Here is a 55,948-nt window from a genome sequence, read left to right as displayed (position 1 = left end):
CGGCGAACGAACGCGCCTTCCGGGTGATGGTGCGCAACGCGATGTTCCGGCGGGTCGAACTGGCGGCGCTGCGGCGCTGGGACGAGCTGGCCGGACTCGGCCCCGGCCCGGACTGGCCGGAAGCGCTCGCGGACTACTACGCGGAATACGAGCGCATCGGCACGGGCCCCGACGCGAGGGGCCCGCAACTGTTCCAAGTGGAACGAAGACCCGGATTCTGGCACGTGCGGCAGGTGCTGGACGACCCGGCGGGCGACCACGGCTGGTCGATCGACGCGGTGGTCGATCTCGCCGAGTCCGACGCCGCGGGCGAGGTCGTCTTCGACGACGTCACCGTGTCCGCCGGCTGAGCCCGCACCGCGTACCGGCCCCCTGTCCCCGCAGGTCAGCGGCTTCTTCGTACCGGAAGGACGGGGTTGCGCGATCAGGTGGCGAATCCAGGTTTCGACGGATTCGTTTCTGGGTAGAGGCCGCTGATACTCTCTCCCCCGCTGCCGAAGCGAAAGATCAACTATGCCCGAATCGCCGTACCTTGTCATCCATCCCGAGCGGGTCCGCCGGAATTACCGCGCGCTCGAGGCCGCCCTGTCCCCTGGCACGGGCGCGCGGACGAGGATCCGTTTCGCCGTGAAGGCGAGCCCCGTGCCGGAGATCGTGCGCCTGCTCGACGAGGAAGGCGCGGAATTCGACGTCGCGAGCATCGGTGAGATCGACCTGTGCCTCGGGCTGGGCGTGGCGCCGGAGCGGCTGTGCTACGGCAACCCGATCAAGAAGGCCGCGCACATCGCCCGCGCCTACGCCATCGGGGTGCGCCGTTTCGCCTTCGACACCGAGGACGACCTGCTGCGCATCGCCGAGCACGCGCCGGGCTCGGAGGTGGAGTGCCGGTTCCTCGCCTCGGCCCCGGAGTCGCGTACCCCGTTCGGCGCGAAGTTCGGCTGCAGTCCCGGCGAGGCGTTCCGGCTGCTGGTCCGGGCCAGGGATCTGGGCCTCGTGGTCGCAGGGCCGTACTTCCACGTCGGCTCGCAGCAACTGGACCCCACCGCGTGGCGGATCGGCATCGAACAGGCGGGCCGGATCGCCGAGGCGCTGGCCGACAAGGACATCTCGGTCGGCTCGGTGAACATCGGCGGCGGATTGCCGATCTCCTACGCCGACCCGGCGCCCGCGCTGGATGAGATCGCCGCGGTGGTCAACCACGCCGCGGCCGAATTCCTTTCCGGGAGCACCGGATTGGTCGTCGAACCGGGCCGGGCGCTGGTCGGTTCGGCGGGCACGATTCACGCCGAGGTCGTCGGCGTCCGCACCGCGCCGGACGGCAGGCGCTGGGTATATCTCGACATCGGCCGCTACAACGGCATGGCCGAGACCGAGAACGAGTACATCGCCTACCGGTTCGTCACGGATCGGGACGGCGACCCCGTCGACGAGGCGGTGGTGGCCGGTCCGACCTGCGACGGCGACGATGTACTGTATCAACGCACGCGAGTCCTCCTACCGACCACGTTGCGAGCCGGTGATCGCGTTCGAATCCTCGACACCGGCGCCTATACCGCGAGTTATTCGTCGGTGTCCTTCAATGGTTTTCCGCCCTTGACCGTTCATGTCTCGGGCGCTGAGCGAGAGTGAGTTTGCCCATGACGGCGGAATTCACCGGTTGGCATGTGCTGGCCGAGTTCGGTGGTGTCGACGCAGCCCTCTGCGACGATCTCGAACGACTCGAATCGGCGTTGCGTGAGTCTCTGATCGCGGCGGGCGTCACCATCTGCGATGTCGTACACAAGAAGTTCGAACCGCAGGGGGTGACCGTCCTCGCGCTGTTGTCGGAGTCCCACGCCTCGATTCACACTTATCCGGAGTCCGGCGACATCTTCGTCGACGTCTTCACCTGCGGCAGCATCGGCGCCGGCGCCTCCAAGGCGGTCGAGCTACTGCGAGACGCGTTGGCGCCCAAGGATGTTCGCATGCAGGTCATCCGCAGGGGACACGGCGGTCAGCGGATCGAGGAGCCGGTGGGGGCGGGCCTGACCCGCATCTGGGATCTGCACGAGGTGATCGTCGACACCAACACCCCCTTCCAGCACATGGTCATCGCGCGGACCGAGCAGGGCATCAGTCTGTTCTCCGACGACGACCGCCAGTCCACCGAGTTCTCCCAGCTCACCTACCACGAGGCGATGATGGTGCCCGCCTTCGTGCTGGCCGAGAAGCTGGACAAGGTGCTGATCATCGGCTCCGGCGAAGGCGTGGCCAGCCAGATGTCGGTCGCCGCGGGCGCCACCCTCGTCGATCATGTGGACATCGACCAGCTCGAGGTCGAGTTGTGCGCCGAGCACCTGCCCTACGGCTACACCAGCGACGAACTGGCCGCCGCCGTCAAGGGCGAGGGCCCGATCAAGGTGCACTACGCCGACGGCTGGGATTTCCTGGCCGAGGCCGAGCGCGCGGGCACCCGCTACGACGTCGTCGTGATCGATCTGCCGGACGAGCGCGTCGAGGACGCGCAGCACAACCGCCTCTACGAGGCGGAGTTCCTGTCGCGATGTCGTGCACTGCTCGCACCCGGCGGCGTGCTGTGCGCCCAGGCCGGCTGCGCGACCATGTGGCGCAACGAGACGCTGAAGCGGTCCTGGCAGCGTTTCCACGAGCAGTTCGGCACCGTGGTGCACTACGGCAGCGACGAGCACGAATGGTCGTTCCTGTTCGGCCTGGTCGACCGGATCGACGACCCGGTGGGCGGGATGACCGATCGCCTGGCCCGGCTGCCCTACAAGCCCGAGACCATCGACGCCAGGGCGCTGGTGCGCGGCGCCATCGAACCGCACGCGCTGCGGGTCCAGTGATGCCCGAATGCGCCGGCTCCGGATCCCGGGACCGGCGCATTCGCTACAGCGGTGTCGCGAGACACGCGGCGACCGTCGTCATGACGGCACGGTAGGTCAGGACGGCGACGACCGCTGCTGCTCGCGCCACTGTTCGACGTCGACCCCGCCGACGCCCCAGTTCGACAGCGCGACTTCATCGATCACGACGTAAGTGCTCGCGGGCGATTTGCCGAGCACGTCGTGCAGCAGATCCGTGACACCCTTGATCAGGCGCGCCTTCTGCTCGCGGGTCACGCCTTCGTCGGTGACTTTGATGTTGACGTAAGGCATTTCAGGCCGCCCTTCCAGAGATGAACCCGCCGTCGACGGGGAGGATGTGTCCGGTGGTGAAGGCCGCGTCGGCGAGATACAACACCGCGGCCGTCGTTTCGGCGACTTCGCCGATGCGGTTCAACAGGGCGAGCCTGCCCGATGCCCGCTCGTCGCCGTCGCCGAACAGCGGCGTGCGGATGATGCCGGGCGCGACCGCGTTGACCCGGATGCCGTCGGCGGCGAGTTCGGCGGCCAGAGCGGTGGTCAGCGCGTGGATACCGCCTTTGCTGACCAAGGCCGCGGAGGCGGGCAACCCGGCGAGGGCGTGATCGATCAGCACGGTGCCGATGTTCACGATGCTGCCGCCGCCGGCTCGGGTGAGAAACTGCCGCACCACGGCCTGCGTGGTGAAGTAGGTGCCTTTGAGGTTGCCGGTCAGATACACGTCCAGGTCCTGCTCGGTGACCTCGACGAACGGTTTGGCTCCGAAGACGCCCGCGTTGTTGACCAGCACGTCCACACCGCCGAACCGCTCCACCGCGACGCGCACCAAGGCCGCTCCGGTCGCGGCGCCGATATCGCCCGGCACCGCGGCCACTTGCTCCGGCGCACCGAGTTCGGCGGCCACCCGGGTCAGTTTGTCCGCGTCTCGGCCGTTGAGCACGACGTTGTCGCCGCGTGCCACGAACGCCCGCGCGATATCGCGCCCGATCCCGCTGGAGGAACCGGTCACGATGACGGTCTTCGCCATAGTCATCCCTTCTTCTATACGACCGGTCGTCTTGGAACAGGCAGCCGAAGACGCCGGACAGTCGTTGCGCCCGGATTCAGGGCAGGAAATAGTCGCCCAACAGGCGATCGAGACACTTGCGCAGCGGCGTGAGGGTGCGCTCCATCTTCATCCTGATCACCGCCCCTTCCCAGGATTCGAGCAGCAGATCGGCCAGTTCGACCGCCTCGATATCGGCACGGATCATGCCGAGGCGCTGGCCCTGCGCGAGTTGCTCGGCGACGCGATCGCGCCAGGCCAGCCACGCCGCCGACAGCGATTCCCGCAGCAGCTCACTGCCTTCCAGCTCGCCCCCGAGATTCGCGATGAGACAACCGCCGGTGAAATCGGCCGCGACGAAGTCGTCCATCAGCCGCCCGAAGAATGCCAGCAATCCGCTCACCGGGTCCGGCGCCGAACCGAACGCCTCGGTGAGATTTCGCTGCACGCACACGGAGTGATGCTCGATGATGGCGCGGCCGAAGCTCTCCTTGCTGTCGAAGTAGTTGTAGAACGAGCCCTTCGGCACACCCACCTTGTCCAGGATCTGTTTGATCCCGGTGCCGTGATAGCCGTTCGTCAGGAACCCGGCGGCCCCTTCTTCGACCAGAAGTCGCCGGGTGTCCTCGCTGCGTCGCGGTCGCGCCATGCGCTTAATATACGACCGGTCGTCTTGGAATTGCAACAGCTGTGCGTCATGCTCCAGGGTCCGACCACCCGGGTCCGGCCGTATCGAAGAAGCTCGCAGGCTCCTGCCGCCACCGGGCTGACCGGGCGGTGAAACCCGCGAGATGCTCGGCGGCGAAGCGGTCCCGCTCCCAGTCCGCCGGGTCGGCCGCCACCGTCCAGACGTAGGTCCACACCGGCACCTTCCGGCCATCGACGCGCACCCGGCGCAGGTCGTACTCGTCGTCTTCGAACGCGTCGAGGATGGCCCACTCCGTCGCGGTGAGGCCGCTCAGCACGGCGCCGCGGGCGCGCCCGTGCGCCGCGGAGACCAGTCCCGGATACAGCCGCCGCGGCAGCGTGGCAGCGCGCCAGCCGGTCAGCTCGGCTGGTTCGAGCGACGGCACCCGCCCGAGCAGCGCCGTCAGCACTTCGGGAAATTGCAGCGTTCCGTAGACGAACAGCGCGTGATCCGGCCCGAACAGGCGGGCCAGTCGCCCCGCTCCCAGCGCCGCTGATGCCAATTCGCCTCCCCTCTCGTCGCGGTCCCGTGCTCCCCGCACCGCTACATCGGCCGCTGGGCACGAATGATGGCGGCCAGGTATTCGTAGTCGTCGGCGCGGGCGCTGGACGCGCGAAAGACCAAGCCGATGGTGCGGCCGGGGGCGGGCGCGGAGAAGTGCGCCACGTCCAGCGTGGCGCGGGCGGTCTCCGTGGCGACGGCCATCTGCGGGATCAGCGTGACGCCGAGCCCGCCCGCCACACACTGGACCACGGTGGACAGGGACGCGGCCCTGGTGTCGCCGACGGCGGCCGGATGCACGTCGGCCGAACGGCATGCCTCCAAGGTCTGATCGCGCAGGCAGTGCCCCTCATCGAGCAGCAGCAGCGGCTGGGCGTCCAGTACCGACGCCGCGAGGTCGCCGCGCCCGGCCAGTTCGTGGCCGCGCGGGGTGACCAGCACGAATTCCTCCGAGTACAAAGGGATCTCGACCAGGCCCGGCATCTCGGTCGGCACCGCGAGCAGGGCGACGTCCAGCACGCCGGTGCGCAGCCCGTCCAGCAGACGGGCGGTCTGGTCCTCGATGATCTGCGGTCGCAGCTCGGGCAGCCGCTTGCGCAGCTCCGGCAGCAACCCGGGCAGCACATACGGGGCGACCGTCGGGATGATGCCCATCCGCAGCGTGCCGCCGAGCCCGTCGCCGGTGGCCGAGGCGACGAAACGGTCCGCGGCCTCCAGCGTGGCCATTGCCTTGGGCAGCAACCGCATCCCCGCCGCGGTCACCAGCACGCGCCGGGTGCTGCGTTCGATCAGCTGAAGCCCGAGCCCGTGTTCCAGGGCGGCGAGCGCCTGCGATAGCGTGGGCTGACTCACACCGAGCCGCGCAGCCGCGGTGCCGAAATGGCGATATTCCGCGATCGCCACGAACGCACGCAGCTGTGACAGGGTGGGCTGATAAGTCTGATCAGTCACACCTATCAGTGTAGTGCGACTGATCACCTTTACCTTTTACCGCCCCTTGGGCAAGATCGCCCATGAGCTTTTCACCGGCGGTGTGAGTGCTGGGTCCGAGTCGGTGGCTCTTCCGGCCGCAACGGTCCCGCAATACCGCAGAACACAGTTGGCAAACAAATGACGAGGAGATGAGCATGGCCCTGCTGACCATCGGCGACCAATTCCCGGCATACAACCTCACCGCGGTCATCGGCGGTGACCTGTCGAAGGTCGACGCTCAGCAGCCCGACGACTACTTCACCCGGATCACCAGCGACGATCACGCGGGCAAGTGGCGGATCGTCTTCTTCTGGCCGAAGGACTTCACCTTCGTGTGCCCGACGGAGATCGCCGCGTTCGGCAAGCTCAACGACGAATTCGAAGACCGGGACGCCGTCGTGCTCGGCGCGTCGGTGGACAACGAGTTCGTGCACTTCCAGTGGCGCGCGCAGCACGAGGACCTCAAGACCCTCCCCTTCCCCATGCTTTCGGACCTCAAGCGCGAACTGGCCACGGCCACCGGCGTTCTGAACGCCGACGGCGTCGCCGACCGCGCCACCTTCATCATCGACCCGAACAACGAGATCCAGTTCGTCTCCGTCACCGCGGGTTCGGTGGGCCGCAACGTCGACGAGGTGCTGCGCGTGCTCGACGCCCTGCAGTCCGACGAGCTGTGCGCCTGCAACTGGAAGAAGGGCGACCCCACCATCGACGCGGGCGAGCTCCTGGCCGCCAGCGTCTGAAATCCCCGGCGTCTCCGAGCCTTCGGATACACCCACCCCACACCATCTAGAACCGACCTGGTCCCCGCAGGGACCGCTTCGAGTAGAGGAATCGCCGAATGAGCATTGAGAACCTGAAGAACTCCCTTCCCGAGTACGCCAAGGACCTCAAGCTCAACTTGTCATCCATCGCGCGCACCACGGTGCTGAACGAACAGCAGCTGTGGGGCACCCTGCTCGCGTCGGCGGCCGCGACCCGGTCGACGACCACGCTGCGCGAGATCGCCGAGGAAGCCGCCGACGTGCTGTCGGCGGAGGCGTACAACGCCGCGCTCGGCGCCGCCTCGATCATGGGCATGAACAACGTGTTCTACCGGGGCAAGGCATTCCTCGGCGGTCGCTACGACGACCTGCGGGCCGGGCTGCGCATGCAGATCATCGGCACGCCGGGCGTCGACAAGGCGGACTTCGAGCTGTGGTCGTTCGCGGTCTCCTCGATCAACGGCTGCGCCCACTGCCTCGAGGCGCACGAGCACACACTGCGCGAAGCGGGCGTGTCCCGCGAAGTGATCTTCGAATCGCTGCGCGCCGCCGCCATCGTGGCCGGTGTCGGCCAGGCAGTTCAGTCGACCGAGGCACTCAGCGCGGCCGCGATCTGATTTCGCCGGGAAAGAGGCCCCTGTCCTGCGACGGGGGCCTCTTTCGCGTTCCCGATGTGGTCCCGGCGACAGCTCGCGACCGCGACACCCGAGTAGGCTCGGCGACCATGAGCACACAGGTTGATGTCGTGCGAGTGTTCACCGACGCCGCCGGACGGTTCGGCAACGAGCTGGGTATCGCGCGAGCCGCCGACGTGGCCGCGGCCGATCGGCAGGCGCTGGCCGCCAAAGCCGGATACAGCGAGACCGTGGTCGTCGAGGAGCCGGTGGACGGCGCGGCCGCGGTGCGGATCTACACCCCCACGGTCGAACTCCCCTTCGCGGGACACCCCTCGGTGGGCACCGCGTGGTGGTTCGCGTCGCAAGGGGTCCCGGTGCGCACGCTGGATGTGCCCGCGGGCCCGGTGGCCGTGGAGCTCACCGAGGGATTGACCTGGATCACCGCTCGCGGCGAGTGGGCGCCCACGTTCACCTTCCATCAACTCGAGGACGCCGACGAGCTGGCCGCCCTGCGTCCGGACGAGTTCCCCGGCGGCCCGCACTACCTGTGGGCGTGGACCGACGAGCATCGCGCCGCCCTGCGATCGCGCATGTTCGCGCCGACCATGGGCATCACCGAGGACGAGGCCACCGGAGCGGCGGCCGTGGCGTTGACGGCGTTGCTGCGCAAAGGGCTGGTCATCACCCAGGGCAAAGGCTCGCAATTGTTCACCCGATGGGACTCCGACGGGTGGGTGCATCTGGGCGGCCGGGTCGTCGCCGACCAGCCGGTGGACATCTGACGCTCAGGGCAGGGTGACGCCCACGAGCGGATCGCCGCTCGGCGCGTCCGAACCGCCGTCCGGCTCGACGCTCACCGCGAGCACTTCGCCCGATCGGAAACCGGTGACGAACGGTCGCTCGATCGACGGCACGTCGCTGAGCAATCCCGCCGAGCGTGGTTGTCCGTCCGGACCGACCAGCCACACCTGATACACCTGGCCGACCGGCGGCGGAGCGACCTGATCGAAGACGACGACCGCGCGTCCCGATTCGGGCGAGGCGTCCACGACGAGCAGACCGCCCCCGGCGAACGATCCGTTCACCGTCCGCCCGTGCACCTGGTCGGCGGCGGCCGGCTCCGACGGGGTATCGATGAGCTCCGCCGTCACCACGATGCCGCCGATCCCCAGGCACGCCGCGGCCGCGATCGGCACCGCCCAGCGCAACCGCCGCCGCCACGGCGACATCCGCGTGGCCGACCGCTCGGCGTGCTCGTCGGGCAGCGCGTCCAGGATGCGGCGTTCCAGCTCGGGCGGCGGCGCGAGTTCGTCGAGCACGGCCAGCCGCCCCATCACGTCGCGGACCTGCCAGACGGTGTCGGAGAACGCCTGCCGCACCTGCGGGTCGGCAGCCGCCAAGCGGGCATCGATGTGCCTGCGCTCGATGTCGGCGACCGCGTCCAACGCGCAGGGGTAGGCGAGGTCGATGAGATCCGCCTGCGAGCGCGGCGAGGTGTCAACCATCGGTGCCTTCCCCGGACAAACACTTCTCCAATCTTTTCAGCCCGTCGCGGATGCGGGTCTTGATCGTGGGCAGCGGCACCGAGAGATGATCGGCGACCTCTCGGTAGGTCCACCCGCCGTAATAGGCCAGCGTGATCGCTTCGCGCTGGGTAGGCGTCAGCATCTCCAGGCAACCGGCCACCTGTTGCTCCTCGATGCGCTGGGTAACCGATTCGGCGACGACGTCGTGGGCGCGCCCGAGCTGCTCGTGCGCGTAGACCAGGTCCCGGCTGCTGGCCGAACTCTCCGCGCGCACCCGGTCCACCGCCCGGCGGTGGGCGAGCATCATCAGCCAGCCGACCGGACTGGCCAGCGTGGGATCGTAGCGATCGGCCATCGACCACACCTGGAGGTAGACCTCCTGGGTCACCTCCTCGGCGGCGGCGTGACTGCGCAGGACCCGCACCGTGAGCCCGAACACCCGAGGACTGGTCAACTGATAGAACTCGGTGAACGCGCCGCGATCGCCCGCACCGGTGCCGGCGAGCAGCGCCGCGAGTTCACGGCTCGCGCGGGTGGCCTGCGCTCGGTCGTAACCGGTCGGCAGCGGGCGCGCGAGCACCGGGTCATCGGTTCCCTCTCGCGCACGCGCCGGACCGCCGGAGCGATGGGGTGAAGCAGAACCGTGTTCGTTGCTCATGGCCGAATCCCGTGCCTGCATGCACAGGGGTTCGGTATGCGGGGGAAACCGGATTGGTCACGGTCACCGAATGATCACGGCCACGAGCATGTAGGCCGTACCCGCGTCCATCACCACATGCGGCACCGCCGCCCACGGTTTGGCGGGACCGGTGAGGGCGGCGACGCAGCCGCCGGAACGCACCAGCAGCCGCACCGGCCCCGGCGCCCGCGCGGGCGTCCCGCCGGTGCAGGCGGCGAAGGTCACCACCAGCGCGTCGAGCAGGAACAGTACGGCGAGGCCCAGAGCGGGTCCGGTGGCCGGACCGCCCGCATGGCCGGAGGCCGTGTGGCCGGACATCGCGTAGAGCATCGCCGCGGTGGTGACGATGTGGTAGCCCAGCGGCACAAGCCGGTCGATCGGCAGTGGCCGCCCCTGGGCGGCGTGCTCGGCGGCACGGATGGTCAGCAGTCCGGCGAAGACCACGGCCATCGCGGTGAGCACGCCGCGCACCGCGTGCGGGCTCGCGCCCGAGGGAAACACCAGCATGCCGAGCATGACCAGGCACATCACCAAGTGCGCCGCGTCGGATTCGGCGTGCCCGCCCGAAGTGTCCTCCGGTGGACGCGTTTGCGCGACACACCCGGCCGACGGTGTCGCGGCCGCCGCCACCCGCGACAGCACGATCCCGGCGGCGATCACGAACGCCGCCACCACCATCCATCGCAATACGGCATACTCCTGCACGAACTGCGCCACACCCCACCACCTCTCAGCACGGCGACCACGGTCGTCGCGCTTCCATGCTCGCATCCCGGAGCGGTGAGGGTGCCCTTTTCAGACCTCTGGGCGGCAACTCCGACGAGCCGAACGTCGTGGATGCGCCTACTACGACGATGATTCCGAGCGAACCGGGCGGCGAGCCGGATAGCCGCCTGTCCGAATCCGACGAATTCCGGTGCCGGACAGTGGCCTTCCTGCGAGCGCCGTCGGATTCGGCGATCCCCCGGCGTCCTCGGCCGTATCGCCGGAAGTCGGCTCCCCGCGCCGTTCGGTCGGTTCGAGGCCGCCGGAGGAGCAGTCAGGTCGGCCCCGGCGAGTCCGAGCCCGGCGGAAGTGCGAGCGTCGCCGAGCGGGCCGCCATGATGGAGTGATGTCCGACCACGCCGAGCACCGCGCCACCGAGATCGAGCGCGGCGGTCTGCGCATCGTCGTCGACGACCTGACCGGCCCCGAGATCGCGGCACTGCTCACCGAGCATCTCGCCGAGATGGCCGCGCACTCGCCCGCGCAGAGCATGCACGCGTTGGACCTGGCGGCGCTGCGCCGTCCCGGGATCACGTTCTGGACCGCGTGGGAGGGTGCGGGCCTCGCGGGATGCGCCGCGGTGTCGCCTCCGCCCTGCTGCGCCATGTGCTCGCCGAGGCCACCGAACGCGGCTACCGCCGCCTCAGCCTGGAAACGGGCGCCGGTGATTTCTTCCGGCCCGCACGCCGGCTCTATGCCGCCCACGGCTTCGTCTGCTGCGCGCCGTTCGGCGCCTACCGCCATGACCCGCACAGTGTCTTCCTGACCCGCGCCTTGTGACGTCGGGTCGGTGCACACCGTTCGCTCACCCGCCCGGTGACCTCAGGCCTCGTCCAACGCGCGGGTGAATCCGTCGACGAGTTCCGCGACCTGCTCGTCGCTCATGACGAAGGCCGGGGAGATCTGCATGGCGCCCTGGCCGGCGGCGCGACCGGAGATGCCGTGCGCGCGCAACGTCTCGACCAGGCGCGGTCCTTCCGCGGGATCGGCGAGCTGGACGGCCGCGACGGCGCCGAATCCGCTGCGCACCTCGGCGACCCTGGGGTGGTCGGCGAGCACCGACAGCTGGTCGCGCAGGCTGGATTCCAGGCGCAGAGCGGCCGCGAGCAGGTCTTCCCGCTCGATGATGTCGAGATTCGCCAATGCGGCGGCCGCAGCGCCCGCGTGGCCGCCGTAGGTGTAGCCGTGCCGCCACCAGACGCCGCCGGCGAAGAACGGCTCCGCGACGCGCGGGGCGGCGAAGACCGCCCCCATCGGGAGGTATCCCGAGGTCAGTCCCTTCGCGGTGGTCATCAGGTCGGGCTCGAGCCCGAGACGGGATGAGGCGAACCACGCTCCGCCGATGCGGCCGAAACCGGTGACCACTTCGTCGGCGACGAACAGGATGTCGTGGTCGCGGCAGATCCGGCGCACCTCGGCGAGGTAGCCCGCCGGCGGCGGATACACGCCGCCCGCGCCGATGACCGGTTCGCAGAACAACGCGGCGATCCGCTCGGCGCCGACCTCCTCGATCAGGACGAGCAGTGCTTTCGCGTCGTCCCATTCGATGGTTCGCGCCGCGGGCATCAGCTCGCCGTAGCCCTCCGAGTTCCCGGGCAGGCCACCGAGCGCGGTGCCGCCCACGTGCATGCCGTGATAGGCCATCCGCCGCCCGACCACGATGGTCTTGCCCGGCTGCCCGACTTCGTGCCAGTAGCGGCGGGCGAGCTTGGTCGCGGTGTCGACGGAGTCCGAGCCGCCCGAGGTGAAGAAGATCTTGCTCCCTGGCACCGGCGCGAGCCCGGCGAGCCGCTCGGCGAGTTCCTGGGTGGCCGGCTCGGTGATGTCGCCGAAATTGGAGTAGTGCGCGATCGTGCGCAGCTGGACGGCCACCGCGTCGGCGATCTCGCCGCGCCCGTGGCCCACGTTGGCGAACCACAGGCCCGCGGTCGCGTCCAGGTAGCGGTTGCCCGCCCGATCGAAGACGTACACGCCGTCTCCGCGGGCGACGACGAACGCTCCGTCCCGCTCGACGGCGCCCATGTCGGCGAAGCCATGCCATAGCGCGCTCATGTCTCCACCTTTGCCGGTTCCCCGGCCGGGGTCCATACCTCCAGCGCGAACCGGGCGAAGGCCTGGCGCGCACCCGCGTCGACCAGCGCATTCCCCGATGTGGCACCGGGACGGCGGCGAACCTCCGAGTTCCGTCCGGATACCGGCCGCGCCGCCTGGTGGAAAAATCCGCTGGCGGATTTCGCTAGGCTGGTCGATGCAATGACCAGGACAGCCGCCACCGATCTCCGCGACCTTCGCACCCGCCTGGCGAATCTCTCCCTTCGCGACGAACACCGGTTGCGGCGCAGGCTCGACAAAGCACGCGGCGGCGATCTGAGTGAGGTCGAGGCGGAGATCGCGGCGGCCGAACTGCGCGTCGAAGCGCGCCGCGCCGCGGTGCCGGAGATTCGCTACCCGGAGCAGCTTCCGGTCACCGCCCGCCGCGAGGACATCGCCGCGGCCATCGCCGAGCACCAGGTGGTCATCGTCGCGGGCGAGACCGGCTCCGGCAAGACCACCCAGATCCCGAAGATCTGCCTCGAACTCGGCCGCGGCATCCGCGGCACCATCGGGCACACCCAGCCGCGCAGGCTGGCCGCGCGCACCGTGGCCGAGCGCATCGCCGAGGAATTGGGCACCGAACTCGGCGACGTCGTCGGCTACACCGTGCGGTTCACCGACCACGCCTCCGAGCACACCCTGGTCAAGCTGATGACCGACGGCATCCTGCTCGCCGAGATCCAGCGTGACCGGCTGCTGCGCCGCTACGACACGATCATCATCGACGAGGCGCACGAACGCAGTCTCAACATCGACTTCCTGCTCGGCTACCTGAAGCAGCTGTTGCCGCGCAGGCCCGACCTCAAGGTGATCATCACCTCGGCGACCATTGATCCCGAACTGTTCGCCCGGCACTTCGCCGACGAACACGGCACGCCCGCACCGATCGTGGAAGTGTCGGGGCGCTCGTACCCGGTGGAGATCCGCTACCGGCCGCTCGCGCTGGAGCTGCCGAACACCGCCGAAGACGAGGACGACGAGGACACCCGTGTCGTCGACCGGGACCCGGTGGACGCCATCGGCGACGCGGTGACCGAGTTGTTCGCCGCGGGCGACGGCGACGTGCTGGTGTTCCTGTCCGGCGAACGGGAGATCCGCGACACCGCCGACGCGCTGCGCGATCTGAAGCTGCCCCGCACCGAGATCCTCCCGCTGTACGCCCGGCTGTCCACCGCCGAGCAGCACCGCGTGTTCGCCCCGCACACCGGACGCAGGGTGGTGCTCGCGACGAACGTCGCGGAGACCTCGCTCACCGTGCCCGGCATCCGGTACGTCGTCGATCCCGGCACCGCGCGGATCTCCCGCTATTCCATGCGGACCAAGGTGCAGCGGTTGCCGATCGAACCGGTGTCCCAAGCCTCCGCGCGGCAGCGCTCCGGGCGTTGCGGTCGCGTCGCCGACGGCATCTGCATCCGGCTGTACTCGGAAGAGGACTTCGAATCCAGGCCCGCGTTCACCGATCCGGAGATCCTGCGCACCAACCTGGCCGCGGTCATCCTGCAGATGACCGCGCTCGGCCTCGGTGACATCGAGAACTTCCCGTTCGTCGAGGCGCCCGACCGCCGCGCCATCCGTGACGGCATCGCCCTGCTGGAGGAACTCGGCGCCCTCGCGCGCCGGGACGGCGCGACCAAGGCCGACGGCACGCTGTCGCTGACGCCGATCGGCCGCGATATGGCCCAGCTGCCGGTCGATCCCCGCATGGCCCGGATGCTGGTGGAAGCGCAGCGCACCGGCTGCCTGGCCGACGTGCTGGTGATCGTCGCGGCGCTGTCGATCCAGGACGTCCGGGAGCGCCCCGCCGAGCAGCAGCAGGCAGCCGACGCCAAACACGCGCGCTTCACCGTCGAAGGCTCCGATTTCCTGGCCTACCTGCGCCTGTGGGACTATCTCGGCGGACAACGCAAATCGTTGTCGTCCAACCAGTTCCGGCGCCTGTGCCGGGAGGAGTTCCTGCACTACCTGCGGATCAGGGAGTGGCAGGACCTGCACGGACAACTGCGCACCATCACCAGGGGCCTGGGCTGGTCCACGCGGCCGGAGGGCTCGGAGGACGGTGAGCGGCCCCCAGCCGAAGCGGCCACACCGGCTCGCAAGTCCGGCAACAGAGCCCGCCGGGGGACGCGCGACGGTCGCCCCGGTCCAGGACGCGACCGGTCCACCGCCGCCACGGCTGCCGATGACAGCGACGGACTGCCCTGGGACGCCACGGCCATCCATCAGGCACTGCTGGCGGGCATGCTGTCGCACATCGGCGTCCGCGAGGCGGAGACCAGGGAATTCCTCGGCGCCCGCAATGCCAAGTTCATGATCTTCCCCGGTTCGTCGCTGGCCAAGAAGCCACCCCGCTGGGTGATGGCCGCCGAACTGGTCGAGACCTCACGGCTGTGGGGACGGATGGCCGCGAAGATCGAGCCGGAGTGGGCCGAGCGGCTGGCGGGCGACCTCGTCAAGCGCACCTACTCCGAACCGCACTGGTCGGCCAAGCGGGGCTCGGCGCGCGCCTACGAACGGGTGACGCTGTACGGGATCCCGCTGGTCACCGGCAGGCCGGTCGACTACGGACGCATCGACCCCGAGCTGTCGCGCGAGTTGTTCATCCGCCATGCCCTGGTGCAGGGCGAGTGGCAGACCCGGCACGAGTTCTTCCATCGCAATCGCGCGCTGCTCGACGACGTCGCCGACCTGGAGCACCGCGCCCGCCGCCGCGACATCCTGGTCGACGACGAGGTGCTGTTCGAGTTCTACGACAAGCGCCTGCCCGCCGACATCGTCTCGGTGCGGCACTTCGACAGCTGGTGGCGCACCGCACGCCGGGAAGACCCGGCGCGGCTCGACTTCTCCACCTCCACCGTGGTCAACGAGGGCGCGGCCACGCTGGACCCGGCGGCCTTCCCCGACTCCTGGCGTCAGGGCGAACTCAGTTTCCCGCTCTCCTACCAGTTCGAGCCGGGCAACGAGGACGACGGCGTGACCGTCCGGATCCCGGTGGAACAGCTCGCCCACGTCCGCGCCGTCGGTTTCGATTGGCTGGTGCCGGGCATGCGCGACGAACTGGCCGCCGCGTTGATCAAGACCTTGCCGAAGACGCTGCGGCGCAGCGTTGTTCCCGCTCCGGATTTCGCGGCCGCCGCCCTCGCGGCGCTCACCCCGCGCGCGGAGCCGCTGCGCGCCGGGCTGGCGCGCGAGTTGTCCCGGCTCGGCTCGGTTTCCATCGCCCCCACCGACTTCGACGTCTCGGCACTGCCCGATCATCTGCGGATGACCTTCGCCGCCATCGGCGACGACGGCGCGACGCTCGCGCGCGGCAAGAGCCTCACCGCGCTGAAAGCACAACTGGCCGAGCAGGTTTCCGCTTCGGTCGCCCGCGCCACCGCGGGTGCGGAACGTCCGCCTGCCACGGTGTGGACTTCCGAATCGCTCGGCACCATCACGCCGACGGTGCGCCGCGAGGTCGCGGGCCAGACCGTCACCGGATACCCGGCGCTCGTCGCCGAAGGGGACGGCGTGGCGGTTCGGGTGCTCAGCTCCCCCGCGGAGCAGGCCGCCGCCATGCGCCTGGGCACCAGATCGCTGTTGCTGCACGCGCTGCCCACCTCGGTCCGCTCCGCCACCGCTGGGCTTTCGCCCGCGGACCGCTTGGCCCTGAGCCAGAATCCGTACGGCTCACTGGAAGCGCTGCTCGAGGACTGCCGCGCCGCCGCCGCCGACGAACTGCTCGCGGCCGCGGGCGGCCCGGTACACAGCCCTGCGGAGTTCGACGCGCTCGTCGCCCGGATCCGGCCCGAGTTCGCCGCCACCGTAGGGCGTTTCGTGCGCCTGGTGGTACCGATTCTCGCCGGGGCGCACCAAGTCTCCGCGGCGCTGGAACGAACGAGCGAGCGCGATATCGCCGATGACGTCCGTCATCAGCTCGACAATCTGGTGTTCCGCGGCTTCGTCTCCGAGACGGGCGCGGCCCGACTGCGTGAGCTGCCCCGCTACCTCCAAGCCGCGGTGGCACGTTTGGAGGCGCTGCCCGGCTCCGCCGTGCGCGATCGGCAGGGCATGGCCGAACTCGATCGGGCGCTGGCCGCCTACGACCGCCTGGTCGCGTCGCTACCGGAGACCCGAAGGCATGCGCCCGCGGTCACCGAGATCTGGTGGATGATCGAGGAATTCCGCGTCAGCCTGTTCGCGCAGAAACTCGGCACGCCGTTCCCGGTGTCGGCCAAGCGGATCGAGAAGGCGATCGCCGCCGTCCGGCGCTGAGTCAGTCGGCGGCCGACAACGCTTCGGCGCGGGCCCTGCGCATCTCCCTGATCTCGCGTTCGAAGTCCTCGGCGGAGGTGAACGACCGGTAGACCGAAGCGAAGCGCAGGTAGGCCACTTCGTCCAGATCACGCAGCGGACCGAGGATCGCGAGACCCACCTCGTGACTGGGCACCTCGGGCGAGCCTTTCGCCCGCACCGCGTCCTCCACCTGCTGGGCGAGCAGGTTCAGCGCGTCGTCGTCGACCTCACGGCCTTGGCAGGCCCGGCGCACACCCCGGATGACCTTCTCGCGGCTGAACGGCTCGGTGACGCCGCTGCGCTTGACCACCGACAGGATGGCCGTCTCCACCGTGGTGAACCGCCGCCCACATTGCGGGCAGGCGCGACGGCGGCGGATGGCCGCGCCTTCGTCGGCCTCGCGCGAGTCCACCACCCGGGAGTCGGGGTGTCGGCAGTACGGGCAATGCATCCGAGAAATCCTTCGTCGATGCGCGTGCTCGCGTCCGGACCGGGCGCCGATCGCGGCGATCGGCCCGGCGAGCCCGTGTACAGAGGTCTATACCCCGGCACCAGGCATCCCTCGTGCGACACGCGGAACACCTGCATAACACTTCGAGGATACCCGTCCGAGTTTCCGGTTTGTCGCACTCACCCGGCTACGGGCGGGGCTCGGTCACCCGGAGATCTGCCAGTGCGCGGTGAGGTCGGCGAGCAGGTCGGGCAACCTGGCGGCCAGGCGACCGCGGGCGAGCTTGCCCCAGAACGCTTCGCCGAGGACGGCGCCCGCCGAGACGGGATCGGACTCCATATCGATGTGGCGGGGCACGAGGTCGCCGGTGATGTAGTTCCATCGGGCGTCGCGGTCGGCCCAGTTGAAGCCGGGCAACGGGACACGCAGCGCGACGCTGCGGCCGCCGATGTCCGCGCCGACCACCGTCGGGGCGAACACGCCTGGCGCGCGAACGCCGGGGACAGCGGGTTTGCCCGCGACGGTGCTGACGTAGGTGAGCACGCGGCCGATCGGGGCACGGCCCGCCGACGTCTCGTCCCACTGGTCGGCCACCACGCGGTTCTGCTCCCGGTCGGTCATCCGGACCAGCGCGTCGACATAGCCGTCCCGAGTGCCGGAGGCGACCGACCGCCATGCGGTGTGGATGTCCTCGTCGAGCACACCGGCCGCGTACATCTCCTCGATGCCGCGCATGCCGTATGCGACGTAGGACTCGTGCATCGGCACCAGATCCGTGAAGATGTGCTTCTGCATGATCATCAGGCGCGTCTGGTACCAGGCGACGTCCGCCGCGGTCAGGCGGGAACCTTCGGTGGCGAGCAGCCGGATGTCCTCCGGCAGCGCACGCGCCAATTCCGGTGGGGTGGCGCGCAGAAGGTCGGCGACCGCGTCACCGAGCTGGTGGACGCCGGGCACGTCGAGGACGACGCCCGCATCGCTCATGTCGAAGAAGCCGGAGGCGAACGATCCGCCCGCGATCCCGGCGAGGCCCGCCCAGTAGAACTCCGGGTGCTGCGTGGCCAGCCGCAGGTAGTTGACGTACACCTGATTGAAGGTGCGTTCGTTCGCGCGCGGGCCACGACCCGGATCCCATGCGGCCAAGTCGATGTCGGCGTTGCGGGTGGCGATCACCAGCCAGTACTGGTGCAGCAGAGTCGCGTACCGGCGCGGCGGCACTGCGTCGGCCCGTGCCTGCCGCAATGCCTCCGCCAGGGCGGATTCGTCCAGCGGCAGCACCGGATTCAGTCCGCCCGGCCCCGCGCCGTCGTCGTTGACGGAGGGGAGGTCCAAATATGCCGCATAGGCGGGCTCGGCCCTGGCGACCGCTGCCGCGGCGAGCCCGACGACCAGGCAAAGGGACAATGCGGCCATGCGGGAGAAGACGCGGCCCGCGGTGAGGAGTGTCATGTGCTGAAAGGTCCCGACCTCGTTCGGGCGGTGTTGCCCGGATCACGTTTTCAGCACGGTAGCAACACGTTCTAGTTTGCCGATCCACAAATCCGGCCGCCCACGATGGCCGGATTCCTTTGCGCTCACCGCGAATCGCCGCTGCCCGGCACACTCGGACCATCCACCACCGCAGGCGCCGACCGGCCGGACCCGCCGCCCCACTCACCCGCCCGCACATGCGCCAACGCGATCAGCCCGACCACCATCGCCGCGGTGAGCAGCGCGGCGACGGCGAGGGCGGCGAACCCGATCTGCGCCTGCTCGACCCGACGCATCGGATGATCGCCACGGAGACGCCGCCGCGCGAAAGTGCCCGGGCCCCGGCCGTAATCGACCATGCCCGCGCCGGGGCGCGCGCCGGGCGGACGCCGATCGACCGCGGATCGGTGGGCGGGCGTCAGCGTTCGCGGACGCGCGCCGCCGCACAGCAGCCGCCGAGCGGTCTCGTACCCGAGATCGTCCTGCGCCGGGGCGGGATCGGCGACGCGGTGCTCGCCATCGGCTTCCGCCGCGCCGGCGGAAGGGGTGACATGGCTGATCACAGTGCTCATCGGACAAACCTCCGTAGTGGGTGCTCCGTGGCCGTTCGAGCCGTTCGAACACAGGTTCCACAGCGAATTCGCTCATGTGTTCGAAGAACTGGTGTTCGATTTCTACCACGCGCCGGCGACAAAGTCAGCCCCGACACCCGACATACCTCGAACAGATGTTTGATCCAGCGGCGCGACCGGACTAGATTCGAAGAACCGAAGACACGACAGGCCATGAAGACACACGCCGGGCGCGGACCGGCCTGGCACAGCAGGAAAGGGCGGTTGCGGTGAGGCAGACGGACGACACGGGCGACGAGACCGACAGCGGCGCCGACGCGGCGGGTAGCGGGGCGGATCTCACCGTGCGTCAGCGCAAAGTGCTCGAGGTGATCCGCACCTCGGTGAGCGAGCGCGGCTACCCGCCGAGCATCCGGGAGATCGGTGACGCCGTCGGCCTCACGTCCACCTCCTCGGTCGCCCACCAGCTGCGCGCCCTGGAGCGCAAGGGCTATCTGCGCCGCGACCCGAATCGGCCGCGCGCGGTCGATGTACGCGGCCTGGACGAGGTGGTGCGGTCGGTGACCAGCCTGCCGGTCGCCGCGGTCGACGACGGTGAGATCACCGTCGACGTCGAACGCCCGGTTCCCACCTTCGTGCCGGTGCTCGGGCGCATCGCCGCCGGTGGCCCGATCCTGGCCGAGCAGGCCGTTGAGGACGTCTTCCCACTGCCGCGCGAGCTGGTCGGCGACGGTTCGCTGTTCCTGCTGAAGGTCGTCGGCCAGTCCATGATCGACGCGGCGATCTGCGACGGCGACTGGGTGGTCGTGCGGCAGCAGAACGTCGCCGAGAACGGCGACATCGTCGCGGCGATGATCGAGGGCGAGGCCACGGTGAAGACCTTCAAGCGCACCGGCAAGGACGTCTGGCTGATGCCGCACAACCCGGTCTTCGAGCCCATCCCCGGCAACGACGCCCAGATCCTGGGCAAGGTCGTCACGGTCATCCGCAAGATCTGACGGCCCGGCGGAACGGTCCACCGCCGGCGGCGCGCCCGTCGGCTGGTGGACGTCCGGAACTTTGCTGCACGGAATGACCGGATGGCCCCGCAGCAGCGGACCACCGCCACCGGGTGACGGTGGTCCGCGCCGAAGGGGTCAGTCGCCGACGCCGAGGGCGGTCAGAAACACCAGCACGACGGTTGTCACAGCGAATACACCGTGAGCGGCGACGACGGCCACGGGAAAGTGCCTTTCGGGAGGCTCGGCCGTTCCCGTGGAACGCCCCTGGTAAATGGGGATCCAGCGCAGCAGCATCGTGAATCCGAGCAGCGCGACCGGGATCAGCAGCACGAACGCGATCCAAGCCAGCGCCGTGCTGTCGACGACGAGGTACACGATCCAGACGATCAGTCCGGCGACCGCGAGCAAGAAGTGACCGAACAGCACCGGGGCAGGCAGCTGGGTCGAATTCGGCTGGCGGGTGCCGCCCTTGGCGATCCAGGTGCCGAGCAGGAAGAACCCGCCGCCCGCGGTGAGCAACCAGAAGATCAGTGCGGCGATGCCCATGGTGTACCTCCTGATATTGGGAAGGGATTCAGCGTGTGAAGCCGTCTGCCTGGGCGGCCTCGTCGGCGACACGGACGCCGTACCGATAAGCGAGCTTGCCCCCGAGATACCCGGAAACCGCCAAACTCACCAAAGCCACCACCGACAGCGCCAGCGGCCCGGCCGGGACCGGGCGCGCGGTGTCGGCGCCCTGCCGCCATACGAAGCCGATCGCGTAGGCGACGGTCACCAGCAGGTTGAGCGTCATGTGCAGCAAGCCGGTGCGGAAGGCGGGCGTACCGGTCGGGATCGCGAGCAGATCGAGGAATCCGATCGTTGCGGCGGCCAAGGCGCCGAGCACACCGATCGCGATCAGCCACGACGACCCCTTGACCAGGAACTCCGGATCGTCGACCAGCCGGGACGCGATATCGAACACCAGACTGGCGACCCAGGCGCCGATCGGGACGGTGACCAGGATCGGATGGAAAGGATGCCCGTAGGGACCGGCCAGCGCGGCGGTCACCGGCCGCTTCGCCTGCCGCGGGTCGCCGGTCATGGCGCACCTCCACCGAGGTCGCTCGTCTTCGCATCGGCCGGCCGGCCACGGAGCCGAGGCTCGGCGACGGTCGGCCGAGTCGTTACACGCCGCCGATGGCCGACGGATATCGCTCTTGTGTGTGCGGGAATTGTGCATCGATTACGGTAGTCCACGAAGTGGACGTACCACCGTACGAAAATTGCACACCCCCGTGCGGGAAAGACGCACCGAGCGCCGTCGAGCCGAATTACCGGCCGGTTGCGGCTGATCTTTTCCTGTTTCTGGAGCGGGCTACGACATCATCGGAAGCATCGGCATCGGCATGTTGGGGAACATGTTGTTCCACATGTCGCGAATCATCCCCATCATCTGACCCATCACGGTAGTTCACCTCCCTTCCGGTGATTTCCGAAAAGCGGATCAGCCCGTCGGGCGCGATGGCGTGCGACACGGCGAAACACCGGCGAAAGCATCCGGGGAACGGTTTCTGGACTTTTGCCCGGATGACTACCGGCGTACACGTGTCGCTCCTCGGCTCGACAGCTATATACAGGATACGCCGCGCAAAGGTGACCGAAACACGCCAACGGAATGGGCGGATTTTCCGAACCGCCGAGTTCGCCGCTATTCACGCGGTTCGAAACCGGCGCTCCTGGTGTCCGTATACCGGCGGCGGCGCCGGTACGTCCGCTGCCGCTGTGGGCACGACTTCGCGGCACCGCACAGAGCCGATCATCTGATCTCCGGGCTGCCTCGTGCGGCCGGGCGCCGGTTCGTGATTTCCAATTGACGCACCGTGGCCGCCTCCAGAGTGCTCGCCTGGACCTCGTCCAAGCGCCCGCACAGACGTCCCCAGTGCACCGCTACCCGCTCCCCCACCCCGACGTCCGGCAGCGCCGCGTACCCGTCCACCCGGATCGGCACCGACCGCGCCGATTCCGCCGACAGCGCGAGACGTTCCCCGTCCCAGCTCAGCCCACGACAGCGCAGCACGACCTCGCCGCCGGCGCGGTCGAGCACCGTTCCCCAGGTGATCCGGCAGTTGTCGAGCACGCGCAAGGGATGCTCGCTGCCGTGCCGCAGCAGCCGCGACCACGGGTACACGCCGAAGACGTGGAAGCAGTGATTGGCGGCCGCCTCCTCGGCCAGCCCCGGTGTCAGATGCGTCCAGTAACCGCCCGCGACCGGGCCGAGCAGATCCAGCAGTTCGGCGGTGAACTCGCGGGCGTCCAGGTCGGCGCCGACACCGCCGCCCAGCCAGTAGGACTCGACGAGCCTGCGGTCCAGCGGGTCGGCGATGCCGGTCATCCGCGCCATCACGCGCAGATACGGCCATGCTCCGGTGAACCGGCGCGCCACCGCGCGCACCTGCTCGTCGGAGCCGTCGCGCAGGGCCGCCGCGTCGGGCGGCCCGCAGTAGCCGAGCCGATTGGGGGCGTAGGCGTACCGGGCGAACATCTCCGCTCCGCTGGCCGCCATCAGCACGGCCCTCCGCCGGCGCGGCCGGTGGACCATCGCTGCTCGATGCGGCCGAATCGCCACACCCCGACGGCGACCGCCCAGGTGAGCAGGAACAGCCCGGCGATCACGAAACCCATGGCCCCCAGATCCAGCCCGCCGACCCAGGCCAGCGGTCCGTCGGCGATGCCGAATTCGTCGGCCAGCCAGGAGATCATCTCCTGCGCGCCGATCAGCAGCGCCACCGCCACCGACAAACCGGTGACGACGATGTTGTAGTAGACCGTGCGCAGCGGCCCGGCGAACGCCCATCCGTAGGCGTAGTTCATGAACGCGCCGTCCAGCGCGTCCAACAGTGTCATGCCCGCCGAGAACAGCACGGGCAGCACGAGTATCGCGTACCACGGCAGGTCGGTCGCCGCCGCGCCGCCCGCGATCACCAGCAGGCTCACCTCGGTGACGGTGTCGAAGCCGAGGCCGAACAGCAGCCCGACGGGGTACATCTGCCACGGCGCGCGCACCGCCTTGGTCAGCGGCCCGATCACCCGCTGCAAGGCGCCGCGGTCGTGCAACCGCTGCCGTAACGCGGCCTCGTCGTAGCTGCCGCGGCGCATCCCACGGAACACCCGCCAGATGCCGATCAGCGACACCAGGTTCAGCGCCCCGATGACGAGCAGGAAAGTGCCGGAGACGCCGGTGCCGAACAGGCCGGTCCACCGTTGCAACCCGGAGTTCTCGTCGCGCAGGTCGCCGGCCAGCGCTTTGACGCCGAACGCCAGCAACGCCACGAGCACGAAGACGATGGTGGAGTGCCCGAGGGAGAACCAGAATCCGGTCGACAGCGGACTGCGCCCGTCCGCGATCAGCTTGCGGGTGGTGTTGTCGATCGCGGCGATGTGGTCGGCGTCGAACGCGTGCCGCATCCCCAGCGTGTAGGCGGTGACGCCGAGGCCGACGCCGAACACCGCGCCGTCCACCGTGTATCCGCCGGGGACCACGAGCAGCAGCAGCGCCGACCACCCGAGGACGTGCAAGGCGACGACGACCGCCGCCATCCCCGCGACGTCGCGCCGCTGCCGCCCGCCCAGCGGGGCACGCGACGTCGCAGGCGCGTCGGCGATCCGAACGATGATCCACACCTCGCCTTCTGCGTCCCCGCGTCAGCAGATCCGCGGCAACTGCTCGCCCGCGGGCAGATCCACCACCCGCGTACCGCCGAGTGCGGTGCGGGCGACCACCATGCCGGGATGTTCGGCGACGCATCGGCCGATCACGGCGGCCTGTGCGCCCAGCGGATGTTCCCGCATCGCCGCGAGCACGCGATCGGCGTCCTCGGGCGCGACGAACGCCAGCAACTTGCCCTCGTTGGCCACGTACATCGGGTCGAGTCCGAGCAGCCCGCACGCGTCGCGCACGCCGGCGGGCACCGGGAGCTGCCGTTCGTCCAAGGCCACACCGACTTCGGCGGCGCGGGCGATCTCGTTGAGCGAGGCCGCGACGCCGCCGCGGGTGGGGTCGCGCAGCACGTGCACGTCGGCGCCGGTGGCCAGCATCGCCGCGACCAGACCGTGCAGCGGCGCGGTGTCGCTGAGCACGGTGGTGCCGAACTCCAGTCCCTCCCGGCAACTGAGCACCGCGACACCGTGCACGCCGATCTCGCCGCTGACCAGCACGACGTCGCCCGGGGTAGCGCGCTGCGGCCGGATGTCCACCTCCGGGGCGACCACGCCGATCCCGGCCGTGTTGATGTAGATCCCGTCGCCGTGCCCGGCGTCGACCACCTTGGTGTCCCCGGTGACCAGCTGGACCTCCGCGGCCAGCGCGGCGGTGCCGACCGCCTGGGCGACGCGCGCGATGTCGGCCAGCGCGGTGCCCTCTTCCAGGATGAACGCGGTGGACAGCACCATCGGGCGCGCGCCGGACATGGCCAGATCGTTCACCGTGCCGTTGACCGCGAGTTCGCCGATCGTGCCGCCCGGGAACACCAGCGGTTTCACCACGAACGAATCGGTGGAGAAGGCCAGCCGCGCGCCGTCGAGCGTGACCACCGCGGAATCTGTCAGATCCGCGTTCGCGGCCGGACCGAACGCGGGCAGGAACAGGTGCTCGATCAGCTCGCCGGACATCGCGCCGCCGCCGCCGTGTCCCATCACGATGTTCGGCGAATCCCGCAGCGGCATCGGGCAGACCCAGCCCTCCATGTCGATCGTCACGGGGGCGGTGCCTTCCTCAGGCATGAGCCACCTCCGCGGGCAGATCCAGGCGCCGGTACAGGTAGTAGGCGGCGCACGCGCCTTCGGAGGACACCATGGTGGCGCCCAACGGATTACGCGGCGTGCACTCCTTGCCGAAAGCGGCGCACTCGTGCGGCTTGATCAGCCCTTGCAGCACCTCGCCGGAGCGGCAGATGGTCGATTCGGCGGTGTGCAGGTCGCCCACGGCGAAGCGGTGTTCGGCGTCGAACTCGCGATAGCGCTCCGACAGGCGCCAGCCGCTGTTCGGGATCACGCCGATGCCGCGCCAGCCCCGGTCGGTGACCTCGAAGACGTCTTGCAGCATGGCTTTCGCCGCGGGATTGCCCGCCGCGGACACCGCGCGAGGGTAAGCGTTCTCCAGCTCGTGCCTGCCCGACTCCAATTGCAGCACGGTGCGGCGGATGCCCTCGAGGATGTCCAGCGGCTCGAATCCGGTGACCACCATCGGCACCTTGTACTGCTCGGCCAGCGGCGGGTACTCGTCGGTGCCCATCACCGTGCAGACGTGCCCGGCGGCGAGGAACCCCTGCACCCGGCAGGTCGGCGACTCCATGATCGCGGCGATGGCGGGCGGGACCAGCACATGCGACACCAGCAGCGAGAAATTCCCGATGCCGAGCCGCTCGGCCTGGTAGACCGTCATCGCGTTGGCCGGAGCCGTGGTCTCGAAGCCGATGCCGAAGAACACGACCTCGCGGTCGGGATTCTCCTTGGCCAGGTTCAGCGCGTCCAGCGGCGAGTACACCACCCGGACGTCGCCGCCCTCGCTCTTCACCCGGAACAGGTCCTTGGAGCTGCCCGGCACCCGCAGCATGTCGCCGAACGAACAGAAGATCACGCCCGGTCGCGCGGCGATCTCCAGTGCCTTGTCGATCACCTCCAGCGGGGTGACGCAGACCGGGCAGCCGGGGCCGTGGATCATCTCGATCTGGTCGGGCAACAACTGGTCGATGCCGTGGCGGATGATCGAGTGCGTCTGTCCGCCGCAGACCTCCATGATCGCCCAGCGGCGGCTGGTCGTGGCGCGGATGCGATCGAGCAGGCGCTGGGCCAGCTCGGGGTTGCTGAATTCGTCCAGATACTTCATGACCGGTCCTCCGGTTCCTCCCGTGACGGCTCGGCGGCGGGATTGTCCAGGCCCGCCTGCTTCGCGGCGATGGCGAAACCGTCGCCGAATTCCTCGTTCAGTACGCCGAGGTGCTCGAACTCGGCCAGGGTCCGCAGCGCGGACTCCTCGTCCAGACGCTGGATGGCGAAACCGACGTGGACCACGACGTAGTCGCCGACCGCCGCGTCCGGGATGTATTGCAGGCACACGTCCTTGTGCACGCCGCCGAAGTCGACGACCGACATCAGCGTGCCGTCCCGCTCGTGCAGGCTGAGCACTTTGCCTGGTACCGCAAGACACATCGTTGTTCTCCTTCGCTCATCCCTCGCTGCACGCGAGGAGTTGCCCGAACGCGAGGCCGCCGTCGTTGGGCGGCAGGCGGTGGTGGGTGATCACGGTGAACCCGTTGTCGCGCAGCAGCGCACACGATCGCGCGAGCAGCAGGGCGTTCTGGAAGACGCCGCCGGACAGGGCGACGACCGTCCCCGAAGTGGCGTAGCGAGCCGCGAGGTCGAGCACCAGCCGAGCGACGGCGGCGTGGAAGCGCGCGCCCACCACCTGCGGGGGCGCGCCCGCACGAACATCGGCGACCACATCCGCGATCACCGGTGCGGGATCGATAGCGGCGGGATCGCCGTCCACGAGCGAGAATCGGTAGGCGGTGTCGCCGTCCGGCACGGCGCGCGAGAGCCCTTCCAGCTCGATCGCCGCCTGGGCTTCGTAGTCGACGACGTGCCGCACGCCGCACAGCGAGGACACCGCGTCGAACAACCGGCCCATGCTCGAGGTGGGCGCGCAGCCGAGGCCGGTGCGGAACTGGTGGGCCAGCACGGAACGCTCCGCGGGCGGGCACGCCGCGACCGCGGGAATGTCCTCGCGCCAGTCGATCCCGGCCGCGCGTAGATGAGCCAGCGCCATGCGGTAGGGCCTGCGCACGGCGAGATCGCCACCCGCGAGCGGCACGTACTTCAGGTGCGCCAGACGACGGTAGCCCTTGTATCCGGCCAGCAGGACCTCACCGCCCCACACGGCCGCATCCGGCCCGTACCCGGTGCCGTCGAAGGCGATGCCGACGACTTGGTCGGTGGCGCCGAGTCCGTGCTCGCCCATGACGGCGGCGATGTGCGCGTGATGGTGCTGGACGGTGTACAAGGGGCGCTCGCCCGCGTGCCTGCGCGCCCAGGCGGTGGAACGGTAGGCGGGGTGCGCGTCGGCGACCAGCTGCGCGGGGCGGACCCCGGTGAGTTCGCCGAGGTGGCGCTGGGCGGCGTCGAAGGAGCGCAGCGTCGCCAGGTCGTCCATGTCGCCGATGTGCTGGCTCAGCCAGGCGTAGCGGCCGTCGGCCATCGCGCAGGTGTTCTTCAGGTCGGCGCCGACGGCCAGCGTCGGCGGCAGCGGCACCGGGAGCAGCAGCGGCAGCGGCGCGTAGCCGCGCGAGCGCCGGACGGGCAGTTCCCGGCCGTCCAGGCAGCGCACCACCGAGTCGTCGCAGGGCACGAGGATGCGCCGGTTGTGCGACAGCCAGCCGTCGGCCAGACCGGCAAGGCGGGTGCGGGCGTCGTCGTCCTGGTAGCAGATCGGCTCGCCGCCGAGATTGCCGGAGGTCATCACGAGCACCTGCGGGCCGGGCGGGTCGCCGGGCAGCCCGAACAACAGCAGGTGCAGCGGGGTGTAGGCGAGCATGACGCCCAAGTCCGGGTTGCCGGGCGCCACCGAGGGCGCGGGCACCGGGTCGCGGCGCACGGACGCCGAGTCGTACCCGCTCGAAGGGCGTGCGTCGCGCGGCGAGCGTCGAGCCAGCAGCACGATGGGGCGTGCCGGGCTGGTCAGCAGCTTCGCGGCGGCATCGTCGACAGTGACGACGGCCCGTGCCGTGGCCAGATCCGGCACCATGACGGCAAAGGGCTTGTCACCGCGGCGTTTACGACGCCTGAGCTCCGCGACGGCCGGCTCGTTCGTGGCGTCGCAGGCGAGGTGGTATCCGCCGATGCCTTTGACCGCGAGGATGCCGCCCTCGCGCAGCAGTCGCCGCGCGGCCGTCAGCGGCGCGCCGGCTCCCGGGCCGGTATAGGCGAGCGTGGGTCCGCAGTCCGGGCAGGCGATCGGCTGCGCGTGGAAGCGGCGGTCGGCGGGATCGGCGTATTCGCCGGCGCACCGGTCGCACATGGCGAAGTCGGCCATCGACGTGCGCTCGCGGTCGTAGGGCAAGCTCGCGATGATGGTGAAGCGCGGGCCGCAGTTGGTGCAGTTGACGAACGGGTGGCGATAACGGCGATCGCGCGGATCGCGCAGTTCGCGTTCGCAATCGGCGCAGATCGCGACATCGGGCGAGGCGAGCGTGCGACCGCCGCCCTCGCGCGTGCTGCCCGCGATGTGGAATCCGGTGCCGCCGCGCGCCGGGATGTCGGCCTGCTCCACCGACTCGACCACCGCCAGCGGCGGCGGCCGCAGGCGCAGCCGCCGGGTGAACTCGTCCAGCTCCCTCGGCGCTCCTTCGATCTCGATGACCACGCCGTCGCTGTCGTTGCTCACGCTGCCGGACAAAGCGAGTTCGGCGGCGGTGGTGTAGACGAACGGCCGGAACCCGACGCCTTGGACCACACCGCGCACCAGCAGACGCCGCCGCAGCCGCGCCGTGCTCATGGCAGGTCTCCGCGTTGCAGGAGACGCAGCCCGCTCAGCGCCGCCTCGGCCCCGGCCTCGTCGGTCTTCTCCACCGCGAAGCCCATGTGGATGATCACCCAGTCACCCGGCCGGGCCGGATCCCCGTCCAGCAGGCCGATATTCACCTTCCGCTGCTCGCCGGACACCTCGACCAGCGCGATCTGGTCGTGATAGCCGTCGGGGATCGCCAGCACTCGTCCCGGGATGCCCAGACACATCGTCAGTCCTCCTGTCGCGCTGTGGCCCGCGGACGCGGGGAGCCGTCGGATACCGCGGTGGGCAGGAACGCTGCGAGCACCTCACCGACGGCGGCGACCGCCTCCGGCACCGCCGCGGCGACCGGCGCGGACAGGCCGATGCCCTCTTCCACGCAGGCGACCTGGCAGCCGATCACCACCGTGGGCGGTAGCACGCCGCCCAGCGCGCGCACCCCCGCGAAGACGGCGTCCGGGCTCATCGCGTGGGCGTCGAGCTGTGCGCCGGTGTCCTCCGGTTCGGCGCCGAACACCTCGATCCGGCCGGGCGCGCCGCGGTCGGGCAGCGCGTCGATCAACAGCAGCGCCGCCCAGGGGTCTAGCAGGTCGTAGGCCAGATGCATGCCGCGGATGCCGTAGTCCACCGCGCGCACGCCGGGGTCGGGGTGGCGCGGCAGCCTGCGCACCACCTCGGGTCCGAATCCGTCGTCGCCGAGGAAGATGTTGCCGATCCCGGCGATCAGCACCGCGGCCGTCGGGTCACCCCTCTTCCTCGGTGGGCGTGGTCGCGCCGCCGACCCGCGCGTCGTCGACCTTTCCGGTCGCCGTCTCGCCGGGGGCGTTGGCGGTGTCCTTGCGCTCGTCGTAGGGCGGTGCCGCCGCTTCGGTGCCGGGCGGGGCTTGCGAGGTGAACTCGGTGCCCTTCTTGACGTCGTCCGAATGCGCGGAGCGCATCTCCTCGTGATCGATGTGCCCCGGTTCCCGTTCCGCCGGGCCTGCGGCCGCGACGCTCGCACCCGCGTCGCGCGAACCAGGCGCGCCACGTGCCGATTGCGGCTCTTCGCGATGTTCACCCATGATGCTTCCTCTCCGATCCCCCGCTACATGTGCCGGATCTTCAGGTATCGCCGCAGGTCCGGGATCGACCGCACGCCGAGATACACCCCCGCCGCCACCAGCACGGCGACGACGGTCGTCGAGACCACTCCCACGGTTTCCATTGCGGACTTCCTTTCATTCCTCGGTGCCGCCGAGCGGCTCCAGTTCGTCGGGCGCGAAATACAGGTAGCGCCCGTACCATTCGTGCAGCTCGGCCGCCGGATCGGCATCCAGAACCACCCCGACGTGCGCCTGCCCGTCGACGTCCTGGTGCACGGAGACGACCCGCGCGCACTGCCCGTCGAAGAACAGATCCTGGGCGTCGGCCCGCCGCGCGGGATGCAGCCGGACGCGGCTGCCCTTGCGGACCAGCGCGCCCGCGACCGGCACGGCGTCGAGGTCAGGGCGAACGGCGCCGTCGGCCAGCGGGTCCCACCAATCGACGCCTTCGGGGACCTCCGGGATCAACCCGGGACCTTCGGCGTGCGGGTCGCGCAGCACGCCGTGCAGCTGCCGCATCGCGTCGGGCGACATGGCCTCGCACCGGTCGATGATCTCCGCCGCGCGCGGGTCGGTGGCCCGGGCCCGCGCCTTCTCCGCGTCGGTCATGGTGAGGATGCGCAGCGTGAGGATCTCGTCGATCTCGGTGGAGTCGAACAGCGCGCCTTCGCTCTGCTCCGCGATCTCCGGATGGTCGTAGAGGATGATCGGCGAGATGAGCACCACGCTGTGATCGCCGGGCGGCCCCGCGAGCACCGGGAAGCAGCGGTATCGGTCGCAGCGGGCGGCCGCCGCGGTGGCGTCGGGCGGCGGTTCCAGCAGGGAGACGAACTGGCCGCCGATGATCTCCGCGATGACGTGCGCGCCGATCAGCGAGCGGGCGATGGCGTCGCGCTTGTCGGTCGCGGGCGCGCCGACGTTGCGCAGGACGACCGTCAGCCGCAGGAAGCCGTCGTCGCGGTCGGCGGCGAGTTCGAGCTCGCCCGCCAGCGGCAGCCGGGTCCGCACGAACGTGCCGGGCGCGGGGACGGCGGCCATGGCGATCCGCTCGGCGTCGCAGCCGCCCGGGATGTCGAGCGGGTGGACCAGACGCCCGGGCGCGACGGGGCCGACGGTGATCTCCTGCTCGACCGCCTCGTCCCAGGACAGCCACGACCGCGCGCCGTCGGTCAGCTCCGCCACGGGCGTGCCGTCCTCGTCCACCACTTGCCGGCGCTGCAGTTGCAGGAACCGCACGGTCACGGTGAGTTCGGGATACTCGCCCGGATCGATCAGGCACTGGGCCGACAGCGTCGACTCCTCGCCGATGCCGGCCGCGGCGGCCCCGGGCGGCCCGAGCACGCCGAACTGCCAGCGCGACTGGTTCTTGCGCGCGTCGGCACGGTAGGGATAGAGCAGATAGCCCTCGTAGAGCACCGCGTCGGCCACGGCGCGGGCGCGGGCGCGTGCTTGCGTGGTCGTCACGGCGTCTCCTCGGCGCTGGTCAGCAGGCGGGTCACCGCGTCGTCGAAGCCGGGAAGGCCATGGCTGGATTTGTAGCCGGCCAGCGCGCGGAGCGTGTCGTTGTGCAGCCGCACCCACCCGGTATTGGGGAAGTACGCGTCCATCAGGCCCTGCCATACCGACACCGGCATCGCGAACTTGTCCTCGCGGTCCCACGGGATCTGCTGGATGGCGAATCCGGTCGTGCCACGGATGAAGACCGTCCCGCTGAACAGGAACAGCAGCGGAACCACGCCCTCGCGCAACGCGTGCAGGTACTTCGATCCGGTCACCTCGAAGTCGTAGGTGCACGGCATCGGCAGGTCCACCTGGGCGCCGCCGGTGAAGCTCGGCACCATGGTGGCGCAGTGCATCCACAGGAACGAACGCTGGGTCTCGTGCCACCGTTCGCGCGGACCGAACAGATCGACCAGCCCCGCGGCCTCCTCGTCGGAGTAGCCGCGGCGGAACGGCTCGATGCGCACCTGCGCGCGCAGGGCGATGGCGTGCACCGGTTCCTCGGCGAGCGCGGCGATGCCGACGCGCGCGGACAGGATCGGCGCGACGGCGTACGGCTCGGGTTTGATCTCGAGCACCGCGAACGTCGTCGAGTACACCGGGCTCATGCCGCACCACCGGCTCTCGCGCGCGCCGACGCCTCGGCGAAGAACTGCTCCAGATACCGGTGCACGTCCTGGCCGCCGTCGAATCCGTGCCACAGCAGCCGCATCCGGCCGACGAACTCATAGCAGGCGTCGATCGGCAGCAGCAGGCACGCCGCCCGCTCGGTGCGGCGGTCGGGCACCCGGATGAGCAGCGCTTCCACATCGGGAGCGAGCACGTCCAGCTCGGGATGCCGGTCGAGAATCGAATTCCATTGTTCCAGTGGCAATTCCGACTCCGTCGCGCCTGCGGGCCCTGGATAGAACGCCACCGTCCGGTCCAGCGCGGAATTGCGGAAGAAGAACGCCAGACTCACCGGGATGTCCAGCGCGTCCCATTCCGCCCGGCTGATCGTGAAATCGGGGAACGCGAGATACCGGTCCGGCACCGCCCGATAGCGCAGCTCCGCCTTCTGGTCGACGAACAACAGGTAGCAGCCACGGCACACGCACATCAGCTGTCTGCCTTCGACGTTCACCACATGCTGGTGCCGCTCGGCGATGGGCTCCACGCACATCTCGCACCGCTCGCCGGGCCTTGGGGCGGGCCCGCGATCGGCGGCGATCCGCCGCAGCGCGCGAAACGGTGTGCTCACCCGCCGACCTCCGCCGGCACCGCCACCGACAGTTCGCCGGAGCGCACGAGCACGGGCAGCGGTTCGAGATGCCCGTCGCCGTCGACCCTGGCGCCGGCGTGCACCACGTCGTAGTGCGCCCGGCAAGTCGGGCACCGCAGCACCGCGTCACCGGCCGGGAAACCCACGCGCCGCTCCAGCGCCGCACCCGCGAGCGAGCGCTCGCACGCCGGGCAGTGGTCGCGGTAGGCGTACAGCTGCTCGCCAACCCGGCAGGCGAGCACGGTCAGCCCGGCGAGGGCGAAGCCACCCACCTCCCCCGCGCCGAGTTCGGCCAGTTCGGGGACCGCGACCCAGCTGCCGGACCGCGCACCGTCCGCCCGCACGCGTGAGAACAGCGAGTCGGCGGAGATCACCCCCGCCGACTCGGTCCGCGCGGCGACGACTTCAATGGACTCGATCTCCGGCGCGGCCGCCCGCACCGCGTCCTCCACGGCCAGTTCGAGCGTCACCGACGAGGACGGACAGCTCTTGCAGCTACCCGCCAGCTCCAACCGGACCACGCCGTCGGCGACGTCGACCAGATGGACGTCGCCGCCGTGGGATCCCAGATACGGACGCACGCTGTCCAGCGCGTTCGCCACGCGGGTGGTCACATCGTGCGGATGCAACCCGTGGACCAGCAGCAGACTCGCGACCAGATCGTCGCGGGCCAGCCGCTCGACCGCCGCGTCGTCGAGCAGCTCGAGCACGCGGGTCAGTCCCGCGCCGTAGAGTCCGACCAGTTCGCGCACCAGTTGCTCCGCGCGTTCGCGGGCGAGCGCGCCGCCCGCCGAACTCGCTTCCAGCAAGGTCTCGATGCGATCACCGGCTTCGCGCCACCGGGAGTCGTCGAGCGTCGCGTCGTCCCGGCCGTCCGGGCGATCCTCCACCGTCACCTCCGGGTCGTTTCGCCCGACGCGGACTCACTCGGGTGTGAGCGTCTGCGTCGGTGAGTGCAGCTTCTCCAGCGTCTTGCCCTTGCCGAGGTACATGTGCACGCCGCACGGCAGGCAGGGATCGAAACTGCGCACGGTGCGCATGACGTCGATGCCCTTGAAGTGCTCGCGGTCGTTCTCCTCGAAGATCGGCTGGCCCTGCACCGCGTCTTCGTAGGGTCCCGGTGTGCCGAAGCTGTCGCGTGGGCTCGCGTTCCACGGCGTCGGCGGATACGGGTGGTAGTTCGCGATCTTGCCGTCCCGGATCACCATGTGATGCGACAGCACGCCGCGCACCGCCTCGGTGAAGCCGCAGCCGATGCCCTCTTCCGGTACCTCGAACTTCTCCCAGGTCTTGGTGTGGCCCGCCCGGATCTCCGCCATCGCCTTCTCCGCGAAGTGCAGCGCGCAGGCCGCCGCGTACGCCTGGAAATAGGTGCGCGCGCGGTTGCGCTCGAGGGTGTTGCTGCCGTGCACCGGAATCTTCCACTCCAGCGTCACCGGACCTTTGAGCGCGGTCTTGGGCAGGTTGATCTGCACGCTGTGCCCGGTGGCCTTGACGTAGCCGATGTCGATCAGGTTCGCCAGCGCCGTCGACCACAGCCGAGCCAGCGGACCGCCGCCGGTGTCCAGGGAGAGGTAGTCGGTGCCGTCGAACCAGCGCGGCGACATGACCCAGCTGTACTTCTCGTCCAGGTCGCGTTTCTGCGGCCGGGGATTGGTGTGCTGGTTCCAGGGATGGCGCCGGTCCACCGGGTTGCCCAGCGGATCGGTCTTGACGAACATCTCCTGATCGGTCCAGTCCTCGTAGTACGAACTGCCCAGCAGGATCCGCAGACCCAAGTTGATGTCGACCAGGGAGGTGGTCAGCAGCTTGCCGTCGACCACGACGCCGGGGGTCACGTACATCTTGCGGCCCCAGTCGGCCATGTCCTTGTACTCGAAGTTGCAGACCTCCGGGTCCTGGAAGGAGCCCCAGCAGCCGAGCAGCGTGCGGCGCAGACCGACCTTCTCGTACCCCGGCATCGCTTCGTAGAAGAAGTCGAACAGGTCGTCGTGCATCGGCACGACCTTCTTCATGAACTCCACGTAGCGCATCAGCCGGGACAGGTAGTCGGTCATCAACTGGATGGTCGCGACCGTGCCCGGCCCACCGGGATACAGCGTGGACGGATGGACGTGCCTGCCCTCCATCAAGCAGAACATCTCCCGGGTGATCCGGCTGACCTGCAACGCCTCCCGATAGAACTCACCGGTGAACGGGTTGAGCGCACGCATGATGTCCGCGACGGTGCGATACCCGTGGTCGCCCGCGTGCGGGGCCTCGGTGTTCTCCGCCCTGGCCAGCACGCCGGGGTTGGTCTCGGAGACCATCTTCTCGCAGTAGTCCACGCCGACCAGGTTCTCCTGGAAGATGTTGTGGTCGAACATGTACTCGGCGGCCTCGCCCAGGTTGACCACCCACTCGCCGAGGTGCGGCGGACGCACGCCGTAGGCCATGTTCTGGCAGTAGCACGAACAGGTGGCGTGGTTGTCGCCGCAGATACCGCAGATGCGGCTGGTGATGAAGTGCGCGTCGCGCGGGTCCTTGCCCTTCATGAAGATCGAGTAGCCGCGGAAGATCGAGGAGGTGCTGTGGCACTCGACCACTTCCCGATTCTCGAAGTCGATTTTCGTGTAGATGCCGAGGCTGCCGACGATGCGGGTGATCGGGTCCCACGCCATCTCGACGAGGCGGTCCGGCTCGATCGTCTTGTGCGACGGCTCCGGGATGATCCGGGTCATCAGAGAACCTCCTACCAGGTGCGGGTCGCGCCGGTCTCCAGCTTCCGGCCCCGGTGCCGCCAGTGCGGCTCCTTGTCGACCGTGCGCCCGGTGATGTGACGGAGGCTGCGGATCACCGATCCGTAGAGCCCCGATGCGGTGGACGAGAACTTCCCGCCGGGTGGTTCGTCCATGAACGGCATGAACTTGTCCGGGAAGCCCGGCATGGTGCAGCCGATGCAGATGCCGCCCACGTTCGGGCAGCCGCCCAAGCCGTTGATCCAGCCACGCTTGGGCACGTTGCACTTGACCACGGGCCCCCAGCAGCCGAGTTTCACAATGCATTTCGGCGAGCCGTACTCGGTGGCGAACTCACCTTGCTCGTAGTAGCCCGCGCGGTCGCAGCCCTCGTGCACGGTGGCCCCGAACAGCCACTTGGGCCGCAGCGCGTCGTCGAGGGGGATCATCGGCGCCTGGCCGGTCGCCATGTAGAGCAGATAGGTGAGCGTCTCGGACATGTTGTCCGGTTGGATGGGGCAGCCGGGCACGCAGACGATCGGGATACCGGCCTTGCTCTTCCAGTCCCAGCCGAGATAGTCCGGCACGCCCATCGCGCCGGTCGGGTTGCCCGCCATCGCGTGGATGCCGCCGTAGGTCGCGCAGGTGCCCGCCGCGACGATGGCCGTGGCCTTCGGCGCGAGCCGGTCGAGCCATTCGCTGGTCGTCATGGGCTGGCCGGTGGCGGGATTGTTGCCGAACCCGCACCAGTAGCCCTCCTTCTTGATCTGTTCGTTCGGGATCGAGCCCTCGACCACCAGCACGAACGGTTCCAGTTCCCCGCGGTCGGCCTTGAAGAACCACTCCAGGAAGTCGTCCGCACCGCCGTTGGGACCGCACTCGAAATCGATCAGCGGCCAGTGCACGGCGATCTTGGGCAGACCGGGGAGCGCGCCGAGGGCGATCTCTTCGATGCTCGGCTGCGTGGCCGCCGTCAAGGCGACCGAGTCACCGTCACAACTGAGGCCCGCGTTGATCCACAGCACATGGATCAGGGTCTCTTCGGCTCGTACTGCTTCCTGAGTGGGCATCTCGCCACCTCCCGCAGCGGACCACGGGGGGCCGGATCTCACCTTTCTCGAAGAAGGGGTCACCCGCAGCTGTGATCCTGATCACCTCACTCTAAGCGCGCCCGGCAGCATCCTCAAGAGCCGCCGTACCCGCCGCGCGACGCTCATCGGCAAGCCAGTCGTACCAGGTAGACAGTCCTTCTCCGGTGCTGACCGACAGCGGCAGGACTTCGACGCCGGGGTGTATCGAACGGATGTATTCCCGGCATCGATCCAGGTCGAAATCGACATACGGCAGCAGGTCGGTCTTGTTCACCAGCACCAGTCCCGCGGCCTGGAACATGTGCGGATACTTCAGCGGTTTGTCGGTCCCCTCGGTCACCGAGATGACCACTACCTTCGCCCGCTCCCCCAGATCGAACAGCGCGGGGCAGACCAGGTTGCCGACGTTCTCCACGAACAGCAGCGTGCCCGGCGCGGGGTCGAGCGTCTCCAGGGCGCGATACATCATCTCGGCGTCCAGGTGGCATCCCGCGCCGGTGTTGACCTGCACCACCCGGCACCCCGTCGCCTCGATCCGTTCGGCGTCCAGCAATGTCGCCTGGTCCCCCTCGATCACCGCGATCGGAGCCTGGCCCGACTCGCGGATGGTGCGTTCCAGCAAAGTCGTCTTGCCCGCGCCGGGGGAACTGGTCATGTTGAGCGCGACGATGCCGCGCTCGGCCAGCCACGCGCGATTGCGCTGCGCCAGCTCGTCGTTCTTGGCGAGGACCTTCAGCTCGAGGGTGACCGTCTCGGTGGCGGGCACGTGGGCGTGGTCGGCGCCGGAGCCGTGCTCATGCGGGTGCTCGTGGTCCGCATGGGTGTGGTCGTGGCCGTCGGCGTGCTGGTGATCGTGTGGGACGCGGATCAGCGCGGCGGCGTCGTCGCCGCACCCGCAGGTTGCGCACATGCCTCACTCACCTCCATGGATCGGATGCGCAGCTCGCGCCCGGCGCGGATCTCGACATCGGCGCTGCCGCACGGACACAGCGGGATCGGGTCCGGGAGCCGGAACTCGGCGCCGCAGGTGCGGCAGGCCGCCACACCCGGGATCTCCACCAGAACCAGTTCCGCGCCCTCGGCGACCGTCGCCTCGGCCGCGACTTCGAAACAGAACCGCATGGCATCGGGCACGACGGCGCACAGCGCGCCGACCTCGACGGTGACGGAGTGGACCCGCCGGCCCGCCGCGTGCTCACAGACGGCGTCGATGACGCACCGTGTGATGGCCATTTCGTGCATCCCGACCTCGATTCCTCGAGTGGACAACTCGAGGCTACTCCGGGGAAAACCTTCAGCGGGCGAAATCTTCCAGGCTCCCGTTTCCCGCGCCACGCACGGGGCCGGCCAGGATCCCCGCACTGCGGCCGGGATCTCCCTCCGGATCCCTGCCGCCCGGCAGCGAACACCTGGCGCTTACCCATGCCCGGGTCCGTCACACCGGTGTCCTGCGACGAAGGGCGTGGCGGTCAGTCGTGGTCGACCACGGCCCGGACCTGGCCGCTGTTCGCATCGATCGTCACGTCGTGCTCCACGCCGTCGGCAGTGGTGAGCTCCACGTCCCACACCGCGACCCCGCGATCGGTGTCGAATTCGACGGACCCGACCCGACCGCCCGGCACGGTCGCCAGCGCCTTGTCGATGGCCTGCTGCCTGCTGATCGCGGGGTCGGCCACCAGTGACCGGTTCGCCGCGACCGAGCGGAACGCGACGGTGTGATCGTCCGGACCGCCGGTGGCGACCGCGGCCAGGACCGCACTCAGACCGACGACGGCGGCCGCGACGGCCGTGCCGACGAGCAGCCAGCGAAGACCTGCGTAGGCGCGGCGGATTACGGTTGTCATGGGAAACCTCCTGCGGGAGTGTTGATTCCGAATGCGTCCACTGTGGCGATCGGAGCTGAAGGCGAGCTGAAGTGACCTGAAGACGGTTTCAGGATTCGTCTGCCACTCTTGGGGGATGCGTCTGCTGATCGTCGAAGACGAGAAACGTCTGGCCCTCACGCTGGCAAAAGGGTTGTCGGCGGAGGGATTCGCCGTGGATGTGGTGCACGACGGCGCCGAGGGCCTGCACTTGGCGACGACCACCGACTACGACTTGATCATCTTGGACATCATGCTGCCCGGCATGAACGGCTACCGCGTCTGCGCCGCGCTGCGGGCCGGTGGTCACGAGACGCCCGTGCTCATGCTGACCGCGAAAGACGGCGAATACGACGAGGCCGAGGGGCTGGACACCGGCGCCGACGACTATCTCAGCAAGCCGTTCTCCTACCTGGTGCTGCTGGCCCGCATTCGTGCGCTGTTGCGCCGCCGGACCCGTGGCGGCGCGCGCGTGCTGCGCGTCGGTGACCTGATCGTCGACCCCGGGACCAGGACCTGCCGCCGCGGTGCGCAGGACGTGACACTGACCGCCAAGGAGTTCGCCGTGCTCGAGCACCTGGCCGTCCGCGCCGGCGAAGTGGTGTCGAAAGCCGATATCCTGCACCATGTCTGGGATTTCGCCTACGACGGCGATCCGAACATCGTCGAGGTCTACATCAGCACGTTGCGCCGCAAGATCGACGCGCCGTTCGGGCGGCGATCGATCACCACCGTGCGCGGCGCGGGCTACCGGCTGGCGGCCGATCGTGCCTGAGCGCGGCCGGGCCTGGTGGCGCTCGGTCCGCGCGCGCACCACGGTCGCGGCGACCGTCGTGGTCGCGGTGGCGCTCACCGCGGCCGGGTTCGCGGTGCTGGCCGTGCTGCGGCACAACCTGGTGCACAGCGCCGAAGTGCAGGCGGAGACCACAGCGCGCGACGTGGCCGCTCAGCTGGCAACGGGCACGGACCCGGCCCGATTGCGGCTCCCCGACGCGGAAAGCGGACCGGTGCAGGTTGTTTCGCTCGATCGCCGCGTGCTCGCGGCCGATGACGACCTCGCGGGCAAACCGCCGATGGCCGGCTTCGGCCCGTATGCCAAGGCGTCCGAGGACGAGGACGAGGACGACGAGCGAGAAGACGACGAAGACGACGAAGACGACGGGGACGACGAAACTCGTTCGCAGGCAACGGATCCCGCGACGGTCGACGCCGAGTTCGGTGACGTGCGTCTGACGGTGGACGACGAGGACGGACCGCATCCGTTCCGGGTCGCCGCCCTCCCGGCGACCGTCCGGGGCGGACAGCCGGTCACCGTCTACGCGGGCTCCTCGCTGGAGACCGCCGACAGCGCGGTGGCGGACGCACGGCAGGCGATGCTCATCGGCCTTCCCCCGCTGCTCGTCGTGGTCGCCATGGTGATCTGGCTGGTCACCCGGCGCGCCCTGCGCCCGGTGGAGGCGATCCGCAGACAGCTCGCCGAGATCGTGGACGGCGATCTGTCCCGCCGCGTGCCGGAACCGGGTTCCCGCGACGAGATCGGCAGGCTGGCGAGCACCACCAACGCCACCCTCGCCGCGCTGGAAGAATCCACGGAGCGCCAGCGCCGGTTCATCGCCGACGCCGCACACGAGTTGCGCAGCCCCATCGCTAGCCTGCGCACCCAGCTCGAGGTGGCCCAGGCCCACCCGGAACTACTGGAACTGGACGGACTGATCGGCGACACCATCCGGCTGGAACATCTCGCGGCCGACCTCTTGCTCCTGGCCCGGCTCGACGCGGGTGAACAACCGCGCGCGGATCGGGTGGACCTGACCGCCCTGGTCCGCGAGGAACTGGAGCACCGCGTCCGCGACCGGGTGGCCGTGCGGATCGAGACACCGAAACAGCCCGTGGCGGTCACCGGAAGCCGTACCCAGCTCGCCCGCGTCCTGGGCAACCTGGTCGACAACGCCCAGCGGCACGCCTCGGCCACCGTCGGCGTCGCCGTGGACCGCGACACCGACGGACGAGTGGTGCTGTCGGTCACCGACGACGGACCAGGTGTGCCACCCGCCGACCGCGAGCGGATCTTCCAGCGATTCGTCCGCCTGGACGACGCCCGCAGCCGCGACGAAGGCGGCGCGGGCCTCGGCCTGGCCATCGTCCGCGACGTCGTGGAACGCCACGGCGGCAGCATTCACGTCACCGACGGCGCACCCGGCGCCCGCTTCGTCGTAACCCTGCCCGCAACCGGTACGTGACCCGGGGGTGCGCTACATGTTTCGACGCGGTGCAGCTCGGGGTCGAAATCAACGAGCGCGGGGGCGATTCCGTTCGGATTCCGGCGGTGAGCCACAGCCCACCGAGCGTCGCGAGCCGCTACTCGCCGCCGTGACCGCCTTCTCCGGTGCGGGCCCGCTGATCGAGCGACAGGTCATGGGCCTATGAGACGCGGGCGATCCGCCACTCGCACCGTGGAGGCTCGTCGGCTGCGAGGCCCTGCCCTCGGTAGGCGTCGTCGGGGTTTGCCGATCCGGTTCGAGGGAGACCGACCGACGGCAGGCATGGTCTGCCGGTATGGCGGCGGAGCGACCGGTCGTGCTCGGAGCGGCGCTGCCCGGCCCGGGCCGGATGCAGCAACGCAGATCTTCCGGCACGGAACGTCGTTCACCCGGCGAGCGCGCCACGCAGACTCTCTATGACGATCCGACGCGCGGCGCGCCCTTCCGGGGTCGGAGTCAGCGGATAAACGTGTGGCAGACCGGGGGCTTCGTGGTAGTCCACCACGACTCCGGCGGCGCGCGCGGCCTCGACCAGCAGGAGGGTGTCCGGCCACAGGATGTCGTCGGTGCCGCAGAAGACCGTCAGCGGGCCGAGTCCGAGCGGGTCGGCGGCCAGTGGGCTGACGCGCGGGTCGGCGAGCTCGAGATCGCCGCGCCAGTGGTCGATGAACACCCGCGATCCCGCGACGCCCAGCCACGGGTCGCGCGGCTGCACGACCTCGATCTCCGGATTGGTCAGCGAGAGGTCGAGCGCGGGTGCGATGAGCACGGTGCCGGGCAGCCGCACGTCGTGCTCGTCCCGCAGGACCACCGCGGCCGACAGCGCGATCTGCCCACCGGCGGAATCCCCTGCCAGGCAGACGTTCCCGTAGGTTTCCCGGTTGGCGAGCACCAGGTCGACGAAGCCCGCGACGACCTGTCCGGCCGTGCCGAACGGAATCAGCGGATAGATCGGAACCGTCACGGCCGCACCGGTTTGCGCGGCGACCGCCGCGCACAGGGCCCAGTGCTGCGGCGCGATCTCGTGCACCCAGCCGCCGCCGTGCGCGTACACGACGCTTCCTCGGGGCGGGCGCCCGCGCGGCGTGAGGGTGTAGACCGGCCAGCCATCCCGGCGTTCCACCGTGATCTCCACATCCGCGCGCAGCCGGCGCGGCGGACCGTAGTCGCGGGGCCGCACGCTTCGCTCGAGGACCCGTCGGCGCGCGGCGTCGGCATCGACGAACACGCGATTGGCCCGCGTCGCCTTCAGGTACCCGCGCACGACCTGGTTGGCCAGACTCGGCATCGCAACTCCTCCACTCCGGCGACCGGCGAACGGCGAGTTCGCCCGCGCCTCGAGAGGCGATTGTGCCGCAACCCGGGCCGACGACAACCGACGGCCCGAGCCGGCTCTCCTGCGATCAGGCCAGTTTCAGGCTGCGCCCGATGATCTCCTTCATGATCTCGGTGGTGCCGCCGTAGATGGTCTGGATGCGGGCGTCCATGTAGGCCTTGGCGATGGGGTATTCCTTCATGTAGCCGTATCCGCCGTGCAGTTGCAGGCAGCGGTTGATCAGGTCGAGCTGCTCCTCGGTGCTCCACCACTTGGCCATCGCCGCGTCCTCCGCGGCCAGCTTGCCCTCGTTGAGCAGTTCGATGAACTTGTCGACCATCAGGCGCACCGCGGTGGTCTTGGTGGCCAGTTCGGCGAGCACGAAGCGGGTGTTCTGCAGCGCGCCGATCGGCTTGCCGAACGCCTTGCGGTCGCGGACGTACTGCACGGTCATGTCCAGGCAGGACTCCATCGCCGCCGCCGCCATGACCGCGATCGACAGGCGTTCCTGCGGCAGGTTCTGCATGAGATGGATGAAGCCCATCCCCTCGGTGCCGAGCAGGTTCTTGCCGGGCACGCGCACGTCGGTGAAGCTCAGCTCGGCGGTGTCCTGGGCCTTGAGGCCCAGCTTGTCCAGGTTGCGGCCGCGCTCGAAGCCGGGCATGCCGCGCTCGACCACGAGCAGGCTGAAGCCCATCGCCCCCTTCTCCGGGTCGGTCTGCGCCACCACGATCACGATGTCGGAGTTGATGCCGTTGGTGATGAAGGTCTTGGCGCCGTTGAGGATCCAGTCGTCCCCGTCGCGCACCGCGCGGGTCTTGATGCCCTGCAGGTCCGAACCGGTGCCCGGTTCCGTCATCGCGATCGCGGTGATGATCTCGCCCGCGCAGAAGCCGGGCAACCAGCGCTGCTTCTGCTCGTCGTTGGCCAGCTCGAGCAGATAAGGCGCGATCACATCGTTGTGCAGCGAGAAGCCCAGGCCGGAGTACTGGCCGCGCACGCACTCCTCCGAGACGATGGCGTTGTAGCGGAAGTCCTTCACCCCGCCGCCGCCGTACTGCTCCGGCATGGCCATGCCGAGGAAGCCCTGCTTGCCCGCCTCGAGCCAGACCTCCCGGTCGACGATGCCCTGCTCCTCCCACTTCGCGTGATTCGGCGCGACGTGCTGATCGAGAAACTTGCGGAACGACTCCCGGAACAGTTCGTGCTCGGGTTCGAACAGTGTGCGTTCCACGCCAACCTCCTAGTGACCACACCGGCCGGTCCACACCGACCAGTCGTTGCCCCATACCGTACCCGGAGCGAGAATCCCTGTTCACTTCTGGGGCTGAAACCATGGTCTCACCAGGAGCGGCGGACCGGGTAGAGATCAGCGGACGAGATTCCCGGCAAACGGTCGAGACCTTCGCGGCAGCACGACACCGCTCGACGTTGTTCCGCAGAGCCGACGATTCGCAACGAGGTTCGTCGGAGCGAGTGGTCCGTCGGCGCACCGGACACCGCGGGTGGTTCGCAAATTGCGTTGAACCCCCGTGCGTGCTCGGGTACCAAGAGCGGATGGGTCCTTCAGCCGTCGACGAGCGCATCGTGGAACTGCGCAGGATCACCGCGGAGACCGTGTACGAAGTGTGCGAGCGCTCTACACCAGTTACGGCCGCGGGCCGGGCAGCCCTGATGGCTTCTAACGCTCGCTGGGCTTCGCACCGACCGGAGAATTGGTCGATGGCGAAACCAAGGCTTGTCCTGCGCTGGTGAGCGCGAGCCCGGCGCCGGGTCGGATCGCGACCGACCGAGCCGAGGTCAGCGTTTCAACCAACCGCGCAAACGGCCCACCAGAGTGCGTCCTTCGTCGCGTGCCCGCTCGGCGAAGAGGAAGTTCATCTCCTCCTCCAGCGCTTTGCGCACCACGTCGCGGAATTCCACGGCGGCGGCGTGCATGTCGCCCGCGTTGCGCCACGGCGCCGGGTCGATGGGCGCGCCCGCGGAGAAATAGAAGCGCTCCGGGCGCGGAATGACGGTGGGGCCGACGCCGCGGATGAGCGGCGGGGTGAGGTCGCGGCTGAGTCCCAGCGCTTCCACGGTCCAGCGCAGCGGGCGCAGGAGCGGATGGTCGCCGTCGACCACGATGTCGTACGCGTCGTCGACGCCGATCATCGCGACCGGAACGATGGGCGCGCCCGCCTCGATGGCCATGCGCGCGAAACCGCTGCGCCCTTCCCACTTCAGCAGGTACTTCTCGTTCTTGCGGCGCACCGCCTCCCGGCCGCCGCCGGGGAACACCAGCACGGCCTCGCCGCGCCGCAGCAAGGACAGGCAGTTCGACCGCGTTCCGCGCACCGCGCCGTAGTGGTGCAGCAGGTGACGGACACCTGGCACGTTGATCAGCACGTTCTCCGCGAGACCGCGGATGAGGCGGCCGCGACGGCGCAGCACCTCGGGCAGCAACAGCGGTGCGTCGATGCCGCCCAGCAGATTGTGGTTACCGACCAGCAGCACCGGGCCGTCGGCCGGGATGTTCTCCAAGCCGTAGAAGCGCGGACTGGTCCAGGCGCGCAGCGGCGCCAGCAGGGTGTCGATCACCCGCAGATCGGTGTCGGTCAGCGAAACCGACAGCGGCGCGCCGTCGGTGAGCGCCGGGTCGGCGCTGTTCGCGGCGCCGGAGCGCCGAGCGCGGGAATCGGAGCTGGCGTCCGACATGAACCCTCCTGATGTCGATTCGATGACGATAGCGCAACGAAATCGACTGCGTCGCACCGGATGTGCGCGTCGCACCGCGACACGCCCGATCCGGGTGATGACCAGCTTGTTCGCTGTCCCGGCAAGCCCGTCGCGAACCCGCACTTCGGTGACGGCCACGTCCCGACCGGACCGGTGTGGTTCGTGCGCCCGGCGGGGACCTGTGCGTTGGTGGCGTCGGACGGAGTCCACCCGGTCGGCGCCAGCGGGTTCGGCGGCGAGACCGCCTCCCACCTCCTCGCCCACCGATCGCGCTGGGGTGAGATCCGGGATACTCGCCTACTCCCGCGTACCGTCGGTCCCCGCGTGCGCGTACTCCGACAGGGCGGCGGCCAGAGCGTGCGGGACGCGCGCGCGAACGCGGGTTCCGCCCTCCTCGTGATCCGAGCCCAGGATGCGACCGTCCGCGTGGATGCGGGCGAGCAGGTCACCGCGCGTGTACGGCAACAGCACGCTGATCTCCACGTCCAAGCCGCCGAGCATCTCGGCGAGCCGCTCGCGCAGCGCGTCGATGCCGTCGCCGCTGTGCGCGGAGACGAACGAGGCGTCGGGCAGCAGCGCACGCAGGTTCGTGAGCTCGGTCGGCCCCATGGCGTCGGTCTTGTTCACCACCAGCAGCTCGGGCGGGGCAGGCGTGCCGGACTCCTTGATCACATCGGTGATCACCTCGCGGACCGCCTTGATCTGCTCGGCGGGTAGCGCGTCGGAGCCGTCCACCACGTGCAGCAGCAGGTCGGCGCCGGTCACCTCCTCCAAGGTGGAGCGGAACGCCTCGACCAGCTGGGTCGGCAGGTGCCGCACGAAGCCGACGGTGTCGGTGAAGACGACCTCGCGCCCGTCGTCCAGCTCGGCCCTGCGGGTGGTCGGATCGAGGGTGGCGAACAGCGCGTCCTGGACCAGCACCCCCGAGCCGGTGAGCTTGTTCATCAAGCTCGACTTCCCGGCGTTGGTGTAGCCGACGATCGCCACGGACGGGATGCCGCTCGAGGTGCGGCGCGCTCGCATGGTGTCGCGCGCGGTTTTCATCTCGCGGATCTCCCGCCGCAACTTGGCCATGCGCTCGCGGATGCGACGGCGATCGGTCTCGATCTTGGTCTCACCGGGACCGCGCAGGCCCACGCCGCCGTTGCTACCGGCGCGGCCACCGGCCTGCCGGGACATCGACTCACCCCAGCCGCGCAGCCGGGGCAGCATGTACTCCATCTGGGCCAGCGAGACCTGCGCCTTGCCCTCCCTGGAGGTGGCGTGCTGGGCGAAGATGTCCAGGATCAACGCGGTGCGGTCGACCACCTTGACCTTGACCACCTTCTCCAAGGCGGTCAGCTGGGCCGGGGTCAGCTCACCGTCACAGATGACGGTGTCCGCGCCGGTCTCCAGCACCACGGAACGCAGCTCGTCGGCCTTGCCGGAGCCGATGTAGGTGGCCGGATCCGGCCGGTCGCGGCGCTGGATCAGCGCTTCCAGCACCTCGGAGCCCGCTGTCTCGGCGAGCGCGGCCAGCTCGGCCATGCTGGCCTCGGCCTGCGTGGCGGTCCCCGTGGTCCATACCCCGACCAGCACGACGCGCTCCAGGCGCAGCTGCCGGTACTCGACCTCGGTGATGTCGGTGAGCTCGGTGGACAGGCCCGCGACGCGGCGCAGCGAGCTGCGGTCCTCCAACTGGAGTTCACCCGTGGTGGGATCGGCCGACCAGCCCGAACGCTGCATCCGTGCCCGGTGCTCGGCGACGACGTCGCCGGTCACCGCCTCTTCGCCCGTCACCGCGTCGTCGGCCGCATCGGCGGCGCGGTCGTCCGCGTCCGCCGGAGTGAATTCATACGTCTCTGATTTCCTCATACACCATCCATGCTGCCACGACATCACCGCAGCACGCACGCGGTTATCCGGGCGCGACGCCGCTACCGGCCCTCCCACCACGATCCGGCGAGGCGGCCGGTGGCCACCAGCACCGACGGACCGCGCAGCCACGCCGAGCCGCGCTCGAGCCCGACGGTCAGTTCACCACCCGGCACCCGGACCGTCACCCGGCCGGAATCCTCGGCGATCCGGAAGCCGTCGGCGGCCAGCGCCGCGGCGGCCGCGGCGACGGTACCCGTTCCGCAGGAACGCGTTTCGCCCACACCGCGCTCGTAGACCCGCATGTCCACCGACGCCTCGGCGTCCAGCGCCGTGACGATCTCCACGTTCACTCCGTGCGGGAACAGATCCGGATCGAAGCCGGGCGGCACGGTCAGGTCGAGCTTTCCGAGCGCGTCGGCGGACATGCCCGCATCGACGCAGGCCAGATGCGGGTTGCCGACATCGATGCCGATCCCGGCAAGTGCCCAGCCCGCGATGGTCGCGGTGGACGGGCCGAGTTCGCGCACCCGGCCCATGCCGACGGTGACATCCCCGGTGACCGAGTTCCCGGCATGCACGGTGACCGGACGCGCGCCGGCGCGGCTGCCGACGACGAAGCTGTCGCGGGTCTCCAGTCCCGACGCGTGCAGGTAGTGCGCGAACACGCGCACCCCGTTGCCGCACATCTCGGCGATCGAGCCGTCGGCGTTGCGGTAGTCCATGAACCAGTCGTCTGCTGCCACGCCGTCGGGAAGCGCCGAGAGCACACCGGCGTCCCGCAGGGCACCGGCCCGCGCGACCCGCAGCACGCCGTCCGCGCCGAGCCCGCGCCTGCGATCACACAGCGCGCCGACCTGCTCGGCGGTCAGCGCGAGGCGGGCCCGCGGGTCCGGCAGCACCACGAAATCGTTCTCGGTGCCGTGGCCCTTGGTGAACTCGATGTCCGGCACGTGCGATGTCTCCCTGTCTCGTCGTCACTTGGCAAACGTCCGGCGCTGCCGGGAAATTTCGTAGAGCGCCACCGCGGCCGCCGATGGCGCGCCCAGCGAGCTGGCCGTGCCGCCCATCGGGATGTGCACCAGGTCGTCGCAGGCCGTCTGCCAGGCGGCGCTCATGCCGCTGGTCTCGTTGCCGACGACGAGGATGGTGGCGTCGGTGAAGTCGTAGTCGTAGGCGGCGTGGCTGCCGTGCTCGTCGGTGCCGACGATGCGCGTCGGTATGCCACGGCGGATCTGCCGGTTGCGGAACTCCATCACCTGCGCGGGCCCGGCGGCGCGGATCACCGGAACGGCGAACAGCGAACCGGTCGAGGCGCGCACCGCTTGGGGGTCGTACTGGTCGGCGCCGTGGCCGGTGACGATGACGCCGCTGGCGCCGAACGCGTCGGCCGAGCGGATCAGCGTGCCCAGGTTGCCCGGCGAGTTGGGCCGGTCGAACACCACGACCACCGGCGCGTCCTCCCCCGGCTCACCCGGTTCGAAGGTCTCCAGCTCGGGCTGTCGCGACTCCGCGACCGCCACCAGTTCCGGTATTCCGCCGGACTTCTCCCCGAGCTCGGCCATCAGCTCGGGCACCAAGCCGACCTGCGGAACGCCGCTGGTGTCCAGCACTTCGCGCGCCCAGCCGGACAGCTCGGGGCCGCCGAGGCGGTACAGCAGCGTTTCCAGCGGCCAGTCGTTGGCCAGGGCCTGCGTGATCGGACGGACCCCCTGCACCAGGAAACGGCCGTCGCGATGACGCTTGGTGCGATTGTTGAGGTAGGCCTCCCACACCTGGACGGAGGCGTTGCGCGTGCTCACACGTCGGGTCACTGCGAAGTCCGTTCTTTCTCGTCGAGCAGGGCCAGCGCCGTCGCGGCCGGGTCCGGGGCGGCGCCGTCCACCCACCGCACCCGGGGATCGCGCCGGAACCAGGAGCGTTGCCTGCGCACGTAGCGCCGGGTGCCGATGAGGGTGCGTTCCTGAGCGTGGTTCAGGTCGTATTCGTTGTCCAAATAGGCCAGGACTTGTGCGTAGCCGATGGCCCGGCGGGCCGTCACGCCCTCCCGCAAGCCGCGTTCGATCAGGCCACGTACCTCCTCCACCAGCCCGCCTTCGAACATGGCCGCGGTGCGCCGCTCGATGCGCGCGTCCAGCGCCGCGGTCTCCCGGTCGACGCCGATGACGACGGTGCCCCAGCGCGGCCGCCCGATGGTCGGCGCGGAGGCGGCGAACGGCCGTCCGGTGAGTTCCACGACCTCCAGCGCACGTACCATGCGGCGCCCGTCGGTGGGCAGGATGGTGGCCGCGGCCACCGGATCGGCCGCGCGCAACGCCGCGTGCAACGCCGCGACGCCCTGCTCGGCGAGCACCGCCTCCCAGCGCGCCCGCACGGCCGGATCGGTGGCCGGGAACTCCCATTGGTCCAGCAGCGCCTGGACGTACATCATCGAGCCGCCCACGATGACCGGCACCCGGCCGCGCCCCATGATCGCGACGACGTCCGCGCTCGCCGCCGCCTGATAGGCGGCCACGGACGCGGTGTCGGTCACGTCGAGCACGTCGAGCTGGTGGTGCGGGATGCCGCGGCGCTGCGCGACGGGCAGCTTCGCGGTGCCGATGTCCATGCCCCGGTACAGCTGCATGGCGTCGATGTTCACGATTTCGCCGCCGAGTCGTTCGGCCAGGTCGAGAGCGAGGTCGGATTTGCCGGTGGCGGTGGGACCGACGACCGCGATCGGCGTGATGGCTGGGTCCGTCACGGCGCGTCGTCTCCCGCGGGCCGCCAGAGGCTCACGTGGTAGCCGACGCCGAACGGAGCGTCGCGGTACCGCGTCTCCACCAGCGGGTCGGTGCGGAACAGTCCGGCCAGCACCTGATAGGCCGGGCGGCCCGCAACGCCCAGTTCTGCGCACAACTCGGGGTCTAGTGCCCGTAGCGCGGCGCGATCACCGGTGCTCAGCGCGTGGTCCAGCCGGTCCTGCACCGGACGCGCCCGTTCGTCGAGATAGCCGGGGGCCTTGACGGACAGCGTCGCCGCCCCGTCGGCGACGACCAGCACGCCGTGCGGCTCGTCGTCGCCGTCCAGCTCCGCCCGCAGCTTCGCCCCGTACTCCTGGCAATGCTGCGCGGGCGCGCCCGCGGCGACGATGCTCGCCTCGGCGACCGCGCCGGGGGCCACCTGCCCGCGCAACCACGCGCCGATCAGCACGGCCAGCGGCAACCCGGCATCGGCCGGGCTCCCCCCGGCGACCGCGGCATCGGAGAGGCCGACCCGCACGTCCACGCCGAAGCCGCGGAACGTGCCGACGGTCTCCGCACCGAACGTGCGGTCATCCGCGTCGACGCCGACCACCGTCCAACGGCTCGTCACGGCCGCGACGGCGCGCACGGTGTCGAGCACCGCCGACCGCAGCACCGCGCGCGGGTCCGAATCCCCTGCTCCCGCCGCGTCCGTCAGGCCGCCGCACAGCTCGGGAACCAGCACGGGCGGCGAAGGGACGAGGGCGGCGACGGAGAACACGTCGTAACCGTAGTCGTTGCCCGGAGCACCGGCGCCGCTCGGCTTCGAGTGTCTCTGCCGGAAACACCGCCAGGATTGATAGTGTTCGAGGAGCTACAACCCAGGTCATCAGGGGTTGGAATCCCCGGGATTCCTCCGTGGGAAGGCGTGGATCGATGGTCACAAGGGCTCGGACCGGGTTGAATGGGATGAGCTAGGGCGTAACCAGGCAGCCGTGACGCGCGGCAGGGACGAGGAAAAATGACCGACAGCAACGGAACCGCGAAAGCCGGCCCCGGCAAGATGCCCCGTTCTTCCGGTGCCCCGAAACCGGGCCGCTCGATTCAACCGCCCAAACCGCACGCGGTCAAACCCGCCCCGGGCCCGGCCCAGCAGCATCCCCATCCCGTCGTCGTACCCACCGTCTCCGATCCGAGCCTGTGGGGCCGGGTCGACGAAGACGGCACCGCCTGGGTGAAGACCGCCGAGGGCGAGCGCCAGGTCGGCTCGTGGCAGGCCGGTGACGCCGCGGAGGGCCTGGCCCACTTCGGCCGCCGGTTCGACGATCTGGCCACCGAGGTCGCCCTGCTGGAGGCCAGGCTGGCGGCGGGCGCGGACGCGCGCAAGACCAAGGCCGCCGCCGTCGCGCTGGCCGAGTCGCTGCCGACCGCCGCCGTCATCGGCGACATCGAGGGCCTGGCCCGGCGCCTGCAGGCCATCGCCGAACACTCCGAGGAAGCCGCCGCGCACGCGAAGGAAGAGAAGGAGCGCGCCAGGCACGAGCACACCGAACGCAAGGAGGCGCTGGCCGCCGAGGCGGAGAAGATCGCCGCCGAGTCCACCCAGTGGAAGGCCGCGGGCGATCGGTTGCGGGAGATCCTCGACGAGTGGAAGTCCATCCGCGGCGTGGACCGCAAGGTCGACGACGCGCTGTGGAAGCGCTACTCCAAGGCGCGCGAGGCGTTCAACCGGCGCCGCGGCGCGCACTTCGCCGAACTGGATCGCGAACGCGCCGCCGCGAAGGCGCGCAAGGAAGAACTGTGCGTGCAGGCCGAGGAGCTGTCCGGCTCCACCGACTGGGTGGGCACCGCCAGCGTCTTCCGCGACCTGCTCACCGAGTGGAAGGCCGCCGGTCGCGCACCGCGCGAGGCCGACGAGGCGCTGTGGCGGCGCTTCAAGAGCGCCCAGGACGTCTTCTTCGCCGCGCGCAACGCCGCGGTCTCCGAGCGCGACGCCGAGTTCGAGCAGAACGCCGCCGCCAAGGAGGAACTGCTGAACGCCTACGCCTTCATCGATCCGTCCGCCGACCTGGAAGCCGCGCGCGGCGCGCTGCGCGAACTCCAGGACAAGTGGGACGCCATCGGCAAGGTCCCGCGCGAGCGCATGCAGGAACTGGAAGGCAAGCTGCGGGCGATCGAGAAGCGCGTGCGCGACGCCGTCGACGCGCAGTGGCGGCGCACCGATCCGGAGGCGATGGCCCGCGCCGCCCAATTCCGTGAGCGTGTGGCGCAGTTCGAGGAGCAGGCCGCGAAAGCGCAGGCCGCGGGCAAGGCCCGCGACGCGGAGAAGGCGCTGGAACAGGCCAAGCAGTGGCGGGAGTGGGCCGAGGCCGCCGAGGGCGCCGTCAGCAACCGCTGACACCGGACACCGACAGCGGCCCCTTCCGACCGGGAGGGGCCGCTGTTGTGAATCGCAGCGATGAGTGGCGGTGTTCTCGCGCTGCCAGGTGACGCGAGTGGCGAGGACCGCGTAGTCCGGGTGGGTATGGGTCAGGCGTGGATCTGGTCGTGGTTGCCGACGAAGGTGAGGTAGCGGGGAATGATCTGCTCGGGGTTGGCCCACAGCAGGTCGTGTCCGACTCCGGGGTAGATTTCGACCTCGGCCGACCGGATCTGTCGGCGGGCGCGGTCTGCCGTGTGTTCGAGGTCGTTCACTACCGTTTCGGCTCCGAAGAGCACGAGAGTCGGGACGGTGATGAGTGCCAGTTGCTCGTCGGTGAACGGGCGGTCCCATGGCATGCCGGGCCGGAATTTGGTCGTGGCGAGCGCCAGGGCGAATTCTTCGTCGTCGAGTTCGAAGCCGGGCATCAGCCAATTGTTGAACTTCCGCATCCGTTCGGGCGTCGGCCGCATCCCGGCCATCAAGAATTTGAACAGCAGGCTAGGGCGCGGTTTGGCGAAGGTCGACGCGCTGGGCTCGAGCATGGTCAGAGTTGCCAGTCGATCGCTGCGATGTACCGCGATGGCGGTCGCAAGCCATGCTCCGAGAGAGTTTCCGGCCAGATGGACACGATCGACGCCGAGTCCATCGAGCGTCTCGGCCATCCACGTCGCGATGTCTTCGGTATCGCGCAGGGGGGCGGTTTGTGTGCAATGGCCTGCCCAGCCGATGACGTCCGGTGTGTAGACGACGCGACCGCGGGACAGCTCCGCGATGAACCGCCACCACACCTGACCGTTTCCCCCGATACCCGGCAGTAGCACGATCGGCGCACCCGCACCGTTTCCCGATTTGCGCACTCGGGTCGTCCCGAACGATGTCTCGACGTCGATCTGAGTCGAAGGCACCGGCCACTTTACGGCGACCGCATCGTAGGCGCGCAGGAAGCTCACTTTCGCTTCCTCGCTGGTGAATTTCCCGAGTTTCGGCATTGGACGACCCTTTCATCCGCTTGATGGCATGAACATATCATCTAGATGATATGTACGTACCACTTATGCGGTATGGGCATACCATCTAGTGCTGAGAACGCCACAAGACGATGAAGACGAGGTTCCCGTGCCACGATTGGTCGACCATGAAGTGCGGCGCCGCCAGATCACCGATGCCGTGCGCCGAGTCATCGTCACCGGCGGCCTGGAAGCGGTGACCTTCCAATCGGTCGCCGCCGAGGCCGGGATCTCGATACGGCTGGTGCAGTACTACTTCGGGACCAAGAACGAGTTCCTGCTGGCGACCCACCGATCGGTCATGCAAGACGCCGGAGCCCGATTCCACCAACGGTGGACCGCACTGGGGCCCGAGGCCACACCCCGAGCGGCGATTCACGCGGTCCTCACCGAACTGCTGCCCTTGGACGAGCAGCGCCGGGAAGAAGTCATCGTGCTCAACGTGTTCGCGACCGCGGCGATCGCCAGCCGAGGCATCACCGCCGAAGAAACCTTCGCCGCGCCCCACGCCCTCGTCTCGATCGTCACCGACCAACTCCGGCGCACCCGAAGCTCCGGCCGGTCGGGCACGAACGTCCCCGAACGCGACGCCGAACTCATCACCATGACGATCGGCGGACTGGCCCAGGCCATGCTCCAGAACTTCATCACCCCACAATCCGCGCTCGAACTCATCGACCATCTGCTCGATCGCGTGCTGGAGACAAACACCGCAGACACCGACTCGACCCGGTCGGCATCGAACTGAGCGCCACCGGACAGCAGTCCGATACCGCCTCATCGACCAAAGGGCAACCGCGAGCTTGCTGCAAGCCAGCTTTGCGTCACTTATAGCTTTGTCTCACGAACGATCGTTCACGAGACACTTTGTGCCGCAGAGCGTTTCCGCAGGCCGAGCGTGTAAAGGATGCCGTGTACGCGGCAACGTCAACCTGTCGGGGGTTACCGATACATTCCGTGCATGAGAATCGGCTACGGGCGGGTCTCCACCCGCGATCAGCATCCCGAGGCCCAGCACGACGCGCTCACCGCGGCCGGGTGTGAGCAGATCTTCCTCGACAAGGTGTCCGGCAAGCTCGCCTCCCGTCCGGAACTCGACAAGGCGCTGCTGGTGGCCAACCGGGAAGGCGATCAACTGGTGGTCACCAAACTCGACCGGCTCGGCCGCTCTCTCGAGCACCTGATCGAGCTGTCGAAGACGCTGCAGGACCGCGGCGTGGACCTGGTGGTTCTGGACCAGGGCATCGACACCTCCACCGCGGTCGGGCGCATGTTCTTCCAGATCCTGGGCGCCATCGCCGAATTCGAGCACGCCTTGATGTCCGAACGCACCCGCGACGGCTTGGCCGCCGCGCGCGCCCGCGGACGCACCGGCGGCCAGAAGCCGAAACTCGGCCCCCGACAGGTGCAGCTGGCGCGGGCGATGTACGACGAGCTCGACGAGACCGGCAAGCGCCGCTACACCGTCGCGCAGATCGCCGCCGAATTCGGCGTCACCCGCCCCACGATCTACCGCCACCTGGTTGCGGCGGGCGCGACAATGTGACCAGCGGGCAGCGCGGAAGCGGGGTGAGCCATGACAAGCGGCGGACTGACCGAATTGAGCGAGGCCGACCGGCGGCAGGCGATGAACCGGCTCGAGGTGCTACGGCCGTACCTGGAAGACGACGTCCCCCTCACCCGCGCCGCGGCTGCGTCGGGCACGCCGCTGCGGACCGCGCAACGATGGCTGCACCGTTACCGCAGCGCGGGACTGACCGGACTCGCTCCGACCCACCGCCGGCGCTCCAGCCGACGGACGCATCCGGAGCTGGTGCGGCTGATCGAAGCAATGGCGTTGCGCCGCCCGCGCCCGTCGCTGGCGGCGATCACCCGCCGCGCCGCTCGCGTCGCCGCCGAGCAGGGATGGACGCCGGTGTCCTACAGCACTGTTCGGGCGATCGTCACCGACCTCGACCCGGCCATGCTCACCCTCGCCCACGACGGCGCCGCCGCCTTCCGTGACACCTACGAGCTGGTCTACCGCCGCCGCGCCGAGCACCCGAACCAGATGTGGCAGGCCGACCACACCCAGCTCGACATCCTCGTGGTCGAGGCCGGCCGCAACCGGCGGCCCTGGTTGACCGTGGTGCTCGACGACTGCTCGCGCGCGGTGCCCGGCTACACCGTCAACCTGGGCGCACCGTCGGCGCTGAACACCTCGCTGGCGCTGCGGCAGGCGATCTGGACCAAACCCGACCCGGGCTGGCCGATGTGCGGGATCCCCGAGACCCTCTACGTCGACCACGGCAGCGACTTCACCAGCCAACACCTCGCCCAGGTCGCCGCCGATCTGAAGTTCCAGATCGTGCACTCCACCGTCGCCCGACCCCAAGGCCGCGGCAAAATCGAGCGCTTCTTCGGCAGTATCAACACCGAACTACTCACCGAGCTGCCCGGCCACCTCGTGGCTGGCAAGCCGGTCACTGCACCGGCACTGTCGCTGCGCCAGCTCGACGAGGCGATCAACCGGTTCGTCACCGCCACCTACCACCAGCGCACCCACTCCGAAATCGGCGCCTCGCCGCAGCAGGCGTGGGTTGCTGACGGCTGGCTGCCGCGCATGCCCGACAGTCTCGAACAGCTCGACCTGCTGCTGGTCACCGCCGCCACCCCGCGCGTCGTGCACCGCGACGGCATCCACTTCCAAGGCCTGCGCTACCTACACCCCACCCTGGCCGCCTACGTCCGCGAAACCGTCACCATCCGCTACGACCCACGCGACATCACAGCCCTCCGCGTCTTCCACCGCAATCGGTTCCTGTGCACGGCAATCGACCCGAACCACAGCGGTGACACCATCGGCCTCAAAGACATCCAAGCCGCCCGCCGCGCCTACCGCCACAGGATCCGCCAGCAGATCAACGAACGCATCACCGTCGTCACCGACTACCTCCCCGCACCCGCCCCACCGGTGCGCCCGGAACCCGCGTCACCGCCGCCCGGACCGCGGCTGCGCGCCTACTCCGAGGAGTGATCGTGCCCACGCCGCGGAACTGGCCGTTCATCGCCACCAAGGAACACCGCCGGTTCATCGAGTTCGCCGACACCGTCAAACGCGACCGAACCATCGGCATCTGCTACGGCGCAGCGGGAATCGGGAAGACACTCTCGGCATCCCGCTACGCGCGCTGGGACAAGGCCGACCACCTGCTGAGCACCTGGGGCCCGCGCGAAGAATCCGACAAAGACGTCTACGCCGCACTGGCCCGCTCGCGCACCGTGTACTACACCCCCACCGTGGCCGCGCCGCTACGGCAACTCCGCGACGAGCTC

59 protein-coding genes (2 of these 59 only partly in view) are annotated in these 55,948 nt (G+C 69.5%); 16 read left to right on the top strand and 43 right to left on the bottom strand.

Annotation, left to right across the window (positions count from 1 at the left end):
• The 3 genes from U3653_RS23465 to speD form a co-directional block, all read left to right on the top strand.
• Positions 1 to 350, top strand: partial view of a DEAD/DEAH box helicase gene (locus U3653_RS23465; protein ID WP_195082199.1) — the 3' end only. 2,149 nt of this gene lie to the left of the window's left edge; the window shows 350 of its 2,499 coding nt (coding positions 2,150-2,499); its start codon lies beyond the left edge, outside the window; the stop codon is at positions 348 to 350.
• 163 nt (positions 351 to 513) lie between these two features.
• Positions 514 to 1,629: a type III PLP-dependent enzyme gene (locus U3653_RS23460; RefSeq protein ID WP_195082198.1), complete on the top strand. Its 1,116-nt coding sequence runs from the start codon at positions 514 to 516 to the stop codon at positions 1,627 to 1,629.
• An 8-nt stretch (positions 1,630 to 1,637) separates the two neighbouring features.
• Positions 1,638 to 2,843, top strand: a complete 1,206-nt coding sequence (gene speD / locus U3653_RS23455) for an adenosylmethionine decarboxylase (protein WP_195082197.1) — start codon at positions 1,638 to 1,640, stop codon at positions 2,841 to 2,843.
• Positions 2,844 to 2,939: 96 nt separating this feature from the next.
• Here speD and U3653_RS23450 read toward each other — a convergent pair whose 3' ends face one another.
• From U3653_RS23450 to U3653_RS23430, 5 genes are all read right to left on the bottom strand, one after another.
• A complete protein-coding gene (locus U3653_RS23450) occupies positions 2,940 to 3,155 on the bottom strand; it encodes a tautomerase family protein (RefSeq protein WP_195082196.1) in 216 nt (71 codons plus the stop codon).
• A gap of 1 nt (position 3,156) precedes the next feature.
• Positions 3,157 to 3,894 (bottom strand): SDR family NAD(P)-dependent oxidoreductase, encoded by a 738-nt coding sequence (locus U3653_RS23445; protein WP_195082195.1) that lies wholly within the window; start codon positions 3,892 to 3,894, stop codon positions 3,157 to 3,159.
• A 70-nt stretch (positions 3,895 to 3,964) separates the two neighbouring features.
• The gene (locus tag U3653_RS23440; RefSeq protein ID WP_195082194.1) at positions 3,965 to 4,555 is read right to left on the bottom strand and encodes a TetR family transcriptional regulator C-terminal domain-containing protein; all 591 of its coding nucleotides are present in this window, start codon (positions 4,553 to 4,555) and stop codon (positions 3,965 to 3,967) included.
• A gap of 46 nt (positions 4,556 to 4,601) precedes the next feature.
• Complete coding sequence (locus U3653_RS23435; RefSeq protein ID WP_323124434.1) at positions 4,602 to 5,096, bottom strand: gamma-glutamylcyclotransferase family protein; 495 nt, start codon at positions 5,094 to 5,096, stop codon at positions 4,602 to 4,604.
• Between the two features lie 41 nt (positions 5,097 to 5,137).
• Positions 5,138 to 6,046: a hydrogen peroxide-inducible genes activator gene (locus U3653_RS23430; RefSeq protein WP_195082193.1), complete on the bottom strand. Its 909-nt coding sequence runs from the start codon at positions 6,044 to 6,046 to the stop codon at positions 5,138 to 5,140.
• 176 nt (positions 6,047 to 6,222) lie between these two features.
• Between U3653_RS23430 and U3653_RS23425 the strand changes: the two genes are divergently transcribed.
• The 3 genes from U3653_RS23425 (at position 6,223) to U3653_RS23415 (ending at position 8,230) form a co-directional block, all read left to right on the top strand.
• Complete coding sequence (locus U3653_RS23425) at positions 6,223 to 6,810, top strand: peroxiredoxin (RefSeq protein WP_195082192.1); 588 nt, start codon at positions 6,223 to 6,225, stop codon at positions 6,808 to 6,810.
• A gap of 98 nt (positions 6,811 to 6,908) precedes the next feature.
• Complete coding sequence (gene ahpD / locus U3653_RS23420; RefSeq protein ID WP_067808928.1) at positions 6,909 to 7,448, top strand: alkylhydroperoxidase, AhpD family; 540 nt, start codon at positions 6,909 to 6,911, stop codon at positions 7,446 to 7,448.
• Between the two features lie 107 nt (positions 7,449 to 7,555).
• Positions 7,556 to 8,230 carry a PhzF family phenazine biosynthesis protein gene (locus tag U3653_RS23415; protein WP_195082191.1) on the top strand — a complete coding sequence of 225 codons (675 nt, stop codon included), beginning with the start codon at positions 7,556 to 7,558 and terminating at the stop codon, positions 8,228 to 8,230.
• Positions 8,231 to 8,233: 3 nt separating this feature from the next.
• Here U3653_RS23415 and U3653_RS23410 read toward each other — a convergent pair whose 3' ends face one another.
• From U3653_RS23410 to U3653_RS23395, 4 genes are all read right to left on the bottom strand, one after another.
• Positions 8,234 to 8,953, bottom strand: a complete 720-nt coding sequence (locus U3653_RS23410; protein WP_195082190.1) for an anti-sigma factor — start codon at positions 8,951 to 8,953, stop codon at positions 8,234 to 8,236.
• Positions 8,946 to 9,632 (bottom strand): ECF RNA polymerase sigma factor SigK, encoded by a 687-nt coding sequence (gene sigK, locus U3653_RS23405; RefSeq protein WP_323124435.1) that lies wholly within the window; start codon positions 9,630 to 9,632, stop codon positions 8,946 to 8,948. Before sigK ends, U3653_RS23410 begins: the two co-directional genes overlap by 8 nt.
• A 63-nt stretch (positions 9,633 to 9,695) precedes the next feature.
• Positions 9,696 to 10,370, bottom strand: coding sequence for a DUF5134 domain-containing protein (locus U3653_RS23400; protein WP_195082188.1), 675 nt, complete (start codon positions 10,368 to 10,370; stop codon positions 9,696 to 9,698).
• Between the two features lie 322 nt (positions 10,371 to 10,692).
• Positions 10,693 to 10,914, bottom strand: coding sequence for a hypothetical protein (locus tag U3653_RS23395; protein WP_323124436.1), 222 nt, complete (start codon positions 10,912 to 10,914; stop codon positions 10,693 to 10,695).
• A gap of 74 nt (positions 10,915 to 10,988) precedes the next feature.
• On the opposite strand from U3653_RS23395, the gene U3653_RS23390 reads away from it, so the two are divergent.
• Positions 10,989 to 11,198 carry a GNAT family N-acetyltransferase gene (locus U3653_RS23390; protein ID WP_323124437.1) on the top strand — a complete coding sequence of 70 codons (210 nt, stop codon included), beginning with the start codon at positions 10,989 to 10,991 and terminating at the stop codon, positions 11,196 to 11,198.
• A gap of 42 nt (positions 11,199 to 11,240) precedes the next feature.
• On the opposite strand, the gene U3653_RS23385 is transcribed toward U3653_RS23390, so the two are convergent.
• Complete coding sequence (locus tag U3653_RS23385; protein ID WP_195082187.1) at positions 11,241 to 12,470, bottom strand: aminotransferase family protein; 1,230 nt, start codon at positions 12,468 to 12,470, stop codon at positions 11,241 to 11,243.
• 201 nt (positions 12,471 to 12,671) lie between these two features.
• Between U3653_RS23385 and hrpA the strand changes: the two genes are divergently transcribed.
• Positions 12,672 to 16,763 (top strand): ATP-dependent RNA helicase HrpA, encoded by a 4,092-nt coding sequence (gene hrpA, locus U3653_RS23380; RefSeq protein ID WP_195082186.1) that lies wholly within the window; start codon positions 12,672 to 12,674, stop codon positions 16,761 to 16,763.
• Position 16,764: 1 nt separating this feature from the next.
• On the opposite strand, the gene nrdR is transcribed toward hrpA, so the two are convergent.
• The 3 genes from nrdR to U3653_RS23365 form a co-directional block, all read right to left on the bottom strand.
• Complete coding sequence (nrdR, locus tag U3653_RS23375; protein WP_067808939.1) at positions 16,765 to 17,235, bottom strand: transcriptional regulator NrdR; 471 nt, start codon at positions 17,233 to 17,235, stop codon at positions 16,765 to 16,767.
• Positions 17,236 to 17,439: 204 nt separating this feature from the next.
• The gene (locus U3653_RS23370; protein ID WP_195082185.1) at positions 17,440 to 18,684 is read right to left on the bottom strand and encodes a hypothetical protein; all 1,245 of its coding nucleotides are present in this window, start codon (positions 18,682 to 18,684) and stop codon (positions 17,440 to 17,442) included.
• 125 nt (positions 18,685 to 18,809) lie between these two features.
• Complete coding sequence (locus tag U3653_RS23365; RefSeq protein WP_195082184.1) at positions 18,810 to 19,277, bottom strand: hypothetical protein; 468 nt, start codon at positions 19,275 to 19,277, stop codon at positions 18,810 to 18,812.
• 269 nt (positions 19,278 to 19,546) lie between these two features.
• On the opposite strand from U3653_RS23365, the gene lexA reads away from it, so the two are divergent.
• Positions 19,547 to 20,275, top strand: coding sequence for a transcriptional repressor LexA (lexA, locus tag U3653_RS23360; protein ID WP_195082183.1), 729 nt, complete (start codon positions 19,547 to 19,549; stop codon positions 20,273 to 20,275).
• Between the two features lie 138 nt (positions 20,276 to 20,413).
• Here the strand turns inward: lexA and U3653_RS23355 are convergent, their stop codons facing one another.
• The 21 genes from U3653_RS23355 to U3653_RS23260 all read right to left on the bottom strand — a co-directional run bounded on the left by U3653_RS23355 (position 20,414) and on the right by U3653_RS23260 (position 38,315).
• Entirely contained in the window at positions 20,414 to 20,824 is a 411-nt protein-coding gene (locus U3653_RS23355) for a hypothetical protein (protein WP_195082182.1), read from the bottom strand.
• Positions 20,825 to 20,852: 28 nt separating this feature from the next.
• Positions 20,853 to 21,362 carry a DUF2231 domain-containing protein gene (locus U3653_RS23350; RefSeq protein WP_195082181.1) on the bottom strand — a complete coding sequence of 170 codons (510 nt, stop codon included), beginning with the start codon at positions 21,360 to 21,362 and terminating at the stop codon, positions 20,853 to 20,855.
• Positions 21,363 to 22,076: 714 nt separating this feature from the next.
• A complete protein-coding gene (locus U3653_RS23345) occupies positions 22,077 to 22,823 on the bottom strand; it encodes a DUF6390 family protein (RefSeq protein WP_323124438.1) in 747 nt (248 codons plus the stop codon).
• Complete coding sequence (gene nicT / locus U3653_RS23340) at positions 22,823 to 23,935, bottom strand: Nickel transporter NicT (RefSeq protein WP_494338310.1); 1,113 nt, start codon at positions 23,933 to 23,935, stop codon at positions 22,823 to 22,825. The genes U3653_RS23345 and nicT overlap by 1 nt, the downstream gene beginning before the upstream one ends.
• A gap of 27 nt (positions 23,936 to 23,962) precedes the next feature.
• Entirely contained in the window at positions 23,963 to 25,039 is a 1,077-nt protein-coding gene (hypE, locus tag U3653_RS23335; protein ID WP_195082180.1) for a hydrogenase expression/formation protein HypE, read from the bottom strand.
• A complete protein-coding gene (gene hypD, locus U3653_RS23330; RefSeq protein ID WP_195082179.1) occupies positions 25,032 to 26,144 on the bottom strand; it encodes a hydrogenase formation protein HypD in 1,113 nt (370 codons plus the stop codon). Before hypD ends, hypE begins: the two co-directional genes overlap by 8 nt.
• A complete protein-coding gene (locus U3653_RS23325) occupies positions 26,141 to 26,467 on the bottom strand; it encodes a HypC/HybG/HupF family hydrogenase formation chaperone (protein WP_195082178.1) in 327 nt (108 codons plus the stop codon). Before U3653_RS23325 ends, hypD begins: the two co-directional genes overlap by 4 nt.
• Before the next feature lie 16 nt (positions 26,468 to 26,483).
• Entirely contained in the window at positions 26,484 to 28,808 is a 2,325-nt protein-coding gene (hypF, locus tag U3653_RS23320) for a carbamoyltransferase HypF (protein WP_195082177.1), read from the bottom strand.
• Entirely contained in the window at positions 28,805 to 29,047 is a 243-nt protein-coding gene (locus tag U3653_RS23315; protein ID WP_195082176.1) for a HypC/HybG/HupF family hydrogenase formation chaperone, read from the bottom strand. The genes hypF and U3653_RS23315 overlap by 4 nt, the downstream gene beginning before the upstream one ends.
• A 2-nt stretch (positions 29,048 to 29,049) precedes the next feature.
• Positions 29,050 to 29,550, bottom strand: coding sequence for a hydrogenase maturation protease (locus tag U3653_RS23310; RefSeq protein WP_195082175.1), 501 nt, complete (start codon positions 29,548 to 29,550; stop codon positions 29,050 to 29,052).
• Positions 29,551 to 29,563: 13 nt separating this feature from the next.
• Positions 29,564 to 29,881: a hypothetical protein gene (locus U3653_RS23305; RefSeq protein WP_195082174.1), complete on the bottom strand. Its 318-nt coding sequence runs from the start codon at positions 29,879 to 29,881 to the stop codon at positions 29,564 to 29,566.
• A gap of 23 nt (positions 29,882 to 29,904) precedes the next feature.
• Positions 29,905 to 30,024, bottom strand: a complete 120-nt coding sequence (locus tag U3653_RS33335; RefSeq protein ID WP_085994907.1) for a DUF6893 family small protein — start codon at positions 30,022 to 30,024, stop codon at positions 29,905 to 29,907.
• A gap of 13 nt (positions 30,025 to 30,037) precedes the next feature.
• On the bottom strand, positions 30,038 to 31,366 hold the full coding sequence (locus U3653_RS23300) for a hypothetical protein (protein ID WP_195082173.1): 1,329 nt from the start codon (positions 31,364 to 31,366) through the stop codon (positions 30,038 to 30,040).
• Positions 31,363 to 32,010 carry a DUF6084 family protein gene (locus U3653_RS23295; protein ID WP_195082172.1) on the bottom strand — a complete coding sequence of 216 codons (648 nt, stop codon included), beginning with the start codon at positions 32,008 to 32,010 and terminating at the stop codon, positions 31,363 to 31,365. The genes U3653_RS23300 and U3653_RS23295 overlap by 4 nt, the downstream gene beginning before the upstream one ends.
• Positions 32,007 to 32,642 (bottom strand): DUF5947 family protein, encoded by a 636-nt coding sequence (locus U3653_RS23290; protein ID WP_195082171.1) that lies wholly within the window; start codon positions 32,640 to 32,642, stop codon positions 32,007 to 32,009. Before U3653_RS23290 ends, U3653_RS23295 begins: the two co-directional genes overlap by 4 nt.
• Positions 32,639 to 33,553: a NifU family protein gene (locus U3653_RS23285; RefSeq protein ID WP_195082386.1), complete on the bottom strand. Its 915-nt coding sequence runs from the start codon at positions 33,551 to 33,553 to the stop codon at positions 32,639 to 32,641. The genes U3653_RS23290 and U3653_RS23285 overlap by 4 nt, the downstream gene beginning before the upstream one ends.
• Positions 33,554 to 33,586: 33 nt before the next feature.
• Entirely contained in the window at positions 33,587 to 35,383 is a 1,797-nt protein-coding gene (locus U3653_RS23280; protein ID WP_195082170.1) for a nickel-dependent hydrogenase large subunit, read from the bottom strand.
• Positions 35,384 to 35,394: 11 nt separating this feature from the next.
• Positions 35,395 to 36,450: an NADH-quinone oxidoreductase subunit B family protein gene (locus tag U3653_RS23275; RefSeq protein ID WP_067808970.1), complete on the bottom strand. Its 1,056-nt coding sequence runs from the start codon at positions 36,448 to 36,450 to the stop codon at positions 35,395 to 35,397.
• Between the two features lie 91 nt (positions 36,451 to 36,541).
• Positions 36,542 to 37,381, bottom strand: a complete 840-nt coding sequence (gene hypB / locus U3653_RS23270; protein ID WP_195082169.1) for a hydrogenase nickel incorporation protein HypB — start codon at positions 37,379 to 37,381, stop codon at positions 36,542 to 36,544.
• Complete coding sequence (locus U3653_RS23265; protein WP_195082168.1) at positions 37,339 to 37,713, bottom strand: hydrogenase maturation nickel metallochaperone HypA/HybF; 375 nt, start codon at positions 37,711 to 37,713, stop codon at positions 37,339 to 37,341. Before U3653_RS23265 ends, hypB begins: the two co-directional genes overlap by 43 nt.
• Before the next feature lie 227 nt (positions 37,714 to 37,940).
• Entirely contained in the window at positions 37,941 to 38,315 is a 375-nt protein-coding gene (locus tag U3653_RS23260) for a PepSY domain-containing protein (RefSeq protein ID WP_195082167.1), read from the bottom strand.
• A 115-nt stretch (positions 38,316 to 38,430) separates the two neighbouring features.
• Between U3653_RS23260 and U3653_RS23255 the strand changes: the two genes are divergently transcribed.
• Both U3653_RS23255 and U3653_RS23250 read left to right on the top strand, forming a co-directional pair.
• Positions 38,431 to 39,108, top strand: coding sequence for a response regulator (locus U3653_RS23255; protein ID WP_195082166.1), 678 nt, complete (start codon positions 38,431 to 38,433; stop codon positions 39,106 to 39,108).
• Positions 39,101 to 40,573 (top strand): sensor histidine kinase, encoded by a 1,473-nt coding sequence (locus U3653_RS23250; RefSeq protein WP_195082165.1) that lies wholly within the window; start codon positions 39,101 to 39,103, stop codon positions 40,571 to 40,573. The genes U3653_RS23255 and U3653_RS23250 overlap by 8 nt, the downstream gene beginning before the upstream one ends.
• A 406-nt stretch (positions 40,574 to 40,979) precedes the next feature.
• On the opposite strand, the gene U3653_RS23245 is transcribed toward U3653_RS23250, so the two are convergent.
• The 8 genes from U3653_RS23245 to U3653_RS23210 form a co-directional block, all read right to left on the bottom strand.
• On the bottom strand, positions 40,980 to 41,882 hold the full coding sequence (locus U3653_RS23245) for an alpha/beta hydrolase fold domain-containing protein (protein WP_195082164.1): 903 nt from the start codon (positions 41,880 to 41,882) through the stop codon (positions 40,980 to 40,982).
• Positions 41,883 to 41,997: 115 nt separating this feature from the next.
• A complete protein-coding gene (locus U3653_RS23240; protein ID WP_195082163.1) occupies positions 41,998 to 43,143 on the bottom strand; it encodes an acyl-CoA dehydrogenase family protein in 1,146 nt (381 codons plus the stop codon).
• A gap of 566 nt (positions 43,144 to 43,709) precedes the next feature.
• Positions 43,710 to 44,606 (bottom strand): lysophospholipid acyltransferase family protein, encoded by an 897-nt coding sequence (locus U3653_RS23235; RefSeq protein ID WP_195082162.1) that lies wholly within the window; start codon positions 44,604 to 44,606, stop codon positions 43,710 to 43,712.
• Between the two features lie 318 nt (positions 44,607 to 44,924).
• Positions 44,925 to 46,352 carry a GTPase HflX gene (gene hflX / locus U3653_RS23230; RefSeq protein WP_195082385.1) on the bottom strand — a complete coding sequence of 476 codons (1,428 nt, stop codon included), beginning with the start codon at positions 46,350 to 46,352 and terminating at the stop codon, positions 44,925 to 44,927.
• 191 nt (positions 46,353 to 46,543) lie between these two features.
• Entirely contained in the window at positions 46,544 to 47,425 is an 882-nt protein-coding gene (dapF, locus tag U3653_RS23225; RefSeq protein ID WP_195082384.1) for a diaminopimelate epimerase, read from the bottom strand.
• A gap of 33 nt (positions 47,426 to 47,458) precedes the next feature.
• Positions 47,459 to 48,295 carry a TrmH family RNA methyltransferase gene (locus U3653_RS23220; protein WP_195082161.1) on the bottom strand — a complete coding sequence of 279 codons (837 nt, stop codon included), beginning with the start codon at positions 48,293 to 48,295 and terminating at the stop codon, positions 47,459 to 47,461.
• A complete protein-coding gene (gene miaA, locus U3653_RS23215; protein ID WP_323124440.1) occupies positions 48,292 to 49,224 on the bottom strand; it encodes a tRNA (adenosine(37)-N6)-dimethylallyltransferase MiaA in 933 nt (310 codons plus the stop codon). The genes U3653_RS23220 and miaA overlap by 4 nt, the downstream gene beginning before the upstream one ends.
• Positions 49,221 to 49,985 (bottom strand): class III extradiol ring-cleavage dioxygenase family protein, encoded by a 765-nt coding sequence (locus U3653_RS23210; protein WP_195082160.1) that lies wholly within the window; start codon positions 49,983 to 49,985, stop codon positions 49,221 to 49,223. The genes miaA and U3653_RS23210 overlap by 4 nt, the downstream gene beginning before the upstream one ends.
• A gap of 240 nt (positions 49,986 to 50,225) precedes the next feature.
• Between U3653_RS23210 and U3653_RS23205 the strand changes: the two genes are divergently transcribed.
• Positions 50,226 to 51,602, top strand: coding sequence for a DUF349 domain-containing protein (locus U3653_RS23205; RefSeq protein WP_195082159.1), 1,377 nt, complete (start codon positions 50,226 to 50,228; stop codon positions 51,600 to 51,602).
• Between the two features lie 131 nt (positions 51,603 to 51,733).
• Here the strand turns inward: U3653_RS23205 and U3653_RS23200 are convergent, their stop codons facing one another.
• On the bottom strand, positions 51,734 to 52,615 hold the full coding sequence (locus U3653_RS23200; protein ID WP_195078855.1) for an alpha/beta fold hydrolase: 882 nt from the start codon (positions 52,613 to 52,615) through the stop codon (positions 51,734 to 51,736).
• Between the two features lie 127 nt (positions 52,616 to 52,742).
• Here U3653_RS23200 and U3653_RS23195 point away from each other — a divergent pair, with 127 nt between their 5' ends.
• The 4 genes from U3653_RS23195 to U3653_RS23180 form a co-directional block, all read left to right on the top strand.
• Positions 52,743 to 53,381: a TetR/AcrR family transcriptional regulator gene (locus U3653_RS23195; RefSeq protein WP_195078854.1), complete on the top strand. Its 639-nt coding sequence runs from the start codon at positions 52,743 to 52,745 to the stop codon at positions 53,379 to 53,381.
• Between the two features lie 213 nt (positions 53,382 to 53,594).
• Positions 53,595 to 54,179 carry a recombinase family protein gene (locus tag U3653_RS23190; RefSeq protein WP_195078853.1) on the top strand — a complete coding sequence of 195 codons (585 nt, stop codon included), beginning with the start codon at positions 53,595 to 53,597 and terminating at the stop codon, positions 54,177 to 54,179.
• 30 nt (positions 54,180 to 54,209) lie between these two features.
• Positions 54,210 to 55,649, top strand: a complete 1,440-nt coding sequence (locus tag U3653_RS23185) for a TnsB C-terminal domain-containing protein (protein WP_323124764.1) — start codon at positions 54,210 to 54,212, stop codon at positions 55,647 to 55,649.
• Between the two features lie 2 nt (positions 55,650 to 55,651).
• On the top strand, positions 55,652 to 55,948 hold the beginning of the coding sequence (locus tag U3653_RS23180; protein ID WP_195078852.1) for an AAA family ATPase. Its footprint extends 513 nt past the window's final position; 297 of the gene's 810 nt are visible here — the first part of the coding sequence; its start codon is at positions 55,652 to 55,654; its stop codon lies off the right edge, out of view.

The sequence above is a fragment of the Nocardia implantans genome (assembly GCF_035544775.1).
Lineage (GTDB): Bacteria > Actinomycetota > Actinomycetes > Mycobacteriales > Mycobacteriaceae > Nocardia > Nocardia implantans.
Note: the sequence above shows the minus strand (reverse complement) of the source record. Positions and strands in the feature narration are given on the sequence as shown.

What these genes read in the sequence shown, in the direction of transcription:
- U3653_RS23460 (WP_195082198.1), top strand. Translation starts at nt 514, where the DNA reads ATGCCCGAATCGCCGTACCTTGTCATCCATCCCGAGCGGGTCCGCCGG.
- speD (WP_195082197.1), top strand. Translation starts at nt 1,638, where the DNA reads ATGACGGCGGAATTCACCGGTTGGCATGTGCTGGCCGAGTTCGGTGGT.
- U3653_RS23450 (WP_195082196.1), bottom strand. Translation starts at nt 3,155, where the DNA reads ATGCCTTACGTCAACATCAAAGTCACCGACGAAGGCGTGACCCGCGAG.
- U3653_RS23445 (WP_195082195.1), bottom strand. Translation starts at nt 3,894, where the DNA reads ATGACTATGGCGAAGACCGTCATCGTGACCGGTTCCTCCAGCGGGATC.
- U3653_RS23440 (WP_195082194.1), bottom strand. Translation starts at nt 4,555, where the DNA reads ATGGCGCGACCGCGACGCAGCGAGGACACCCGGCGACTTCTGGTCGAA.
- U3653_RS23425 (WP_195082192.1), top strand. Translation starts at nt 6,223, where the DNA reads ATGGCCCTGCTGACCATCGGCGACCAATTCCCGGCATACAACCTCACC.
- ahpD (WP_067808928.1), top strand. Translation starts at nt 6,909, where the DNA reads ATGAGCATTGAGAACCTGAAGAACTCCCTTCCCGAGTACGCCAAGGAC.
- U3653_RS23415 (WP_195082191.1), top strand. Translation starts at nt 7,556, where the DNA reads ATGAGCACACAGGTTGATGTCGTGCGAGTGTTCACCGACGCCGCCGGA.
- U3653_RS23410 (WP_195082190.1), bottom strand. Translation starts at nt 8,953, where the DNA reads ATGGTTGACACCTCGCCGCGCTCGCAGGCGGATCTCATCGACCTCGCC.
- sigK (WP_323124435.1), bottom strand. Translation starts at nt 9,632, where the DNA reads ATGAGCAACGAACACGGTTCTGCTTCACCCCATCGCTCCGGCGGTCCG.
- U3653_RS23390 (WP_323124437.1), top strand. Translation starts at nt 10,989, where the DNA reads ATGCGCCGCGGTGTCGCCTCCGCCCTGCTGCGCCATGTGCTCGCCGAG.
- U3653_RS23385 (WP_195082187.1), bottom strand. Translation starts at nt 12,470, where the DNA reads ATGAGCGCGCTATGGCATGGCTTCGCCGACATGGGCGCCGTCGAGCGG.
- hrpA (WP_195082186.1), top strand. Translation starts at nt 12,672, where the DNA reads ATGACCAGGACAGCCGCCACCGATCTCCGCGACCTTCGCACCCGCCTG.
- nrdR (WP_067808939.1), bottom strand. Translation starts at nt 17,235, where the DNA reads ATGCATTGCCCGTACTGCCGACACCCCGACTCCCGGGTGGTGGACTCG.
- U3653_RS23370 (WP_195082185.1), bottom strand. Translation starts at nt 18,684, where the DNA reads ATGACACTCCTCACCGCGGGCCGCGTCTTCTCCCGCATGGCCGCATTG.
- U3653_RS23365 (WP_195082184.1), bottom strand. Translation starts at nt 19,277, where the DNA reads ATGAGCACTGTGATCAGCCATGTCACCCCTTCCGCCGGCGCGGCGGAA.
- U3653_RS23355 (WP_195082182.1), bottom strand. Translation starts at nt 20,824, where the DNA reads ATGGGCATCGCCGCACTGATCTTCTGGTTGCTCACCGCGGGCGGCGGG.
- U3653_RS23350 (WP_195082181.1), bottom strand. Translation starts at nt 21,362, where the DNA reads ATGACCGGCGACCCGCGGCAGGCGAAGCGGCCGGTGACCGCCGCGCTG.
- U3653_RS23345 (WP_323124438.1), bottom strand. Translation starts at nt 22,823, where the DNA reads ATGGCGGCCAGCGGAGCGGAGATGTTCGCCCGGTACGCCTACGCCCCC.
- hypE (WP_195082180.1), bottom strand. Translation starts at nt 25,039, where the DNA reads ATGCCTGAGGAAGGCACCGCCCCCGTGACGATCGACATGGAGGGCTGG.
- hypD (WP_195082179.1), bottom strand. Translation starts at nt 26,144, where the DNA reads ATGAAGTATCTGGACGAATTCAGCAACCCCGAGCTGGCCCAGCGCCTG.
- U3653_RS23325 (WP_195082178.1), bottom strand. Translation starts at nt 26,467, where the DNA reads ATGTGTCTTGCGGTACCAGGCAAAGTGCTCAGCCTGCACGAGCGGGAC.
- hypF (WP_195082177.1), bottom strand. Translation starts at nt 28,808, where the DNA reads ATGAGCACGGCGCGGCTGCGGCGGCGTCTGCTGGTGCGCGGTGTGGTC.
- U3653_RS23315 (WP_195082176.1), bottom strand. Translation starts at nt 29,047, where the DNA reads ATGTGTCTGGGCATCCCGGGACGAGTGCTGGCGATCCCCGACGGCTAT.
- U3653_RS23305 (WP_195082174.1), bottom strand. Translation starts at nt 29,881, where the DNA reads ATGGGTGAACATCGCGAAGAGCCGCAATCGGCACGTGGCGCGCCTGGT.
- U3653_RS33335 (WP_085994907.1), bottom strand. Translation starts at nt 30,024, where the DNA reads ATGGAAACCGTGGGAGTGGTCTCGACGACCGTCGTCGCCGTGCTGGTG.
- U3653_RS23295 (WP_195082172.1), bottom strand. Translation starts at nt 32,010, where the DNA reads ATGAGCCCGGTGTACTCGACGACGTTCGCGGTGCTCGAGATCAAACCC.
- U3653_RS23280 (WP_195082170.1), bottom strand. Translation starts at nt 35,383, where the DNA reads ATGACCCGGATCATCCCGGAGCCGTCGCACAAGACGATCGAGCCGGAC.
- U3653_RS23275 (WP_067808970.1), bottom strand. Translation starts at nt 36,450, where the DNA reads ATGCCCACTCAGGAAGCAGTACGAGCCGAAGAGACCCTGATCCATGTG.
- hypB (WP_195082169.1), bottom strand. Translation starts at nt 37,381, where the DNA reads ATGTGCGCAACCTGCGGGTGCGGCGACGACGCCGCCGCGCTGATCCGC.
- U3653_RS23265 (WP_195082168.1), bottom strand. Translation starts at nt 37,713, where the DNA reads ATGCACGAAATGGCCATCACACGGTGCGTCATCGACGCCGTCTGTGAG.
- U3653_RS23260 (WP_195082167.1), bottom strand. Translation starts at nt 38,315, where the DNA reads ATGACAACCGTAATCCGCCGCGCCTACGCAGGTCTTCGCTGGCTGCTC.
- U3653_RS23255 (WP_195082166.1), top strand. Translation starts at nt 38,431, where the DNA reads ATGCGTCTGCTGATCGTCGAAGACGAGAAACGTCTGGCCCTCACGCTG.
- U3653_RS23245 (WP_195082164.1), bottom strand. Translation starts at nt 41,882, where the DNA reads ATGCCGAGTCTGGCCAACCAGGTCGTGCGCGGGTACCTGAAGGCGACG.
- U3653_RS23235 (WP_195082162.1), bottom strand. Translation starts at nt 44,606, where the DNA reads ATGTCGGACGCCAGCTCCGATTCCCGCGCTCGGCGCTCCGGCGCCGCG.
- hflX (WP_195082385.1), bottom strand. Translation starts at nt 46,352, where the DNA reads ATGCAGCGTTCGGGCTGGTCGGCCGATCCCACCACGGGTGAACTCCAG.
- U3653_RS23205 (WP_195082159.1), top strand. Translation starts at nt 50,226, where the DNA reads ATGACCGACAGCAACGGAACCGCGAAAGCCGGCCCCGGCAAGATGCCC.
- U3653_RS23200 (WP_195078855.1), bottom strand. Translation starts at nt 52,615, where the DNA reads ATGCCGAAACTCGGGAAATTCACCAGCGAGGAAGCGAAAGTGAGCTTC.
- U3653_RS23190 (WP_195078853.1), top strand. Translation starts at nt 53,595, where the DNA reads ATGAGAATCGGCTACGGGCGGGTCTCCACCCGCGATCAGCATCCCGAG.
- U3653_RS23185 (WP_323124764.1), top strand. Translation starts at nt 54,210, where the DNA reads ATGACAAGCGGCGGACTGACCGAATTGAGCGAGGCCGACCGGCGGCAG.